The organism is Roseibaca sp. Y0-43 (assembly GCF_020667835.1).
GTDB lineage: Bacteria > Pseudomonadota > Alphaproteobacteria > Rhodobacterales > Rhodobacteraceae > Roseinatronobacter.
This window is the reverse complement of record NZ_JAFMPR010000005.1, coordinates 1-55,881: the sequence shown is the minus strand read 5'-3', so window position 1 is coordinate 55,881 and position 55,881 is coordinate 1. Positions and strand designations below refer to the sequence as shown.

Below are 55,881 nucleotides of genomic sequence, written 5' to 3'. Positions count from 1 at the left end.
CCCAGACTTTCTCGCCAAAGATGGGGTAGAAGATCGAGCGCACGGTCAGCGGCAGACCCTTGTTATAGGCGAAGAGCGCCAGCGACAGGGCCACGACCGCGTAGATCGCCCAAGGGTGCAGACCCCAGTGGTAGATGGTCGATGCCATCGCCAAACGCCGCGCGGATTCGACCGTTTCCGGGTCTGCCAGCGCACCTTCGACAATGCCCAGATCGCCGCCGAGCGGGTTATCGCCCCAGGGCGTGCCGAAATAATAGACCGGCTCCAGCACGCCGAAGAACATCAGGCCAATGCCCATGCCTGCGGCAAACAGCATCGCGAACCAGCCCAGATAGCCATAATCGGGTGTCGCGTCTTGCCCGCCGATCCGGACCTTGCCCAAGGGCGAGATCAGGATACCAAGGCAGACGATGACGAAGATATTCGCCGCCGACAGGAAGAACCAGTCGAAGCTGGAAGTCAGGAAACCGCGGAGCGCCGTGAAGGCAGGGCCGACCGCGTCCTGAAACATCAGGGTCAGGATCACGAAGGCCACGACCACAAGGCCCGACACGACGAAAACGGGGTTATGAATGTCCAGCCCGAACGGGCCGATTTGCGGGGTTATGTTGTCTTGTCCGATCTCGTAATCGGTGTCGATCACCTCGGACGCCCCTTCGGGTTCCGGGATCGCTTCAATGTCGGTATCTTCTTGTGACATGCAATGTCTCCTTCTTGGCCACGATGGGTGGCTTGGGTGCGGCGACGGCTGTCAGCGCACCAGAAATACGGAAATATCGGCGCGCGCGGCAATCGTGTCGCCATGCCCGGCCCAGATGTAGTCTAGCGCGTTGGGCGCATGGGTCTGCATGACGACAAGATCGCCGCCCAGCTCGTCGATGGCGCTCAGAAGCGTCTTGTCCGTGTCGATGCTGGGGTCATGGCTGACACAGGTTTTCGACGTGGCACTCAGCCCATGGGCAGCGCCTTGGTCAGCTGCGAACTTGGCCAGTTTCTCTGCATATTCGGTCGGGCTATGCGCGCCCGGTCCGGGGGCCGTGCCGGTCACGCCGACATAGCAAATTTCGGCTTTGTAGTGCTTGGCAAGGTCTGCGGCTGTCGCAAGCGCCTTGGTCAAGTGGTCGATATGTGACAGATCGACCGGAAAGATGACTTTCCGATACATGGTCCCTCCATGCGGTTATTTTTATGATCGCTGATGGCTAACGCTAACACGGGGTTGGGGGGTGCATGCAACCCCAGCGACACGAAATTGTCTGCCAGCGACATTCCTTTGGTGCCCTCTCGTCTTTCCCATCGCGCGCGCTAATGCTACTGCTGCACAGGTGAACAAACGGGAGGATCGAGATGGATCTGGGTATCGCAGGCAAACGCGCGCTGGTTTGCGCAAGCTCCAAAGGGTTAGGGCGCGGCTGTGCCGAAGCACTGGCAGCGGAAGGTGTGCATCTGGTGCTGAATGCGCGCGGGGCAGAGGCGCTAGAGGCCACCGCCGCCCATATCCGCGCCGCATATGGGGTAGAGGTCGTGGCAGTTGCCGCCGACATCACCACCGAAGATGGGCGCGCCAAGGTGCTGAAAGCCGCTGGCGAGGTGGATATTCTGGTTAATAACGCGGGCGGCCCGCCACCGGGAATGTGGTCCGACTGGGAGCGCGACGACTTCATCAAGGCGCTCGACGCCAACATGCTGACGCCCATCGCGCTGATCAAGGCACTGGTGCCGGGGATGATCGATCGGGGCTGGGGCCGGGTTGTGAACATCACCTCTGGGTCCGTTAAGTCGCCCATCCCGGTTCTGGGCCTGTCGAATTCGGCGCGCGCTGGGCTGACGGGCTATGTGGCCGGCACCTCGCGGCAGGTGGCGGGCAAGGGCGTGATCATGAACAATCTTTTGCCGGGTATTCACGACACCGACCGCGCGACCTCGCTCGATCAGGGCGTGGCCAAGGCCGATGGCAGCACGATTGCCGAAGCCCGCAAGAAGCGCGAAGCCACCATCCCCGCAGGCCGCTACGGCACAGCGCAGGAATTCGGTGCGACTTGTGCGTTCCTGTGTTCGCAATATGCGGGCTTCATCGTGGGGCAGAACCTGCTCTTGGATGGCGGGGCGGTGAATGCCACGCTCTGACTGGCGCGACACGGGCCTCTTGGTGCTGACGGCGGCGGCCTTTGGGGCCGCACCCCTTCTGATTGCTCTGGCGGTGCAATACTTCCCGCCGCTGACCTTGGGCGCGTTGCGGGCAGCCCTTGGCCTGCCGCTGCTGCTGATCGTGGCGGGGTTGATCGGCAAACCCGGCTGGAACGGCATGGAAGCGGTCGTCACGGCCCTTGTGGGCGGCTTGCTGGTTATCGCCGTGCCCTTCGTCACTTTGGCAGTGGGGCTGCAATACATCCCGTCGGGCATGGGCGGGTTGCTTTACGCCACCATGCCCATTTTCACGCTGGCACTGGCCGCGTTGTTCCTGCGGGACGAGCCTGTCACGCTCGAGCAATCCTTGCGCATCGCGCTGGGCTTGGGGGGCGTCGCGCTTATCGCGGGGCCGTCCTTCGTGGGCAATTCGCTGGGGCAGGCGGGGGTCGGCACGCTGTTCACTCTGCTTGCGCCGCTCAGCTATGCCGCGGGCAATGTGTGGTTCCGCCGCCGCAAGCCGGTGTCGCCCTTGTTGCTGAACGCCGCGATGTTCGGGGTCGGCGCAGTTGCAACATGGCCGGTGGCGCTGCTGGTGGATGGGCGCGTCACGGTCGAACCATCGGGCACCGTGATCGGCATATTGATCGCCCTGATCGTGCTGGCCACCGTCGCGCCCGCGATCCTGAACTACATGCTGGTGCGACAAGTGGGGGCGAACCGCGCCTCGCTCGTGATGTTCGTGATGCCGGGGTTTTCGGTGCTGTTGGGCATGGTGTTCTTGAACGAACGCCTGCCGTTTCTGGCCTTCGCGGGTCTGGCTTTGGTCATCCTTGCCGCGCGCGGGCCGATGCCGCGTGTTGCGCGGCGGCGAGTGGTTGCGTCGTAGGGCGCGCGGTTTCCGCGCGCCCCCGTTCCAAGATCAGGCTTTGCCCTTGTAGATATCGACAAGCTTGCCCAGCATCTCCAGCGCGTCCTCGCGCGAACGCTGGAAGCTGTTGCGCCCGATGATCGACCCGTTGCCGCCACCGTCGCGGATGGCGCGGGCATCGTCGAACACCGCGTCTGCCCCCTTGGCGGCCCCGCCCGAGAACACGATCAACCGACGCCCGTTCAGCGACGATTGCACGCAATGCTTGACGCGCGCCGCTTGGGTCGAGATGTCGATCTGCTGCTCTTCATAAACCTTCTTGGCCTCTGGCAGCATCAAATGGTCGGTGCCCAGCTTGATCTTGATGATATGCGCGCCCAGAAGCGCCGCGATATGGGCAGCATAGGCGGCCACGTCGATCGCGGTCTCGCCATCCTTGGTCACGGCCTCACCGCGCGGATAGGACCAGATCACGGTCGCCACACCCTTGGCGGCGGCTTCGCGGCGCATCTCGACGATCTCTTCGAACATGTCGAGTGCGCAATCACTGCCGGGGTAGATGGTAAAGCCGATGGCCGAACAACCCAGACGCAGTGCGTCATCCACGGATGCTGTGATCGCCTGGTTCTTGCCCGCCGTGCCCGACATGAGCGAATTGGCGCTGTTGACCTTCAGGATAGTCGGGATCTGGCCCGCGAATGTGTCGGCACCGGCCTCTAGCGGGCCGAGGGGCGCGGCATAGGCGTTCAGGCCTGCGTCAATTGCCAGTTGGTAATGGTAATGCGGGTCATAGCCCGCCGGGTTCGGGGCAAAGCTGCGCGCCGGGCCGTGCTCGAACCCTTGGTCCACCGGAAGGATAATCATCTTGCCGGTGCCGCCCAGCTTGCCCTGCATCAGCATCCGGCACAGATTGGCCTTCACGCCGGGCGTTTCGCCTTCGTAATTGGCAAGAATCTTCTGAACGATGCGGGTTGCGCGCATGGGGCTTCTCCTCTGCGGATTTGGGTCTGGAACGGGGTTAAGGGGCGCAATGTGGCAAAACAATGAAGTTAGCGCGTGACACCACGAAGTTAGCGCAACCAACGGGGTTTGAGGCGCGCCGCGCCGCCAATCCAGCCGGCCAGACATGAAAAAAGCCCGCGCAAGGGGCGGGCTTTTGTGGTCAGCTTTGACCTGTCAGAACGGAATTTCGTCATCCATGTCGGACGGGCCGGACGGGCCGCCATAGCTTGACCCGCCGCCGCGGCTGTCGCCGTAATCGGGGCCGCCACGATCATAGCCGCCACCGCCCATGCTGCCGCCACCCGCGCCGCCGCCATCGCGCCCGCCCAGAAGCGTCAGCTCGCCCTTGTAGGGGCGCAGCACCACTTCAGTCGAATAGCGGTCGGCACCGGACTGGTCCTGCCATTTGCGGGTTTCCAGCTGGCCTTCGATATACACGCTCGACCCTTTGCGCAGGTATTGCTCGGCAATCCGCACCAGCGGTTCCGAGAAGATCGCGACCGTGTGCCATTCGGTGCGCTCCTTGCGCTCGCCCGTGGCCTTGTCGCGCCATTGCTCCGACGTGGCAATACGCAGGTTGCACACCTTGCCGCCGTTCTGGAAGCTGCGCACTTCCGGGTCGCGCCCCAGATTGCCGACCAGAATGACCTTGTTGACCGAGCCTGCCATGTGAATTCGTCCTTTGTTCGCATCCGTGACGCCATGCGCCATATTCCCCGCGCATGGTAAAGACCGGGTAAACGGGTGCAAGCGGTTTTCTTGGCCGCGCTTTCGATCTATATTGCCGCCAAACCTTGGGGATGGGTGATGCGGAATCTTGTTCTTGTCAGTGTCATGGTCTGTTTGGGCGCGCTGGGCGCGCAGGCGCAGGGGTTGAACCTGTCGTCCAGCGGGTCGGTGTCGAGCGATCCGCTCGACCGCATCAAACGCGCCAGCCGCGTGATCGACGGGCGCATGTCAGAGCAATACTCGGCCTCTGTCCGGCTGCTGCCGAACCATGAAGAGGACGAGGAGGACACCAACACCCTGATCCCGCGCTATAGCGGGCCGCAATCGGGCGAATATGTGCAACTGGCCCGCGTGGCCGCGCGCAACAACAACGTGCCCGAAGACCTGTTCCTGCGCCTTGTGCATCAGGAAAGCCGGTGGAATTCGGGCGCGGTGTCGCACAAGGGCGCGATCGGTCTGGCGCAGCTCATGCCCGGCACCGCCGAATTGCTGCGCGTGGACCCGAACGACCCCGCGCAGAACCTGGAGGGCGGCGCGCGCTACCTGCGCATGATGTATGAACGCTTCGGCAATTGGCGGTTGGCGCTGGCGGCCTATAACGCCGGTCCCGGCGCGGTCGAACAGCATGGCGGTGTTCCGCCGTTTGACGAAACGCGCAACTATGTGGCGATCATTCTGGGCGCGGGCTAAGCCGGGTCACTGACGTTGCGGAAGGTTCTGTCGCTAATCGCAATCCTTGCCGCGTAATCCTGACGTGACGGCTTGTCTTTTCGCGCCCGCGCGGTGCACTCTCTGCCAAAAACGGAGAGGACATGCCCCAACTCGACACCGATTTCGTGCGCGCGCATTTCCCGGCCTTTGCCGAGGCCGACTTGCAAGGCCAGTATTTCTTTGAAAACGCGGGCGGGTCTTATACCTGCCAGCCCGTGATCGACCGGCTGACACGGTTCTACCACAGCCGCAAGGTGCAGCCCTATGGGGCCTATCGCGCGTCCGAACTGGCGGGGGCAGAGATGGACGAGGCGCGCACGCGTCTGGCGGCATTGATGGGCGTGCAGACCGAACAGCTCAGCTTCGGCCCGTCCACCACCGCGAATACCTATGTTCTGGCACAGGCCTTTGCCGAAAAGCTGGGGCCGGGTGATGCGATCATCGTGACCAATCAGGACCATGAAGCGAATTCCGGCCCGTGGCGGCGCTTGGCCGCGCGCGGGGTCGAGCTGCGCGAATGGCAGATCGACCGCGACTCTGGGCATCTGGACGTGGATGCGCTTTGGGCGCTGGTGGATGAGCGCGTGAAGCTCGTGGCCTTCCCCCATTGCTCGAACGTCGTGGGAGAGGTGAACCCGGTGGCCGAGATCTGCGCCGAGTTGCGCAAGGCTGGTATCTGGTCGGCGGTCGATGGCGTGTCCTATGCGCCCCATGGCTTTCCCGATCTGGGCGCGCTTGGGGCCGATATCTATTTGTTTTCAGCCTATAAAACCTACGGGCCGCATCAGGGGATCATGGTGCTTTCGCCCCAGATTTGCGACTGGTTGCCCAATCAGGCGCATTATTTCAACGCCGATGTGCCCTATAAGCGTTTCACGCCCGCTGGCCCCGATCATGCGCAGGTCGCGGCCTGTGCGGGCATGGCGGACTATATCGACGCGCTTTTCGCGCATCATTTCCCCGGCACCGATGCCGCGCCCGCCGCGCGTATGGCTGCCGTGCATGACCTGATGCGCGCGCATGAAACGGCGCTGTTGCAGCCGCTTCTGGACTATCTGCGCGCGCGTAATGATGTGCGGTTGCTTGGCCCGACCGTGGCCGCTGACCGCGCGCCCACTGTCGCCATAACCCATGAACGCCCCGGCCCAGAGCTTGCGAAAACGCTGGCGCGCGCGGGGATCATGGCGGGCGGCGGCAGCTTTTACGCCAACCGCGCGCTGCAAGGGCAGGGGATAGACCCAAATCATGGGGTGTTGCGACTGTCATTCGTGCATTACACTTCGCAAGCAGACCTTGACCGGCTGCTCTCGGCCCTAGATGGGCATTTGTGAAACTGCGAAGAGCGGAAACGTGACCGACACGCCCCCGATTATCCTGTGGCTGCGCCGCGATCTGCGGCTCAGCGACCACCCGGCCTTGCATGATGCGGCCCGCTCCGGCCAGCCGGTCATTCCGGTGTTCATCCATGATGACGAGGTGGCAGGCCTTGGGGCAGCGCCGAAATGGCGGCTGGGGCTGGCGGTTGCCCATATGGGCCGCGCGCTGGCCGAGAAGGGGTCGAAGCTGATCTTGCGGCGCGGCGCGGCCTTGGACGTGTTGCGCGATTTGGTGGCCGAAACGGGGGCCAAGCGCGTGGCCTGGACGCGCGGCTATGCCCCCGACCAGATTGCGCGTGACACCAAGGTGAAATCGGCGCTCAAAGACGATGGGCTGGAGGTGCAAAGCTACTCCGGCCATGTGTTGTTCGAGCCTTGGGATGTCGCCACCAAGGATGGCGGGTTCTACAAGGTGTACACGCCCATGTGGCGCGCGGTGCGGGACCGCGAGGTGCCAGAGCCGTTGCCAGCGCCCTCGCAGATCGCTGCGCCCGCTAAATGGCCCGATAGCGACCGGCTGGACGACTGGCAGATGGGCCGCGCCATGAACCGGGGTGCCGAGGTTGTGGCGCAGCATATCCATGTGGGCGAAGACGCCGCGCGCGGGCGTCTGGGCGCGTTTCTGGCGCACCGGGTCGCGCGCTACAAATCCGAGCGTGACCGGCTGGACATGGATGCCTGTTCCGGCCTGTCCGAAAACCTGACCTATGGCGAAATCAGCCCCCGCACCATCTGGCACGCGGGATGGCGCGCCTTGCACGAGGGTCATGCGCAGGCCGAGGATTTCCTGAAAGAACTCGTCTGGCGCGAATTCGCCTATCACCTGATCTACCACACCCCGCGCTTGGCGACGGAAAACTGGCGCCCGGAATGGGACGGGTTCCCGTGGCGGGGCGAGGGGGACGCGGTGCAAGCCTGGCGGCAGGGGCGCACGGGTATCGAAGTGGTCGATGCCGCGATGCGCGAGTTGTATGTCACGGGCCGGATGCATAATCGCGCGCGGATGCTGGTCGCCAGTTTCCTGACCAAGCATCTGCTGGTCGATTGGCGGCTGGGCCGCGACTGGTTCGCCGAGTGCCTGGTCGATTGGGATCCGGCGGCGAATGCCATGGGCTGGCAATGGGTGGCAGGCTCCGGCCCCGATGCCGCCCCCTATTTCCGCATCTTCAACCCAGACACGCAGGCCGAGAAATTCGACCCCAAAGCGGCCTATCGCAAGATGTGGCTGGCCGAATCCAGCCGCACGCCGCCCGCGACCGCGCTCGATTTTTACAAGGCCTGCCCCCGGTCTTGGAAACTTTCGCCGGACGACACTCGTCCCATGCCTGTGATAGACCTGAAAGACGGGCGCGAACGGGCGCTTGCGGCCTATCACGACCACAGAGAAAAACAAAAACAGGAAGACATGGCGCATGAATGACCTCGCGTTTGCGAACGGCCCGAAAGGCGAGATCCTGACATCGCTGGAGGGGCTGACCGACCTGCCACGCTATTTCGCCGCCGCCTTCGCCATTGGCCAGAAGCTGAACAAGGGGCGGCTGGATGTACGCTTGCCCGATGGGCGGGTGTTCCGGTTGCAAGGCAAGCATCCGGGCTATGTGGCCGAGTTGGACGTGCACGACCCGGACCTGTTCGCGCGGCTGATCCGCGAGGGGGATCTGGGCTTTTCCGACGCCTATCTGGAAGGCGGGTGGAGCACCCCGGACCTGCAAGCGCTGATGGACCTTCTGGCCGATGACAACCCCGCGCTCTATGACGAAGTGCTGCCGATGAAGGCCGTGCGCCTGGTGGAAAAGTTCCGCCACTGGCTGCGCCGCAACCACAAGACGCAGGCGCGCAAGAACATCTCGTATCATTACGATCTGGGGAATGATTTCTACAGCCTTTGGCTGGATGACAGCATGACCTATTCCTCGGGCATCTTCACCACCGGGCAGGAAAGCCTGGAGGCTGCGCAGGAAGCGAAATATGCCGCCATGGTGGACCGCATGGGCGTGAAGCCGGGCGATCATGTGCTGGAAATCGGCTGCGGTTGGGGCGGTTTTGCCGAATATGCCGCCGCCAAGCGCGGGCTGAAGGTGACGGGTCTGACGATCTCTCAGGCGCAGCACGATTACGCGGTCGCCCGGATGGAACGGCTGGGCCTGTCCGACAAGGTGGACATCCGGATGCAGGATTACCGCGACACGCGCGGGGAATTCGACGGCATCGCCTCTATCGAGATGTTCGAGGCCGTCGGCCAACGCTACTGGCCGACCTATTTCAGCGCCGTGCGCGACCGCCTGCGCCCCGGTGCGCAAGCGGTCATCCAGATCATCATGGTGCCCGATGCGCGGTTCAAGCACTACAGCAGCAACGTCGATTTCATCCAGAAGCACATCTTCCCCGGCGGGATGCTGGGCGCGCCCGGCCCGGTGCGCAAGGTCGCCGAAGAGGCGGGGCTGAGCTATGTGGACACGCATGATTTCGGGCAAAGCTATTCCGAAACGCTGCGCCGCTGGCATGACAGCTTCACCGCGCGCTGGGACGAAATCTCGGCCATGGGCTATGACGAACGCTTCAAACGCATGTGGGATTTCTACCTGACCTCTTGCGCGGCGGCGTTCCGCGGGGGCGCGTGCGATGTCACGCAACTGGTGTTGCAACGCCCCTAAGCTCGGTTAGACTGGGCGCATCTGCAAAAAGGGTGCGCCCATGCAAGACATCGACGACGACCGCGACACCGCGCCTTTGGACAAGCTGACAGAGCCTTTGGGTCTGCGGCTGGTCTATATGCTGATCATCGGTGTCATGCTCAGCTTCGCGCAATCGGTGCTGGTGTTGCTGGCGGTGATCCAGTTCGTCATCATCCTGATCGACAACCGCCAGCCCAATGCAAGGCTGGCCGATCTGGGCTGCATGGTGGGCGCGTGGGTCGCCAAGGCCGCGCGCTACATGGTGGGCGCGACCGATGCGAAACCCTGGCCGTTCCGCGAGATGGACTGACGCCTACAGCAGCAACATCGTCGCCAGACCCAAGAAGGCGAAAAAGCCCACGACATCGGTCACGGTGGTCACAAATGTGCCAGAGGCCAGCGCCGGGTCCACGCCCAGCCGGTCCAGAAGGGCAGGCAGGCCAATGCCCGACAGGCCCGCCACAACAAGGTTGATGACCATGGCCGCCGCGATCACGCCTGCGAGCATCATGGACCCGAACCAGACATAGCCCACCACGCCCATGACCACGGCGAAGATCACGCCGTTCAAAAGGCCCACGAAGGTTTCGCGCCGGATCACCCGCCACACATTGGCGCCCGTCAGGTCGCGCGTGGCCAGACCGCGCACTGCCACCGCCATGGATTGCGTGCCCGCGTTGCCGCCCATGGACGCGATGATCGGCATCAACACCGCAAGCGCCACAAGGGTTTCGATGGTGGCTTCGAAAATGGCGATGACCAGCGACGCGATGATCGCGGTGCCAAGGTTCACCCCCAGCCATGGCAGGCGCTGCCACGTGGTTTCCAGCACCCCGTCCGACAGGCTGCCTTCGCCCGCGCCGGCCATGCGCAGCAGGTCTTCTTCGTGTTCTTCGTCCAGCACCGCCATGGCGTCGTCAATGGTGATGACACCGACCAGCCGGTCATCGGCATCGACCACGGGGGCCGAGATCAGGTGATACTGGTTGAACGCATAGGCGACATCGCCTTCTTCCTCGTCAAGCTCGAAGGTGCGGAAGCTGTCTTCCAGAATGTCTGCCAGCGCCGTGTCGCGCTTCGAGGACAGAAGCCGCCCCAAGGTCACATAGCCCGTGGGCACATGCTCTGGCGTGACCAGAAACACGTGGTAGAACTGGTCCGGCAGGTCGTCCGCCGTGCGCATCAGGTCGATCGTCTGGCCCACCGTCCAATCTTCGGGCACGGCCACGAATTCGCGCTGCATCAAGCGCCCGGCGGAATATTCCGGGTAGCTGAGCGCTTGGCGCGCGGCGTCGCGCTCGTCTTCTTCCAGCGCCTCGAGGATGACGTCGTGCTGGGATTCGTCGAGGTCTTCCAGCAGGTCGACCACATCGTCCGAATCCATGTCGCGCACGGCTTCGGCCAGAACCTCTGGGCGCAGGTAGCCCACGACCTCGTCGCGGATATTCTCGTCCAGTTCCGACAGGATGTCGCCGTCAAATTCGGTGCCATAGAGATGCACCAGCGCGCGGCGCTGCTCTGCCCCGATTTGTTCCAGAATATCGGCAATATCGGCCGGGTGCAGCGGGTCGAACAGCTCGAACACGCGTTGGGCGTCCTGATCCTCGACCGCCTTGCGCAACTGCGGCAGATCGAAGGATTCCAGATCGAAATGATCGTCTTCGGTCGAGACGTCTTTGGGATCGTCGCTCATCCGGCCCTCCTGTCGCGCGCGTCGCTTCGGCGGGTATCTACAGCCTTTGCCGCAAAAGTCGACCGCTCTCGGGCTGGATTGGCGCGCATGTGGCAGATGTTGCCGAAAAACCAAGGCGGGCGCTCCCTTCATGCCCGATGAATGCGCGCGCCATGCCTTGCAGGGGGGTGGGGCAGCGCCTAAGTCTTTGTCAAACCAATCGGAGTAGCCCATGTCCCCTTTCTCGCACCCGCCCATCGCCCGCCCCCTATTCGACCTGGACCGCCCCAAGGGCGGCAAGGATCTGGGCGATTTGCCGGTCTGGGATTTCTCCAGCCTGTATCCGTCCGAAGAAGCCCCCGAGATCGCACGCGATTTCGACTGGCTGGACCGCGAATGCGCAGCCTTCGCCGCCGATTACGAGGGCAAGCTGTCGGGGCTGGATGCGGGCGCGCTGCTGGACTGCGTGACCCGTTACGAGAAGATCGAGCAGGTCGCCGGGCGGCTGATGTCTTTCTTCGGCCTGCGCTACTACCAGAACACGGTCGATCCTGCCCGCGCCAAGGCGATGTCCGACGCGCAAGACCGCGTGACCACCGCAACCACGCCCTTGGTCTTTTTCTCGCTAGAGCTGAACCGCATCCCCGATGCCGAGTTCGACGCGAAGCTGGACGCGAATGCAGCGCTTGCTCGCTACCGCCCGGTGTTCGAGCGGATGCGCGCCATGCGCCCGCACCAGTTGTCGGACGAGTTGGAGAAATTCTTGCATGACCAATCCACCGTCGGCTCTGCCGCGTGGAACCGGCTGTTCGATGAAACCATGGCGGGCCTCGAATTCCCGGTCGACGGCGAAGAGGAGCCGCTTGGCCTTGAATCCACCCTGAACCTCTTGACCGACCGCGACCGCGCGCGGCGCGAAGCGGGCGCGCGCGCTTTGGCAGAGGTGTTTGGCAGGAATGTCCGCCTGTTCGCGCGGGTGCACAACACGCTCGCCAAGGAAAAGGAAATCGAGGATCGCTGGCGCAAGATGCCGTCGCCCCAGCACGCGCGCCACCTGTCAAACCATGTCGAACCCGAGGTCGTTCAGGCGCTGCGCGATGCGGTCGTTGCGGCCTATCCGAAGCTGTCGCACCGCTATTACGCGCTGAAAGCCAAGTGGCTTGGGTTGGAAACGCTCGAGGTCTGGGACCGCAACGCGCCGCTGCCGACCGCCGCAGAGCGCACCATTGCATGGCCCGAAGCGCAGGATATGGTGCTGGACGCCTATGCGGGCTTTTCGCCGAAACTGGCCGATCTGGCGCAGCCCTTCTTTGAGCGCGGCTGGATTGACGCCGCCGTCACGCCCGGCAAGGCACCCGGTGCCTTCGCGCATCCGACCGTGACCGACGCGCATCCGTTCGTGATGCTGAACTATCTGGGCAAGCCGCGTGATGTGATGACGCTGGCGCATGAACTGGGCCACGGGGTGCATCAGCGGCTGGCGGCCGGGCAGGGGGAACTCTTGTCCTCCACGCCGCTGACGCTGGCCGAAACCGCCAGCGTGTTCGGCGAGATGCTGACATTCCGCCGGATGCTGGCTAAGGCCGCGACCCCCGAGGAGCGCAAGACCCTGCTGGCGGGCAAGGTCGAGGACATGATCAACACCGTCGTGCGCCAGATCGCGTTCTACGATTTCGAATGCAAGCTGCATGACGCGCGGCGCGGGGGCGAACTGACGCCCGATGACATCAACGCGCTGTGGATGAGCGTGCAGGCCGAAAGCCTTGGGCCGGTGTTCAACTTCATGGACGGGTATGAAACCTTCTGGTCCTACATCCCGCATTTCGTGCATTCGCCCTTCTACGTCTATGCCTATGCCTTTGGCGACGGGTTGGTGAACGCGCTTTACGCGGTCTATGAAGAACAGCCCGAGGGCTTTCAGGACAAGTATTTCGAGATGCTGGCGGCTGGCGGGTCGAAGCACCACAAGGAACTGCTGGCACCTTTCGGGCTGGACGCGTCCGACCCTGCCTTCTGGGACAAGGGTCTGAGCATGATCGCGGGCTTCATCGACGAGCTAGAGGCGATGGAGTAACAGGTCGGCCCTTGGCCTGTTTATCTCACACAGCGCAGGCGGGCAGCGGCGGGCCGCGGCCTGCCGCCTAGACCAGTGGATATGGGCGCATTATGGTAGCCATATCCGTATGATCTGCAAGCCGCGCACCTGCGGCTACCAAAGCGGCAGGCCTCTGGGGCGGCCCGCCGCTGCCCGTGGGGCGCGTCCCGCGCCTGTTAACCACGGGCTTTGTGCGCGCTACTCAATTCCAGCAGGACACCATCACCGTCAGATCGCCCGCCACGCGGGTCAGATGCTCCGGCGTGACCGTCACGCCCTCGCGCAAGGTGCCGCTGGACACACCGTTCTCGCCCAAAAACGCGCGGATGGCGGGGGCAGACACGGCGTAGTTCACCTCTGGCGGTAGCTGGCGGTTTTCCAAGCTGGGCTGGCCCGACAACAGGCCCAGAACCGCGCCCGTTGGCCCGAAAACCGGCCCGCCCAGATCGCCCTGCGCGACCGTGGCGTTCAGGCGCAACACGCCCTCTTCACCGTTCAGACCACCCATCGCATCCAGCCGCCCGAAGGTCAGGACGGGGCGCGTCAGCATATCCTCGAAGGAAAAGCCCGAGATGGTCACTTCCTGCCCCATCGGCATCTCGCCTTCGGCGAATTGCGCGAAGGCCAGCGGCACCAGCGGGGTTTCGGGTTCCAGAACGGCGATGTTCAGCGCCTCATCGACGGCGCGGATGCGGGCGGTATAGGCCTCGTCTATGGTGACACGCTCGCATTGCGCGACGGCGGCAGCGGTCGTGACCGTGGTGCCGGTCGCGTCGATGTAGAAACCCGAGCGCGAGTAATCAGGGCGCCGCACGCTCAGCCCGGCCAGAAGCGCCGAGCGCGCGACTTGACTGGCTTGGCCCGTGCTTTCGGGCAGGGTGCCGCCGAAGGTCGAAAAGCTTTCCTGCATCATCGGCAGCACGCGAGCCATTTGTTCGTCACGATCGGGCGTCCAGACCAGCGTATAGCCCTTGATCTGCCCGTTGCGGAATTGCGCGAAAGTGTGCGAGCGCAGCTCGTCATTCTGGCCGGTCAGGGTAAAGCTGTTCGACCCGCGCTCGCGCTCTCCTTCCAGCGGCACGATTTCAAGGGTTTGCATGATCTCATACAGGCCAAAGAGCGTGGCCTGATTGCCCGGCTGCGACAGCAAAAGCACCTGCACGCCACTGTCATCTTTGGACGGGAAATGCGAGAACGGCGCTTCGTGGCGGTCGAATTCAACCATCGCCAAGGGCAGGGCAATCTCTATGCCCGCATCCTCGTCGCGGATGGTCTGCATCCCCAAAGCGGCCAACTCGCCTTGGTAGGCGTCCAGCAATTCGGCGCGCTGGCGGGTGGTCAGAACGCCCGTATCGTCATAGCCTTGGGCGGCTTGCCAATCGGCCATGGACCGGCGCGTGCCAGGGCCGAAAGCCGCGTCGATGCGCTGGGTGTAGAAGCCGAACCATTGCAGCGCGGTCTGCAATTCGGCGCGCTGGTCTCGGTCAAGCGCGCGCTCGGAGGCCTGCGCCTCGCGCAGCGTTTCCTCGGGTTCGGGTTCAGGTTCCGGCTCTGGGATCGGGTCGGCGGCGGCCAGAGGCTCCGGCTCTGCGGCCGGAGCGGGTGTCGCCACTGGGGCAGGGGCCGCGCCATCGGTCGGGAAGAACCGCGCGCCGTAATTCTCGCCATTCGACACGAAGGCATCCGCCGGGATCGCGCGCTCTGCGCGCAGCTGGCGGCGCACTTCGAACGCGTCGGTATCGGTCTCGAACGGGCCAAGGCTGAGCGCATACCAGTCCGACGGCAATTGGAACCCGCTGACATTGCCGATGCTTTGCTGGTAATCCTGCGCGCGTTGCAAGGCCACGTCCAGCTCGCGATGCGCTTCCAGTTGCACCCAACGGCTGTCTTGTGCCAGCGCCGGCCCCATGGCCAGCCCGGAAACGCTGGCCACCAGAAAGGCCGCCGTGCTGAAATACCGTGTCATAAGGTCCAATCCCTTCCCATATTCATTTGTCCGGGGCGTTGGCCCCCGGTTTCGGCGTTGACCCTTGACGGATGCTTGCCTATGCAGACGCAGCTTTACGAGATTGCTCTGACATGGCAAGGGGCCGACATGGCGGAAGCCGCTGAAAACCGTTCACAAAAGCCACAATGCTTTCAGGAAATCATCCTGAGGTTGCAGAATTACTGGGCGTCGAAAGGCTGCGCGGTGCTGCAACCCTATGACATGGAAGTGGGCGCGGGCACCTTTCACCCGGCGACCACGCTGCGCGCGCTGGGCTCCAAGGCATGGGCTGCGGCCTATGTTCAGCCCTCGCGCCGCCCGACCGATGGCCGCTATGGCGAGAACCCGAACCGGCTTCAGCATTACTACCAATACCAGGTCATTATCAAACCCTCGCCGCCCGACCTGCAAGAGCTGTATCTTGGCAGCCTGCGCGCGATCGGGATCGACGACGCGCTGCATGACATCCGCTTTGTGGAAGATGACTGGGAATCCCCGACCCTTGGCGCTTGGGGTTTGGGTTGGGAAGTGTGGTGCGACGGGATGGAAGTGTCGCAATTCACCTATTTCCAGCAGGTTGGCGGGCATGATTGCAAGCCCGTCTCGGGCGAGTTGACCTATGGGCTGGAGCGCTTGGCCATGTATGTGCTGGGCGTGGATCATGTCATGGACATGCCCTTCAACGCGCCCGATGCCCCGATCCCGCTAAAATACGGCGATGTCTTTCGCCAGACAGAACAGGAATATTCCCGCTGGAATTTCGATCAGGCCGACACCGACACGCTGTTACAGCACTTCAAGGATGCCGAGGCCGAATGCCAGCGCATCCTGTCCGCCCCGGCCACCGACAGCGCGGGGCGCAGCATCATCATGGCGCACCCGGCCTATGACCAGTGCATCAAGGCCAGCCACCTGTTCAACCTGCTGGACGCGCGCGGCGTCATTTCCGTGACCGAACGCCAAGCCTATATTGGCCGCGTGCGGGCGCTCGCGAAAATGTGCGCCGATGCTTTCGTGCAGACCGAAGCGGGGGGCGCGTGATGGGCCGAATTCTGGTTGTCCTGCTTCTGGCCAGCGCCGTGCTGGGCGGTGCGGGCATGTGGTATTTGCAGGTATACGGCTACTACGATGTGCTGCCGGATCAAGACAGCATTGGTCTGACCTATGCGGGCGAAGACGCGGCAAGCGAGGTGGCCGTGACCGGGTTCGAAGGGATCGACGCGAACAGCTCTCCCATCCGGTTCCGGGCGTGCTTTACCGTGGCGGAACCCGCCTCGGCCTTCGCACCTTATGACGGTGCCACGCCGCTCAACGCGCCCGGCTGGTTCGACTGTTTCGACGCGGGCGCCATCGGCGCGGCGCTAGAAGCGGGCGAGGCGCAGGCCGTCACAGCACAGGCGAACCTTGTCTATGGCATTGACCGCGTGGCCGCGATCTTCCCCGACGGGCGCGCCTATGCGTGGCACCAGATCAACCCCTGCGGCACCGCGTTTTTCGATGGCGACCCGGTCCCGCCCGGCTGCCCGCCCCCGCCCGCAGAGGTGACACCGTGATGGACAGTTTCGATCTGCGCCTGCGCGACCGCGTGCATCTGGCGCTGCATAACGTGGTGTCGCAAACGGGGCTTGGCGGGCTGAGGCCGGTCCGTGTCTCTCGCAACGGGCCGCAATTCGACCTTGATATTCAAGGCCATCGGCTGCGCGTGCCCTCGGCGCTGCTGTGGCGGTCCTATCGGCGGGGCTGGGCGGCGCGGATGCAGCGTCTGGCCGCCGAATTCGGGCTGGACGGCACCTTTATGCTGACCCCCGGCGACACGGTCATCGACATCGGCGCGAATGTGGGCGATTTCGCACTGCTGGCGGCGGGTCAGGGCGCGCAGGTCTTGTGTCTGGACGGCGACCCGGTCGTGGTCGAGTGTCTGAACGCCAACACCGCCAAGCTGCCCCAGATCACCACCGATTGTGTGATCCTGTGGAAAGAGGCGTGCGAGTTGACCTTCTACAGCGCGCCCGGCAAGGCCGACAGTTCCATCTTCCTGCCGCCGGGCGAAGGGGTGGCCGCGTTCACGGCGCAGGCCCAAACGCTCGATGAGGTCGTCGCCCGCCACGGTCTGGGCGAGATCGCGCTTCTGAAAATGGATGCCGAAGGGGCGGAACCCGAAGTGCTGCAAGGCGCGGCAGAGGTGCTGAAGCGTACCCGTCATGTCGCCATCGACACGGGGCCGGAACGCAACGGGGCAGAGACCGGCGCGGAATGTGCCGAAATCCTGCGTGCGGCGGGCTTCACCTTGCTGCCAGCCCCCGCCACGAAACGCCGCATGACCTTCGCATCGCGGATTGCCTGAGGTTTTGACATGGCTGATCTTCTGATCGAACTCTTTTCCGAGGAAATCCCGGCGCGGATGCAGGCCGGGGCCAGCGACGCGCTGAAGAAACTTGTGACCGACGGTCTGGTCGAGGCCGGGCTGACCTATGCCCATGCGGCGGCCTTCGCCACGCCGCGCCGCCTGGTGCTCGCGGTGCAAGGCCTGTCCGACCACAGCCCGACCCTGCGCGAGGAACGGCGCGGGCCGAAGGTCGGCGCGCCGGAAAAGGCGATCGAGGGCTTTCTGCGCTCGACCGGCCTGAGCATGGACGACCTGAGCATTCAGGACGACAAGAAAGGGCAGGTCTATATCGCCACCGTCACGACCGAGGGGCGCGCAGCCCCCGTGATCGTGGCCGAGGTGCTGGAGCGCACGATCCGCAACTTCCCTTGGCCCAAATCCATGCGCTGGGGCGCGGGGTCTTTGCGCTGGGTGCGTCCGCTTCATTCCATCCTGTGCATCCTGTCGCGCGAGGATGGCGCGCAAATGGTGCCGCTGGACGTGGACGGCATTGTGTCGGGCGACACGACGCGCGGGCATCGCTTCATGGCGCCAGATGCGTTTTCTGTCACAAATTTCGAGGATTACGCGGCAAAGCTAAAGCGCGCCAAGGTCATTCTGGACCCGGCAGAGCGCGCAGACCACATTTGGAACGAAGCCAGCCAGATGGCCTTTGCCCAAGGGTTGGATCTGGTCGAGGACAAGGGCTTGCTGGCAGAGGTCGCGGGACTGGTGGAATGGCCCGTGGTGCTGATGGGGCGGATCGAGGAACAGTTTCTGGACCTGCCGCCCGAGGTGCTGCAAACCTCGATGAAGGAACACCAGAAGTTCTTTTCCGTCCGCGACCCGAAATCGGGGCAGATCGTGGGCTTTGTCACGGTCGCCAACCGCGAAACGGCGGATCAGGGCGCGACCATTCTGGCGGGTAACCAGAAGGTTTTGGCGGCACGGCTGTCGGATGCGAAATTCTTCTGGGACAATGACTTGCGGCTTGTTTCTGATGTTGGTCTGGAAGGCATGGGGGCAGGGCTGTCCGATGTGACCTTCCATAACAAGCTGGGGTCGCAAGCCGACCGGATCGAGCGTATCGCAGCGCTGGCGAAAGAGATTGCGCCGCTGGTGGGTGCAGATGCCGATATGGCAGAGCAAGCCGCGCGGGTGGCGAAGGCCGATCTGCGGTCAGGGATGGTAGGGGAATTCCCGGAACTTCAAGGGGTTATGGGGCGATATTATGCCTTGCGCGGCGGCTATGCGCCCGAGGTTGCCGATGCCTGCCGCGACCATTACTCGCCCCTCGGCCCGTCCGACGATGTGCCCACCGCGCCCGTGACGGTTGCCGTGGCACTGGCCGACAAGCTGGACACGCTGACCGGCTTTTGGGCGATTGACGAGAAGCCGACCGGTTCGAAAGACCCCTTCGCACTGCGCCGCGCGGCTTTAGGGGTAATTCGGTTGGTGTTGGGTAGCCAATCAACAGCGCGTTTCAGTTTTGTCTATGCAGCTTCTGTCAAGGGTTTTGAGACTCAATATCGTTCGCAGTATGGTGAGCGATTGCGAGACTACGCCTACGACGCGTTCCAGTCCTTTAGAAATTTGGAGGATACCCTCAATCATCTTTCTGCAGCTGGAAACGAATTTTCGATTGTAGCTAAAATGCTTCGTGATGGTGATCTAAAAGAGGTAAAGTCAGACGAACGACTCTTTCAGACACTGGTCGAAAGAGCGATTGATTTATCTGCCGGGCGATACGCCGATTCCTTGCTTTCATTGTCGTCCGACCTCCTCGCCTTCTTCCACGACCGCCTCAAGGTCTACCTGCGCGATCAGGGCATTCGGCATGACGTGATCGACGCCTGCCTTGCCATGCCGGGAAACGACGACCTGACCCTTCTGGTCAAACGTGCAGAGGCGCTGTCGGACCTGCTGAAAACCGACGATGGCGAGAACCTGTTGCAGGGGTTCAAGCGGGCGAACAACATCCTCAGCCAAGCCGAGGAAAAGGACGGGGTGGAATACAGCTTCGGCCCCGACCCGAAACTGGCGGACACGGGCGAAGAACGCGCATTGTTCGCCGCGCTCGACACCGCTGAAGCGGCGATCACCCCCGCTATGCAGGCCGAGGATTTCGCGCGCGCCATGCAGGCCATGGCGGGCCTGCGCGCGCCGATTGATGCGTTTTTCGAGGCCGTGCAGATCAACACCGACAACCAGATCGTGCGGCGCAACCGCCTGAACCTGCTGCACCGCATCCGCGCGACCTGTTTGCAGGTGGCGGATCTGACGAAGGTGAGCGGCTGACCTATGCCCGTGGTTAACAGGCGCGTAGCGCCCCACGGGCCGCGGATGGCCGGCCCGGCGGCCAGCCGCTTCGGCTGATGCAAGTGCGCCGTTCGCAGGCCCGACGGATTTGGCAGCCATAAAGTGCCTATATCCACGGACGGCAGCGGCAGGCCCCGGCCATCCGCTGCCCGTTAACCCGCTGTATCCGTTAACCCGTCGCATCTTCGAACCGCCAGCCCGCGCGGCGGGGCACGCGGACGGCGAGCATGGGCTTGAGTAGCGGTTGCGCGAAGCGGCGCAGGTCGAGCGCCTCGTGCACACCGATGGATGCCTCTCCATCAATGACCGTTTCGACCGCAGCACGCGTATAAAACGGCGCGTCCAGCATGGGCAGCACCTGACGGGGCACAACGCCCGCATCCGCCCGCGTCTCGCGTCGCACGGCCCACAGGCTGCGCTTGAAGCGCGCGCGGGGGGGCGGCGCGATATGCTCCATCCGCCCATCGGGGTGGAAATGCAGCGCGGTCGATTGTTCGGACCCGTCGCGCAGCACGGCATCGTAAAAACAGGTGGCCCCATGGGCGCGCGGGAAGCGGCCCCATGTCCAGTAGTTGAAATCATCCTCCAGCGCGGCGGTGCCAAAATTCGCATCGAAATAGCCGTGGCCTTGCCAGCGGTGGCCGGGGGACAGGTCCACCTCTATCCGGGCAATCGGGGCGAAGGGCTGCCATGCGTGGCTGCCGTCTGGCGTCAGGTCGTGGACCTGTCCGAACAGTACTTCGGGGTGCAGCGTGATCGTGCCGCGGACCCGGCTGATGAGCGGGGGAGAGGAGATCTCATTGACCTCGATCACCAGCTTGTCGGCGTCCCAGCGCATCGACGATGGCCCGACCTCGAACACGTCTTCGGACTGGCGCAGCGCGCTGCGGCCCCGGTCGGTCATGGTGAACCGCCCCTTTGGCCCATAGGTCGCCACGTTGATGCAGCAGTGATTGGCCGGGTCGCGCCGCCCCGACCACCGATACCACGGCGAGAAAACCGACCCTATGAACCCGATGACCGAGACGGCGCGGCTGCCGCAATCGCTGATGCCGTCGACATACCACCAGGCGTAGCCATTGGGGCCGACCTTGCGCGTGAAATCCGGTCGCTGAGCACTGCTGCCGCCGCGTGCCCGCCCGAGATCAGCGCCATCGGCACACCCGCCCCCGGATGCACGCCCCCCCCGGCCAGATAGAGGCCCGCGACCTTCGTGCGTGCCGTCGGCCGCTGGAAGGTCGCCATCGCCCCGTTCGGGGACAGGCCGTAGAGCGCCCCCTGGCTGTGCGGGAAGAGCATCGCGAAGCGCGCGGGTGTGGTCAGGCTGTCCGCCGTGGGGCGCGGGGTCAGATGCAGGCCGAAGCGCGCCAGCCGCTCGAAAGGATGAGTGTTGCATGATGGCTCCGACTTGAGGGCGCCGGGCCGCGTGGCGGGCGCGTTGAGGATGAACTGGAACCGCTCTGGCCCGACCGGGGCGCGGCCCGTGGCACGGTCCTGGGCGCAGACATAGATCGTGGGGTCGGGCGGCGTGCGGCCGTGGGCGAGGGGGGTGAATTCCTGCGCCGGGTCATCCGCGAAAAAGAGCGTGTGATAGGCCAGCGCGTCGCGCCCGATGCCGTCATCCGATACCTCTGCGGCAAAGGTCCAGACCCGCGCCGACAGGCTGCGCGGCTGGGTTTGGCGGGCTTTGGGCGCGCGCTGCGGCACGTCCAGCAGGTAGGGCAATGCCGCCGGGTCGCCGTTGAAAATGACCTGCGTGCAGGATGCGCGGTCGCCATTGGCCAGATGCAGCCCGGTGACGCGGCCCTTGTGGGTCAGGATGCGCGCGACCGGCGTGTTCAGCCGCAAGCTGCCGCCCAAACGTTCGAACAGGGCCGCGAGGCAATGCGCCAGCCGCGCCATGCCGCCTTGCACCGCCCAGACGCCCGCGGCCTCTGCCTGCCAGACAAGGCCAAGCACGGCGGGGGCCAGAAGCGGGTTGCCGCCCACATAGGTGGCATAGCGCCCGAATAACTGGCGCAGGCGCGGGTCGGACAGGCGCTTGCGCAGCATCGCATCCAGCGACCGGCCCGGCACCAGCCATGGCAGGATCTGGGGCTGCGCCAGCGCCGCGCGGGCAGAGGCCAGCACGCTTGGGCGCGGCGCGCGCATGATCGGGGCGTCGAAGGCTTGGTAAAGCGCGCGGGTCTCGGCGCTGAAACGCTCGAAGTCGCGCGCGGCGCGCGGGCCGAATGCGGTAGCGATGGCCGCGCTGTTCTGGCCTGCGTCATGGGTCAGGTCCAGCTTGGTGCCGTCGGACCAGTAATGCCGCGCAAGCGTGTTCAGGGGTTTGAGCGTGATCTGGTCGCTGGTCGTGGTTCCGGCGGTGGCGAACAGATCGTCCAGCACGTCGCGCAGGGTCAGAACGGTCGGGCCGGCATCGACCGGGCCAGCCTGTGACGCGACCGTGCGCATCTTGCCGCCGGGCCAGCCATGCGCCTCGTAGATCGTGACGTCACGGCCCGCGGCGGCCAGCCGGATGCCTGCAGCCAAGCCGCCCATTCCCGCGCCGATAATGGCGATGCTGTCCTTGCAATGGCCCATGTCAGGAATTGTTGACTCTTTGCGCAAAACTGTCCAGTGTAATTTACACATACATGTCCATTTGTTCTGACATATGCCAGCAAAGGGGGTCGCCATGGACCTGAGCCACCGAATCGACCGTGCGATGACTGCCGCGATTTCCCGCGCGCAAGGGGCCAGCCAGCCAGAGGGGGCGGTGCCCGCGCGCCTGGCGGCGGCGCTGAATTATGCCGTCACGCCCGGTGGGGCGCGCATTCGGCCCACGATTTGCCTGTCGGTGGCCAAAGCCTGCGGTGATGACCGCCCGGCGCTGGCCGATTCGGCGGCCATCGCGCTAGAGCTGATCCACTGCGCAAGCCTTGTGCATGACGACCTGCCTGCCTTCGACAATGCCGATTTCCGGCGCGGCAAGCCGACCATCCATCTGGCCTTTTCCGAACCGCTGGCGGTGCTGTCGGGCGATAGCCTGATTATCGCGGCCTTTGACGAACTGGGCCGCGCCGCCGAGGCCGATGCCTTGCGCGCGCTGAAGCTGGTGCGCCTGCTCGCGCGGCACACCGGTATGCCGCATGGTATCTGCGCGGGGCAGGGATGGGAGAGCGAGGCGAAGGTCGATCTGCGCGCCTATCACCGCTCGAAAACCGCCGCGTTGTTTGTCGCCGCCACGCAGATGGGGGCGCTGGCTGCGGGCCAAGACCCCGACGCTTGGGAAGAGCTGGGCGCGCGCATTGGCGAGGCGTTCCAGGTGGCTGACGATCTGCGCGATGCGCTTTATGACGAAGCGGCGCTTGGCAAGCCCGCAGGGCAGGACGCCGCCAATGCCCGCCCCTCTGCCGTCGAGGCGATGGGCGTGCAAGGCGCGATCAAGCATTTGCAGGACATCCTGTCGGGCGCGATCGCGTCCATCCCCTCTTGCCCCGGCGAAGGGCAGTTGGCGCAGCTTGTGCGGCTATACGCCGAACGCATGACCCCTGTCGCGCCCGTGCGGGTGTAACCCATGACCGACATGACCGCCCCTGAACAGCCCTTCCGCCCGGTGGGGCTGGTCAACCGGCTGGCGGCCTCGACCCGGTTTCAGGCGTTTTGTGCGCGGGTGCCGGGGCTGCGGGGCATTGCGCGGCGCGAGGGTGCGGCGCTGTTCGACCTGATGCAGGGCTTCGTCCAAAGCCAGATGTTGACCGCGCTGGTGGAACTGCGGGTTCTGCACCTGCTGGCCGATGGGCCCGCGACAGTGGACGCACTGGCGCAGCGCGCGGGTGTTCCCGCCGATCGGATGGGCATTCTGGCCCAAGCGGGCGCGGGCATGGGGCTGATGCTGCGGCGCGGGACGCGTTACAGGCTGTCACGCCGGGGCGCTGCGTTTCTGGGCGTGCCGGGGCTGGCCGACATGGTGCGGCACCATTCGGTTCTGTATCGGGACTTGGCCGACCCGGCAGCCTTTATCCGCGGCGAAACCGACCCCGATCTGGCCCGGTTCTGGCCCTATGTGTTCGGCGCGACCGGCCCGATGGACCCGGAGGTTACGGCGCGCTATTCGCGGCTGATGGCCGACAGCCAAGGCATTGTCGCGCAAGATGCGCTGCGCATGGTGGACCTGAAAGGCGTGGGTCAGCTTCTGGATATTGGCGGCGGCACGGGCGCGTTCCTGCGCGCGGTGCGGGCGCGCTACCCGGACCTGTCGCTTGCGTTGTTCGATCTGCCCGACGTGGTGGCCGGGGCCGCGCTGCCCGCCGATGTGGCGCGGCATGGCGGATCGTTCCGCACCGACCCGCTGCCGCAAGGGGCCGATGCGATCAGCCTTGTGCGGGTGCTTTATGACCATGCGGACGCGACCGTCGCGGCGCTTCTTGCAAAGGTTTATGCCGCACTTCCGCCCGGTGGCCGGGTGCTGGTGATCGAGCCGATGTCGGGCGGGGCAAAGCCCGATCCGCAGACGGATGTGTATTTCGCGGTTTACACGCTGGCCATGCAAACCGGGCGCACACGCTCTGCCGCAGAGATCGGCGCGGCGCTGGCGAAAGCCGGATTCACCCAGATTTCAACGCCCAAAGCCGCGCGCCCCTATGTGACCGGCGTGGTCGAGGCGCGCAAACCGGCACTGCCTAAAGATCGGGCAAAATAACTGTCAATAAAGATTGACAGTAAGTGTTGTATCAATAAGATTACACATAGGGCCGAGTCACTTCCCCGTGACGCTTCCCGCCAGACAAGAGAGGACCAGACGTGCAGACCGAGGCCATCATCCTTTCCGCTCCGCGCCAGATCCAGTTGGGATCGGTTGGTTTGCGGGATGCGGGGCCGCAGGATCTGCTTGTCCGGGTCGATCATTCGGGCGTGTCGACCGGCACCGAAAAGCTGTTCTGGACCGGCGACATGCCGCCCTTTCCGGGCATGGGCTACCCGCTTGTCCCCGGATACGAGGCCTGTGGCGAGATCGTCGAAGCAGGGGCGGAAAGTGGCTACCGCGTGGGCGAGCGTGTGTTCGTCCCCGGTGCGAATTGCTTCGCCCCCAGTGAAACCGGCCCGATCTACGGGCTGTTCGGCGCGGCCTCGCGCCATTTGGTCAGCAATGCCGCGCGCGTCACCCGTGTGGATGGCGCGATGGGGCCCGAAGGCGCGTTGCTTGCGCTGGCCGCGACCGCGCGTCATGCCATTGCGGCCCCCGCCGCCACCATGCCCGACCTGATTATCGGCCATGGCGTGCTGGGCCGCCTGATGGCGCGCATCGCCATCGCCATGGGCGCGCCCGCACCGACCGTGTGGGAGATCAACCCGAAACGCGCCGCCGGGGCCGAGGGCTACGAGGTGCTGCACCCCGATACCGACCCGCGCCGCGATTACAACGTCATCATGGATGCCTCTGGCGCGGAGGGGCTTTTGGACAGCCTGATCGGGCGCATCGCCAAGGGCGGAGAGGTCGTGCTGGCCGGGTTCTACACCAAGCCCATCCAGTTCAATTTCGTTCCCGCCTTCATGCGCGAGATGCGCCTGCGCATCGCCGCCGAATGGCAGACGGAAGACCTGATCGCCACGCGCGAGCTGATCGACACGGGCCGCCTGTCGTTGGCCGGTCTGATTACCCACCATGCCCGCCCCGACGCGGCCGGCCCCGCCTACGAGACGGCATTCAGCGATCCTGATTGCCTGAAGATGATTATCGACTGGGAGGCAAGCGCATGACGCTCGACATTCCGAACCTCAAAGATTTTGACCAGCGTTTGCGCGACGAGGCCTCTGCCGAACCGACGCTGGAGGTGCCGCAGGCGGAACCGACCAAGCACACCCAGATCATCGCGATCTATGGCAAGGGGGGGATCGGCAAATCCTTCACGCTGGCGAACCTGTCTTGCATGATGGCCGAAATGGGCAAGCGTGTGCTGCTCATTGGCTGCGATCCGAAATCCGACACGACCAGCCTTCTGTTCGGCGGCAAGGCGTGCCCCACGATCATCGAGACATCCTCGGCCAAGAAACTGGCGGGCGAGGAAGTGGCGATTGGCGACGTCTGCTTCAAGCGCAACGGCGTCTACGCGATGGAACTGGGCGGCCCGGAAGTGGGCCGTGGCTGCGGCGGTCGCGGCATTATCCACGGGTTCGAGCTGCTGGAAAAGCTGGGCTTTCACGACTGGGATTTCGACTATGTCCTGCTCGATTTCCTGGGCGACGTGGTCTGTGGCGGCTTTGGCCTGCCGATTGCCCGCGACATGGCGCAGAAAGTGATCCTGGTCGCCTCGAACGATCTGCAATCGCTTTATGTGGCGAACAATGTCTGCTCGGCGGTTGAATATTTCCGCAAGATGGGCGGCAATGTGGGCGTGGCTGGCCTTGTCATCAACAAGGATGACGGCACGGGCGAGGCGCAGGCTTTCGCGCAGGCCGTGGATATTCCCGTGCTGGCCGCCATCCCCGCCGATGACGATCTGCGCAAGAAATCGGCCAATTACCAGATTGTCGGCACCGCCGCAGGCCCGTGGGGCGCGATGTTCCAGGGCTTGGCCGAAGCGGTCGCTTTCGCCCCGCCCGTGCGCCCCGCGCCGCTGAACCAGGACGGGCTTCTGGCGCTGTTCGACAGCAAGGATACAGGCGGCGACGTGGTTCTGGTGCCCGCGACCGATGCCGATATGCGCGGCAAGAACGCGGTGGAAAAAGTCAGCCTTGAAGTGGTCTATGACGATGCCTGAGGATTTCGGAGCCCCCAAGCGGACCAGCCCGCACACCGCTGCATCGGGCGAGGTCAGCTATGACACCGCCGCCGATGCCCCGGTCGAGGTGCTGGACAGCGATTTGCCCGCCGAGGGGGCCGTCTCGCCTGACGGCATGGGCTGCCACGCTCCCGCCGAACAGATGGCGGCGCAGGCGCGGGCCTCGGGCAATGGTGCGGTGCTGGACCAATTCGCCAAGGACTATCCCCAAGGCCCGCATGACCGTCCCGAATCCATGTGCCCCGCGTTTGGCAGCCTGCGCGTGGGCCTGCGGATGCGCCGGGTGGCGACGGTTCTCAGCGGGTCGGCCTGTTGCGTCTATGGCCTGACCTTTGTCAGCCATTTCTACGGCGCGCGCCGGTCCGTGGGCTATGTGCCCTTCAACTCGGAAACGCTGGTTACGGGCAAGCTGTTCGAGGATATCCGCGATTCTGTGCACGAAATGGCCGATCCCGACCGCTACGACGCGATCGTGGTGACGAACCTCTGCGTGCCTACCGCCAGCGGCGTGCCGCTGCGGCTGTTGCCCAAGGAAATCAACGGCGTGCGGATCATCGGCATCGACGTGCCGGGCTTTGGCATTCCAACCCATGCCGAAGCGAAAGACGTGCTGGCCGGGGCCATGCTGAACTATGCGCGCCAGGAAGTGGCGGCGGGCCCGGTGCCCGCGCCCAAGGCGGGCCGCTCGGACCGCCCGACCGTGACGCTGTTGGGCGAAATGTTCCCGGCTGATCCCATGATGATCGGCGCGATGCTGGCGCCCATGGGTTTGGCCGCTGGCCCGGTCGTGCCCACGCGCGAATGGCGCGAGCTTTATGCCGCGCTCGATTGCGGGGCGGTGGCGGCGATCCACCCGTTCTATTCGGCGGCGGTGCGCGAGTTTGAAGCGGCGGGCCGTCCCGTTGTCGGCTCTGCCCCCGTGGGCGTGGACGGCACGCATAACTGGCTGGCCGCGATTGGCGATGCGATGGGGGTGAACCCCGCGCAGGTGGCTGCGGCGCAAAACGCCTTCATCCCCGCGATCAAGGGTGCGCTGGCGGCGAACCCGATCAAGGGGCGGATCACTTTGTCGGGCTATGAAGGCTCTGAATTGATCGTTGCGCGCCTGCTGATCGAGAGCGGTGCGGATGTGGCCTATGTGGGCACGGCTTGCGCGGCCTCGCGCTGGTCCGCGCATGACCGCGAATGGCTGGAAGCGCGCGGCGTGGCGGTGAAGTTCCGCGCATCCTTGGCCGATGATCTGGCAGCTGCCGACGGGCTGGACCCCGATCTGGTCATCGGCACCACGCCCGTGGTGCAGCATGCCAAGCAAAAGGGCGTGCCGGCCCTGTATTTCACCAACCTCATTTCCGCACGCCCCCTGATGGGGCCAGCCGGGGCCGGGTCTTTGGGCGAGGTCGTCAACGCCGCCATCGCGGGCAAGGCGCGCATGGACAAGATGCGCGACTTCTTCGAGGGCGTGGGCGAGGGCGACACCGCCGGTATCTGGGAAGGCAGCCCCAATCTGCGCCCTGATTTCCGCGCCCAGCACCAGAAGAAACTCGACAAGGCCGCCCGCGCCGCCAAAGCGCAGGAGATGATCTGATGCTGATACAAGATCACGACCGGGCAGGGGGCTATTGGGGCGCGGTCTACGCGTTTTGCGCGGTCAAGGGCTTGCAGGTGGTCATCGACGGCCCGGTGGGCTGCGAGAACCTGCCGGTGACATCGGTGCTGCATTACACCGATGCGCTGCCGCCCCATGAATTGCCCATCGTGGTCACAGGCCTCGGCGAGGAGGAGTTGGGTCGAGATGGAACCGAGGGCGCCATGAAACGCGCCTGGAAAACGCTCGACCCCGCTTTGCCCGCCGTGGTGGTCACGGGCTCTATCGCCGAGATGATCGGCGGCGGCGTGACCCCGCAAGGCACGAATATCCAGCGCTTCCTGCCGCGCACCATCGACGAGGACCAGTGGGAAGCCGCTGATCGCGCGATGACGTGGATCTTTACCGAATTTGGGATGACCAAGGGCCGGATGCCGCCTGAGAAGACCCGTGAAGAGGGCGCACGCCCGCGCGTGAACATCCTTGGGCCGATGTATGGCACGTTCAACATGCCGTCGGACCTGGCCGAGATCCGCCGCTTGGTGGAAGGGATCGGGGCAGAGGTGAACATGGTCATGCCGCTGGGTGCCCATCTGGCCGAGATGCGCAACCTTGTGAACGCCGATGTGAACATCTGCATGTATCGCGAATTCGGGCGTGGATTGGCCGAAGTGCTGGGTAAGCCCTATCTGCAAGCGCCCATCGGCATGGACAGCACGACCAAGTTCCTGCGCCGTCTGGGTGAATTGCTGGGGCTGGACCCGGAGCCGTTCATCACCCGCGAGAAGCATTCGACGCTGAAGCCCATGTGGGATTTGTGGCGCTCGGTCACGCAGGATTTCTACGCGACCGCCAGTTTCGCCGTGGTCGCGAATGAGACCTATGCACGGGGTCTGCGGAACTACCTGGAGGGCGATCTGGGAATGCCTTGCGCCTTTGCGGTCGCCCGCACGCGCGGCAAGAAGACCGACAATGACCGCGTCCGCGCCATGATGGGCGAAAAGCGCCCGCTGATCGTGTTCGGGTCCATTAACGAGAAGATGTATCTGGCCGAGTTGAAGGCCGGGCATGGGCCTGCGCCTGCGTTCATTCCGGCCAGTTTTCCGGGAGCTGCGATCCGCCGCCACACCGGAACGCCGATGATGGGCTATGCGGGCGCGACCTATGTGCTGCAAGAGGTCTGCAACGGCCTGTTCGATGCGCTTTTCCACATCCTGCCGCTGGGCAGCCAGATGGACGCGCATGAAGCCACGCCCGCAGAGCTGAAACGCGACCTGCCATGGTCCGCCGCCGCCAAGGCAGAGCTGGACCGCATCGTGGCCCAACACCCCATTCTGACCCGTATCTCGGCCGCGCGCACCATGCGCGACGCGATCGAGAAAGCCGCGCTGGAGCAAGGCGCGGACGAGGTCGACACCGCATTGGTGCAGGGTATTGCCCCCGCACCGGCCAGAGCCTGATCGCAGGAGGAGAATGACCATGGCTGACTACACCGTGAATACCCCCAAGGCGCATCATCAACCTCGAAACGGGGGCTGGGAATACAGCTTCTATTTCACCGTCGTCTTCGCGCTCGCGTTGGTCGTCGGCCTGCTGACATGGTCGTGGCGCATCGTCACCACGGGCCGCCTGCCGCGTCTTGGCCCCTTGGGCCGCGCGCTGGCCGATGCCCGCGCGATCGCGCCGATCATCTACCGCAGCTAAGGCGCTGCGACACAAGAATTCCTGCGGGTTTCGGCCCGTGGGTAGGGTGGGGGGCGACCCCTGCCGACCCGGCCGCAGGGTGTGCGGAGCCAGTCTTATGATCCGGAGGATACTATGGCTGAAAATTCTGATCTGTCGTTTACAGGTCTCACCGACGAGCAGGCCCAGGAACTGCACTCGGTCTATATGAGCGGGCTTTGGCTGTTTTCGGCCGTCGCCATCGTGGCTCATTTGGCCGTGTTCATCTGGCGCCCGTGGTTCTGAGGAGGATTGAGAAATGAGCAAGTTTTACAAAATCTGGCTGATCTTCGATCCGCGCCGCGTTTTCGTGGCACAGGGCGTGTTCCTGTTCCTCTTGGCTGCGATGATCCATCTCGTGCTGCTGTCGAACCCGTCCTACAACTGGTTCACCATCGCAGCCGACAAATACGAGCGCGTCGCGCCCGAATAAGCCTAGCGCCGCGGGCATCGGCGCCAGCGCCTTTGCCCGTGGCCAACTTCACCATTCATTGACGGCCTTGACGGCCGCCGCACCTTAGCGGAGGGAAGCATGGCGCTGCTGAGCTTCGAGCGCAAATACCGCGTGCCCGGTGGCACGTTGGTCGGCGGAAACCTGTTCGACTTTTGGGTCGGGCCGTTTTACGTCGGTTTTTTCGGGGTCACGACCGTGTTCTTCGCGGTCCTCGGAACGCTCTTGATCTTTTGGGGGGCCGTGCTGCAAGGCACCTGGAACCCCTGGCTTATTTCAATCAATCCCCCACCCCTGTCCTATGGGTTGGGTCCGGCACCGCTTCTGGAAGGCGGGCTATGGCAGGTGGTGACCATCTGCGCAATCGGGGCCTTCGTGTCCTGGGCGCTGCGTGAGGTCGAAATCTGTCGCAAACTGGGGATGGGCTATCATGTGCCCTTCGCCTTCGGCGTGGCGATCTTTGCCTATGTCACGCTGGTTGTCATTCGTCCCGTTCTGATGGGTGCCTGGGGATATGCGTTCCCCTATGGCATCTGGACCCACCTCGATTGGGTGTCGAACGTGGGCTATACTTACGGCAACTTCCACTACAACCCGGCGCATATGATCGCGGTGACCTTCTTCTTCACCACAACGCTGGCGCTGGCGCTGCACGGCGCGCTGGTTCTGTCGGCGGCCAACCCGCCCAAGGGCCAGATCATGAAAACCCCCGACCACGAAGACACGTTCTTCCGTGACCTGATCGGGTATTCGGTCGGCACGCTGGGTATTCACCGCCTGGGTCTGCTTCTGGCGCTGAATGCCGGGTTCTGGTCGGCGGTCTGCATCGTGATCTCTGGCACCATCTGGTTCGACCAGTGGGTTGTCTGGTGGGATTGGTGGCTGAACCTGCCGTGGTGGAGCGATATCGCAGGAGGCGTCAATGGCTGAGTATCAGAACATCTTCACCCAGGTGCAGGTGCGCGCGGCCCCGGAAATGGGCATGATTGAAGGCGTAGAGCTGGAAAACCGCACCAAGGGCGCCGGCTTCTCGACCCTGATGGGCTGGTTCGGCAATGCGCAGCTTGGTCCTGTCTACCTGGGCACGCTGGGCGTGATCTCTCTGGCCACCGGCATCACATGGTTCGTCATGGTGGGCCTGTGGTTCTGGGATCAGGCGGGCTATAACCCGGCCGTGTTCATGCGCGATCTGTTCTGGCTGTCGCTGGATCCGCCCGCGCCGGAATATGGCCTGAGCATTCCGCCCATGCGGGAGGGGGGCTATTTCCTGATCGCGTCCTTCTTCCTGCTGATCTCTGTCATGACATGGTGGGCGCGGACCTATCTGCGCGCCGAAGCCCTGGGCATGGGCAAACATGTGGCCTGGGCATTTGCCTCTGCCATCTGGCTGTTCCTTGTGCTGGGCCTGATCCGTCCGATCCTGCTGGGGTCGTGGTCGGAAGCCGTGCCTTATGGCATCTTCACCCATCTGGACTGGACCAACCTGTTCAGCCTGCGCTACGGCAACCTGTTCTACAACCCGTTCCACGCGCTTTCGATCGCGTTCCTCTATGGCTCGGCGCTGCTGTTTGCCATGCATGGGGCGACCATCCTTGCTGTCTCTCGCTTCGGCGGCGACCGTGAGCTGGAGCAGATCGTGGACCGTGGCACGGCATCCGAGCGGGCGGCCTTGTTCTGGCGCTGGACCATGGGCTTCAACGCCACGATGGAAGGTATCCATCGCTGGGCGTGGTGGTTCGCGGTTCTGTGCACGCTGACCGGCGGCATCGGTATCTTGCTGACGGGCACCGTGGTGGACAACTGGGCCATCTGGGCTGAACAGCGCGGCTATCGTCCCATCTACTGATCGAGGAGGTCACAATGGCACAGCATGACTACATCAATGAAACGCCCGGCCAACGGCTTCGCAACTGGATCATGTCCGAAATGCTGCGAGGGGCCGGTTATGCCGCCGCGGTTCTGGTCGGGATCGGTGCGATCATCGGGCTGATCTGGGTGGTCGGGCAATTCCTGCCCGATGACAGCAAGACCGCGCCGCCGCCAATGCCCTACAGCGCATTGGAAGCGCCGGTTCTGACCGCACAGGTCTGACGCAAGGCCTAAGCGAATTGGGGCAGGGCGGCAACGCCCGGCCTGCCCCTCGAAGGGTTCGGGCCATTAGCCGGTCCGGACACGGGCCGTGACGCCCGGTTCCCTTTCCTGTTGGCGACAGGAAACTGGTGCCGTGCGGGCCTTGCCCCACGGCATCCTTTTTCATTTCCACGATCGCCGCTTCGGGAGGAACCGACATGACCGACACCACCAAGACCCCGCATCTGGACCGTGTCGCTGGCCCTGCCGATATGCGCGATTTCGACCTGTCCGAGCTGACCGCATTGGCTGATGAGCTGCGGCAGGAAACCATCGAGACCGTCAGCCGCACCGGCGGGCACCTGGGGTCATCGCTTGGCGTGGTGGAGCTGACGGTCGCCCTGCACGCGGTGTTCCGCGCGCCCTTCGACAAGCTGATCTGGGACGTGGCGCATCAATGCTACCCGCACAAGATCCTGACGGGCCGCCGCCACCTGATGCACACGCTGCGCCAAGAAGGGGGGCTGTCGGGCTTCACCAAGCGCACGGAATCGGTCTTTGACCCGTTCGGCGCGGCGCATAGCTCGACCAGTATTTCCGCAGCCTTGGGCTTCACTATTGGCCGCGACATGGGCCAGCCCACGGGTGACGCGATTGCCGTCATCGGCGACGGGTCCATCACCGCCGGCATGGCTTATGAAGCGCTGAACAACGCAGGCGCCGAAGGGCGGCGGCTATTCGTGATCCTCAACGACAACGACATGTCCATCGCGCCCCCGGTGGGCGCAATGAACAGCTATCTGAACCGCCTGAACGCGCCCCATGCGTCACTGTCAGAAGTCGCCCAAGGCTTTATGTCGGCCCTACCGCAGAGCTTGCGCGAGCAGGCGTTGGCCGCGCGCGCCCGTGCCTGTGGTGGCCCGCCCGATGCGACCATGTTCGAGCATCTGGGTTTTACCTATATCGGCCCCATCGACGGCCATTCCATGACCGACCTGATGGCCACCTTGCGCATGGCGCGCGACCGGGCCGAAGGGCCGGTGCTGATCCATGTGCGGACCGTCAAGGGCAAGGGCTATGCCCCCGCCGAGGCGTCGGGCTGCTGCTATCACGGCGTGTCGAAATTCGACGTGGCGACGGGCGCACAAGCGCAATCGAAGCCCAACGCGCCCAGCTATACCGGCGTCTTTGGCCGCGCCCTGACCGATGCCGCCGCGCGTGACCCGAATATCGTGGCGGTTACGGCGGCCATGCCGGGGGGCACGGGGCTGGACATCATGCAAAAGCGCTTCCCGCGCCGGGTGTTCGATGTGGGCATTGCAGAACAGCACGCCGTCACCTTCGCGGCTGGCATGGCGGCGAGCGGCCTCAAACCCTTCTGCGCGATCTATTCGACCTTTCTGCAACGCGGCTACGACCAGGTGGTGCATGACGTGGCGCTGCAAGGGCTGCCTGTGCGCTTCGCCATCGACCGCGCGGGGCTGGTGGGCGCGGATGGCGCGACCCATGCGGGCGCGTTCGACGTGGGCTTCATGGCGAACCTGCCGGGAATGGTCGTGATGGCCGCGGGGGACGAGGCCGAACTGGTCCACATGACCGAAACCTGCGCCGCCTATGACGACGGCCCCATCGCGCTGCGCTACCCGCGCGGCAATGGCGTGGGCGTGACAATGCCCGAGCGGCCAGAGGTTCTGGAAATCGGCAAAGGCCGCATCGTGGCCGAGGGCGAGCATGTGGCCTTCCTGTCCTTCGGCGCGCATCTGGCCGAAGTGCGGCTGGCCGCAGAGGCCTTGGCCGCGCGTGGCATCACCTGCACCATCGCGGATGCCCGTTTCGCCAAGCCGCTTGACCACGCGCTGATCGACCAGCTTATGCGCCATCATCAGGCGGTCATCACCGTGGAACAGGGCGCACAGGGCGGCTTTGGCGCCCATGTTCTACACTATCTGGCCAATTCCGGGCAGTTGCAAACCGGTGCCGCCTTGCGCACGATGACCTTGGCCGACAGATTTATTGAACAGGCCAGCCCCGAAGTGATGTATGCTCAGGCGGGGCTAAGCGCGCGCGACATTGCCGCCACGGCCTTGCAGGCGCTGGGGCTAGAGGCGTTTCCCGCCCAATCGCTCAGCGGCCTGCGTGCCTGAGTGTGAACGGATAAACAGGGAAGGAACGGTTTCAGATGGCGAATTCGGAATTCAAGAACGCTCCGCCGGTCTATGGTTGGGCCATAGCGGTTGCAGCTGGCGCGCTGATGTTCGGCGTTTCGCTTGTGATGCTGGATATTGGCGGAATCGCCGCAGTTGCGGTCGGGGCTGTTGTGGCGCTGATCGTGGGCGTGATCTTTACGCTGGCGGAAAGCAAACCTGCTGCCGCCCCGGCTGCGAAAACCGCACCTGCCTCGCCCGCGCCCGCAACGGTTGCGGCCAGCGCGCCCGCATCCGCCCCGGTTGCCGCAGTGGCCCCCGAAGCAAAAGCCGAACCCGCGCCAGAACCCGAACCCGCGCCTGCCGCAGCGGCCCCAGCCGCCGCGGATGTAGAACCCGAAAAGCCCAAGGGTCTGGACGCCCCCATCGGCACGGCGGATGACCTGAAGCGCATCAGCGGCGTTGGCCCCGTGCTGGAAGGCAAGCTGAACGCGCTTGGCTTCTACCATTTCTGGCAGATCGCCAAATGGACGCGGGCAGAGGTCGAGTGGGTCGATGGCTATCTCAGCTTCAAGGGCCGGATCGACCGCGACAACTGGATTGCGCAGGCCGCGAAACTGGCCGAGGAGTCGCCCTCGAAACCGCCCGCCTAAGCCTTGTTGCGCCATGGTTGCGGGCCATATTCAGGCCCGTGACGGTTTGGCGAAAGGCACATCATGGTCAACGCACCCCCCATCAGCACCGGCCGCGCGCTGGAGATGCTGCTTGCCGGCTGGCAGGCGCAAAGCGCGGACCAGTTGACCGCAAGCTGGATGCTGCATGGCCGCCCCGGCATTGGCAAAACCGAAGTTGTGCAAACGTTGGCGGCCCGCATCGGCGCGCGGCTGTTCGACCTGCGCCTGACCACGATCGAACCGCAAGACCTGCGCGGCTTGCCGTTTTTCGACATGGAGCGCCAGCGCACCGTCTGGTTTCGGCCAGAGGATTTGCCGGATGACCCGGCCACCCCCTCTGTGCTGTTTCTGGACGAATTGACTGCCGCCGCGCCACAATTGCAGCCCACGGTCTACGGGTTGTTGCAAGAGCGCCGCGTCGGCCCGCACCGCTTGCCCGACAGTTGCATGGTCGTGGCGGCGGGCAACACGGTCGAGGATGGCGCGATTGCCTATGAGATGGGCAGCGCTCTGTCGGACCGTCTGGTGCATCTGAACCTTGTGGCCGAAGCGGGCGACTGGGTTCAAGGCTATGCGGTGCCGCAGGGGTTGGACCCCGCCGTCATCGCCTTCATCCGCACCCGGCCCGACCTTTTGGATACCGGCGAGGCCGCGTTGCGTCGCGGCGACATGATCGCCTGCTCGCCCCGCTCTTGGGCGCGGGTCTCGGCGCTCATGAGGGCGCTGTCTGACCGGACATTGCGCAACACCGCCATTGGCGGCGTGCTGGGCGAAGCGGTGGCGGCGGAATTCCTGCTGATCGCGGATGAGATCGCGGCGACCGTGCAGATTGACGATATGCTAGATGCCAAGCCCAAGGACCGCTTGGCGCTTTACCCGCCATCCATGCATGGCATGACCGCGCTGATCTATGCGCTGGTGGCGCGGGCCGATGCGGGCAATATGGGCCAGTGCATAGAGATCATGGCAGAAGCGCGCCGCTTGCGCGATGCGCCTTTCAACGCCATGCCCTTGGCAGAGCTGGGCGCGCATGGGTTCGAGATGTTGATCCGCAAGGCGCTGGACAATGACATGGCTGAGGCGTTCCTCGACTCGCCCGCCTATGCCGCCTATGCCGAGGAACGGCGCGCGGCGGGGCTGGAATGACGCATTCCGCACGCGCCACCCGCGCATTGCAGGCGCTGACCGAACGCGACCCGGCGCTGGCGGCGCTGGCGCTGTGGTGCCAGCACCGCGATACTGAGGGGTTGGCGGTGCCCGCCGAAACCACCGGCACGGTCATCCGCTATGGCCCCGGTTTCACGGCGCTGCCTGCGCATGAACAGATGGGGCTGGCAGGCCATCACATTTTGCATGTGGCGCTTCAGCATTCCGACCGTATGGCGGGCATGGCCGCGCGTATGGGGGATGGCTTTGCGCCCGATCTATGGCAGATCGCGTCCGACTCCATCGTGAATGAGGCGATCCTGCAATCCGGCCATGCGCTGCCGCGTCCAGCGTTGACGTTGTCGAGGTTGCTGGCCGCGCTGAACGAACAAGGGGGCTTGGCCGATTGGGATTGCGAGCGACTCTATCGGCGCATGGCAGATACGCCAGAGGGCGCGGGCCGGGCGCGACGTCAGGCGCAGGAAGACGGGCAGAAGCCCGACTTGCGGCCCGGTGGCGGCGATAGCGGCGGGCAGGGCGCGGACAAGGGCGGCCAAGGTCAGGCCGAATGGCGCGCGCATCTGGCTCGCGCGATGGCGGCGGGGGCCGCGGCGGGCTTTGGTTTGGGCACTCTGGGGCGGCGCATGGCCGATCTGCCCGCGCCCCGCATCCCGTGGGAGGTGATCTTGCGCCGATTGCTTGCCCGCGCAACACTGCACCGACCGGAACCCGCGCCTTTGCGCCCATCCCGCGCATGGTTGGCGGGGGCCGGGCGCGCGTTGCAAACCAGCGCCCCTTTGCCACCTTTTCAGCCGCGCACGCGCTGGCAGGGCGCGGTCCCGCGCATCGTTTTGGGGTTGGATTGCTCGGCCTCTGTGAGTGATGACGGCCTGCGCCTCCTTCTGGCAGAGGTGCAGGCGATTGCGCTGCGGGCGCAGGCGTCTTTGCACCTGCTGACTTTCGACGAGGGGCTGCACCATGACATGGCCCTCGACCCCGCTACAGCGCGTGCAACCCTGCGCGGCTTGGACTTGCCGCAAGGCGGCGGAACCGATTTTCGGCCCGTGATCGCGCGTGCGACGGAACTTGCGCCCTCGGCGCTTGTTATCTTGTCGGATATGGATGGCCCGATGGGACCGCGCCCGCGTTTTCCGGTCATCTGGGCCGCGCCGCAACCCGACCCAAAGCCCGCGCCATTCGGGCATGTGCTGTCGCTAGCCGCCTGAGCGCGCGGCAATTATTGCGGCCAGCCGCGCATGGGCCGACACTTCGCGCGCATCCAGCCCGATGTCATGCAGCGCGATCTTGCGGGCGAGGCCTATCTTTTGCAGATCGCGCTCGGTCAGGGGCGGCTGGAAAAGCGTGTCCTCAATCAGCGCACGCTCGTCGCGGCTCAGGTCCAGAATGGCAGGTCCGTCCTCTGACTGCACCGACACCAGCGACAAGGGCGCGATGCGCAGCATCTCGGATTGTTCGATCACCAGATGCAGGCGTCCCGCGTCAATCCCGCGCCCGGCGGCGAGTTTGGTCAGGATGCGGCGCGCGCGCTCGCGCAGCAGGTCAAGGCCGCGTTCGGCCTCTGCCTCTGACACCAGCCCGGCGCGTTTTCCGGGCGGGACGCGCAGCAGCCGCGCCTCGACAAGGTAGATCAGGATCAACATGGGGATGGGCGCTTGCGCGATGGCGAGGGCGTACTCGCGCCAGATCAGCGTCGCCACCACGAAGGGCATGAGGGCGGCCATGTAGCGCAGGAATTCGACCTCGAACACCAGCCGTGCCCATAGCCCAAGGCTGCCGCCACGCGGCCAAAGCGCCGTGCGCCCCATGAACTTGCGCGGCACCTGCCGCATATGCAGCGCGCCCCGGTTGGCCACGGTGGATTTGGTGACAAGGAACATGCGTCATAGGTGCGGCGCGGGCCTTGCGTGTCAAGCGTTTGACAGATGCGCCACAAGCTCTGCCCCATGCCCAAGGCCGAAGATCCAGCCTTCCTCTGGCGGGGCATTGGCAGGTGGAGGCGCGAAAAGCCGGGGCAGGGTGCCTGCGTGGGTCATGGCCATGAAGGCCCGCGCCAGAAGCGACACCTGCGCCGCATCGCGCACCAGTGCCGGGTCAGCCGCGCGCACGGGACCATCGACCAGCGCGGTATAGGTTTCAACGAGCACGATGGGAGTGTCGGGGTCTTCGAACGGCCAGACCGCCACCGCGCCGGGGGCGGATTGGCGCAGGCGCGCCAGAACCGGCAGGCCGACCAGGTTTTGCGCGCCCACCGCGCCCGCGCCCGAAAGCTGCCAGCAGGATTTGGGGTAAAGTCCTTGGGCGCGGGCATGGTGTTCGGTCGCGCGGAATTCGGCCAGATTGTCGGGCAAGGCGGGTTTGCGGCGGGGCAGTCCCGGCACATCTAGCTTTGCGCCATTGCCCCAGAACGGGCCACCGCCGGGGAAGTGGGCATTTGCGCGCGCCGCGACCTCGCGCAGGTTATGGCTATTGCCGGGGGTGTCTTGGATATGCGTGCCCAACCAGTCCCAGACTGCTAAGGCCTGCGCACGCCCGGTCACGGTTTCGGCAAAGCCCGTGGGAAAGCCGAAGGACAAATCGCAGGCCAGAAGCAGCCGTTGCCCCTGTGCCAGCGTATCCCGCACCAAGGCGTGCAGCGCGGCCTCTGCCACTGTGCGGGTCGGGTGGTTTTCTGCCCGCGTGCCATCCGGTCCGCTCACGCCCAGCCAAATGGAATCGCGCCCCGTCTTGGGTTTGCTTGCCGCCGACCAGTCCAGAACGGCGATCCGGTCGAACGGCATCGCGTCGCTCAAGCCTGCGCCTTGGCCTGTTGCAGCCAGCCCCAGATGCGCTGGGGTGTCAGCGGCATATCGACATGGCGCACGCCCTGATCCCAAAGCGCATCGAGCGCGGCGTTCGACAGCGCGGCCAGCGCGCCGACGGTCCCGGCCTCGCCGCAGCCCTTCATGCCCAAGGGGTTGTTCTTGGACGGCACCGGCACGCTTTCGAAGCCGATCATCGGCAGGTCGCTGGCGCGCGGCATGGCGTAATCCATGAAGCTGCCCGACAGGATTTGCCCGTCTTCGTCCAGCGCCAGATCTTCCAGCACCGCTTGCCCAAAGCCTTGGGCAATGCCGCCATGCACTTGCCCCTCGGCCAGCATGGGGTGCATGAGGTTGCCGAAATCATCCACCGCCAGATAGCGGTCCAGCCGCAGCGCGCCGGTTTCTGGGTCGATCTCGACCTCGCACAGATGCGCGCCATTTGGGTAGCAACGGTCATCGAGCGTGATGCGCGCGTCATGGCGCAACAGGTCCGGCGAACCCTCGCGGCGGGCGATTTCGGCGGCTTCCAGCAAGGTGAAACGCTGGTTGGTGCCGGGAGCGGCGAAAATGCCGCTTTCAAATTCGAACGGTCCCGCGCCGGTGTGGCGGGCCAGAAAATCGGCAAAGGCCGCGACCATGGTTTTCGTCATCTGGAAGGTGGCGGTCGATTGCACGGTTACAGAACGCGAGCCACCGGTGCCACCGCCACGCGCGATCAGGTCGCTGTCGCCTTGGACGATCTCTATCAGCTCTTCTTCGATGCCGGTCAGATCGGCGAGGTAGCGGGCGAATACGGTCTCATGCCCTTGCCCGTTCGATTGGGTGCCCACGAACAGCCGCACGCGCCCATCCTCTGTAAATTCCAGCGCCGCGTTTTCCGAGGTGTCGCCCAAGATCGCCTCGACATAATAGGCCAGCCCCATGCCGCGCAGCAGCCCCTTTTCGGCGCTGGCGGCACGGCGCGCGGGAAAGCCCGCTGCATCGCCCAAGTCGCGTGCGCGGTGCAGAAGGCGGGCGAACTCGCCCACGTCGATCGTTTCGCCCATGGGCGTTTTATAGGGCAGCTTGTCGGGCGCGATGACATTGCGCGCGCGCAATTCGAAGGGCGACACGCCAAGCTCGCGTGCGGCCATGTCGAGCGTGCGCTCCAGAAGCGTGACCGCCTCGGGCCGGCCGGCGCCGCGATAGGCATCGACCGGGGTGGTGTTGGTGTAGACCGCCTGCACATGCATCTCTGCCGCCGGGATGTCATAGACCCCGGTCAGCACCTTGGAAAACAGCACCGTCTGGATGTTCTGGCCGAATTGCGAGTTATACGCGCCAAGATTCACGCGCGAACGGACGCGGTAGCCGATGATCTTGTGATCCGCGTCAAACGCCAGTTCTGCCGTGCTGCTCAGGTCGCGCGCGCCATTGTCGGATGCGATGGATTCCCCGCGCTCTGCCACCCACAAGATGGGCTGGCCGATCTGCCGTGCCGCCGCCGCGAGCGCGTAATGTTCGGGATAGACCATGACCTTCATGCCAAAGCCCCCGCCCACATCGGGTGTGGTGACATGCACGTTCTCAGGGTCGAGCGCCAGCGCCGCCGCCAGTTCCGATTTCAGCCGCCAAACGCCTTGGCCGTTGAACGCCATGTGCAGACGGGTGCCGTCCCACTCGGCCATTGCCGCGCGCGGCTCTATCGGGGCGGCGGTCACGCGGTTTTGGCGCACGTCCAGCTTGGTGATATGGGCCGCTTTTGCAAAGGCCGCGTCCACCGCATCGGCCGCGCCCAAGCGCCAGTCGAGGGCAAGGTTGCCGGGCGCCTCGGGGTGGATTTCCGGCCCGCCGGGGGTGAGCGACAGCGACACGGGCAGGTCGTCATAGTCGAGCGTGATGGCATCCAGCGCGTCCATCGCCGCCTCGCGCGTGTCGGCTACAACCAGCGCCACCGGCTCGCCCACATGGCGCAGGGTGTCATGGGCCAGAATGGGGCGGTGCGGGGCTGCGCCCTTGCCTCCGCGCGTGTCTGGCAGGGTTATGGCATAGACCGACGCGGTAATCCCCATGGCGATCAGGTCCGCGCCGGTGATGATGGCGCGAATGCCGGGCAGGGCGCGGGCGTCGTCGACATCGAGCGTGGTGATCCGGGCATGGGCCACGGGCGCGCGCAGGAAGACGGCGTGCAGGGCGTTCGCTGGGGCAATGTCGGCAAGGTAACGGCCTTGCCCGGTCAGAAACCGAATATCCTCGCGCCGTGTGCCGCCCTGAGATTTTCCGAATGCCTGCATGGTGATGCTCCCCTCGTTGGGGCAAAGGATAGGCGATGCGGGCAGGGGTGCAAGGGGGGCTTTGTTACGTCACCCGGTTGCGTGAGGCGCAGACAATCCGCGACCGCCCGAGCTGGGTGCTGGAAACCCGCGCCCGCCTGGGAGGCGGGCGGTCGCGGGTTGTCGCGCTGGGGCTCGACATCTTCAGCACTTTGGGGCCACGCCGCTCTTTCACAACGCACGGAGTCGGGCCAGCGCACGGGCGCGCAACGGGGTGTTCATGGCCGCTCGCTACTCTGCCCGCTGCGCCCTAGCGCAAGGGGGACCATCAGCACAGGCAGACCGAATGAGCACAAGCCACAGGCCCCCGGAAGGGCCGACGCCGGAAAACATGGTGTCCTATTCCGAGCAGTTGCTGGCCCTCAGCATCGCGCGGCTGACGCGGTTGCTGGAGGGTTATGACGAGATCACGCCGCAGACCGGGAAGGAGCTTGCCGAAGAGTTCCGCAGCCTGCGCAAAGCCCTGGAGATTGCTTACCATGAACGTGCCAATATTCAAAAGCTCAAGGGTCTCGGCCCGGTCGGAGGGGGCGCCGCCCTCGACCTTGATGCCGCCCGAGACGAGATCGCCCGCCGACTGGATCGCCTGCGCACTGCCGGCGGTGCAGCAGAGCTTTCTTGAGGGGTTGAGCGACAACGCCTTGGCCAGCCTGCCGTGGCTGTTTTCCTTCTGGGCCGCCCCGCACCAATTGCCCCCCGAGGGCGACTGGCGCACATGGGTCTGCCTTGGCGGGCGCGGTGCGGGCAAGACGCGGGCGGGTGCCGAATGGGTGCGCGCGCAGGTCGAAGGGGCGGGGCCGATGGATGCGGGGGCCGCGCGGCGTGTGGCGCTCTTGGCCGAAACCTATGACCAGGCGCGCGAGGTGATGGTGTTCGGCGACAGTGGCATCCTTGCCTGCTCGCCGCCCGACCGCCTGCCGCAATGGGAGGCCACGCGCCGCCGCCTGGTCTGGCCCAATGGCGCGATTGCGCAGGTGTTCAGCGCGTCCGACCCCGAGGCGCTGCGCGGGCCGCAATTCGACGCGGCATGGTGCGACGAGCTGGCGAAATGGCCGCGCGCCGAGGACACATGGGACATGCTGCAATTCGCGTTGCGGCTGGGCACGCATCCGCGCCAGTTGGTCACGACGACGCCGCGCAATCAGCCGACGCTGAAGGCGATCCTCGCCGCGCCCTCGACCGTGATGACCCATGCCGCCACCGAGGCCAACCGGGCGTGGCTGGCGGCGTCCTTCCTTGAAGAAATCCGCGCGCGCTACAAGGGCACGCATCTGGAGCGGCAGGAATTGGACGGCGCGCTTCTGGCCGATGCCGAGGGCACGCTCTGGCCCTTGGAGCTGTTGGCCCGCGCCCGCGTGCGCGAGGTGCCGGGGCTGACCCGCGTGGTGGTCGCGGTGGACCCGGCGGTGTCGTCGGGCGCGGGGTCTGACCTGTGCGGGATCGTCGTCGCGGGCGTGTTGGCCGAGGGGCCGCCCGCCGAATGGCGCGCCTATGTGTTGGAGGATGCGTCCTTGCGCGCGACGTCGCCCACCGCATGGGCGCAGGCAGCCATTGACGCCGCGCGCCGCCACGGGGCCGACCGCATCGTGGCCGAGGTGAACCAGGGCGGGAACCTTGTGGGTGAAGTGCTACGGCAAGTGGACCCGCTGGTGCCTTACCGCGCCGTTCATGCCGCACGCGGCAAGGCGGTGCGGGCGGAACCCGTGGCCGCCTTGTATGAGCAGGGCCGCGTGTTCCACGCCGGGGATCTGCGCGCGCTCGAGGACCAGATGGGGCTGATGACCGCGCAAGGCTTTACCGGCCAAGGCAGCCCCGACCGGGTGGATGCGCTGGTCTGGGCCTTGCATGAACTGATGCTCGCGCCTGCCGCGCGCTGGTCGCAGCCGAAGCTGCGTACGCTGGGCTAGGGGGATCTTCACATCCCGCCGTTAGGGTTTGATCCATGCAGGCGGGGGGCTGTCTGCCCCCCGCGCCCCCCGAGGATATTTGTCCAAGGATGAAGGGGGCAGGTTTTGGAGAAGCGGATATGTTCGATTTCCTGCGCAAGGGGCGTGCGCCCGAAAATGCCGGCGATGCGGTGGTCGAGGCCAAGGCGAGTGCCGTCGGCCCGCTGATGGCCGGACGGCTGGGCGCACGGTTGCCCGAAGGGGTGGGGGCCGTCGGCCAGATGCGCGACGGGGTGTCGCTGGCGCGTGCGGGCTTTATCGGCAACCCCGTGGGCTTTCGCGCGGTGCGGCTGATTGCCGAGGCCGCTGCCGCGCTTCCCCTTGTGCTGCAAGATGCAGAGGCGCGATACGAGCGCCATCTGCTTCTGGACCTGCTGGCGCGGCCCAATCCGGGGCAGGGACGGGCAGAGCTGCTGGAGGCGCTTTATGGCCAGCTTTTGCTGTCGGGGAATGCCTATGTCGAAGCGGTGCCGGACGCGGCGGGGGGCGTGCAGGAATTGCACATCCTGCGCGCCGACCGGATGCGGGTTATTCCCGGCCCCGATGGCTGGCCGGTAGGGTATGAATACCGCGTCGGCGGGCGGTCGCACCGCTTTGCCATGCAAGATGGCGTGGGGCCGATCTGTCATATCCGCTCGTTTCATCCGCAAGATGACCATTACGGCTTGTCGCCACTGGAAGCGGCGGCCCGCGCGGTCGATGTGCACAACGCGGCCTCGGTATGGTCCAAGGGGCTTTTGGACAATGCCGCGCGGCCGACGGGTGCGATTGTCTATCGCGGTGTGGATGGTCATGGCAGCCTTACGCAAGACCAGTATGACCGCTTGTAAGCCGAGATGGAGGCGCATCATCAGGGCGCGCGCAATGCGGGCCGCCCGATGCTGCTGGATGGGGGCCTAGATTGGAAGCCGATGGGCTTTTCGCCTTCGGACATGGAATTTCAGAAAACCAAGGAAGCGGCGGCGCGCGAGATCGCGATCGCCTTCGGGGTGCCGCCCATGTTGCTGGGGATTCCGGGGGACGCGACCTATGCCAATTACCAGGAAGCGAACCGTGCTTTCTACCGCCTGACCGTGCTGCCAATGGCCACGCAGGTGGCCGCGTCGCTGTCGCATTGGCTGTCGCATTTCGTGCCGGGCGATGTGACGCTGCGCCCCGATCTGGATCAGGTGCCGGCGCTCGCGGTCGAGCGTGACCAGCAGTGGCGGCGCGTGGGCGAGGCGTCTTTCCTGACCGATGCCGAGAAGCGCGCCCTCTTGGGCCTGCCGCCGCGACTGGAGGAGCAATGAGCGCGCGCCGTCAGGTCGGCGGCTCGCGGTTTCTGTATGACAGTTTCGAGGCCGCGCAGGCCCGCATCGACGCGCAGGAACGCGTGTTCGAGGCGCGCAAGGAGGCGCTGGAATTCCGCATGGTGCGGCTGGAAGCGGCTGTCGAGCGGCTGGAGCGGCGCTTGTGGCTGGCCGTCTATGGCGTGGCCGCCGGGGTTTTGATGCACGGCGCTTTGGCGCTGGTGCAGATGACGACATGAGAAAGGGTTAGCCCATGTTGGAATATAAATTCATCCGCCCCGAGCCGGGTTTGCGTGTCGTCGAAGGCCACGAGATTGCAGGCTATGCCAGCGTCTTCGGTCAGCGCGACCGGGGCGGCGATACGGTGGTGGCGGGCGCTTATGCCGGGTCGCTCGCGCGGTTGGCGGCAGCGGGCGAGAAGGTGCGGATGCTGTGGCAGCACGACCCCGCCCAGCCCATCGGGATCTGGGACGAGGTGCGCGAGGATGCGGTGGGCCTGTATGTGAAGGGCCGCCTCTTGCCCGATGTGGCCCGCGCGCGCGAAGCGCAGGCGCTTTTGGCGGCGGGGGCGGTGGATGGCTTGTCTATCGGCTACCGCACGCTTCGTGCCGAAAAGCTGCCCGGCGGCGGGCGCCGCTTGATCGAGTTGGACCTGTGGGAAGTCAGCCTTGTGACATTCCCCATGCAGAGCACCGCGCGGATTGATCGCAAGTCCGACGATCTGGACGATCTGTCGCTTCTGACCGCAAAACTGCGGGCCGCGCGGGCGGCGCTGGCCGCACTTTAGGCCCGTTGCGCGGCCAGCGCACGCTGCCTTCACCCGATCTTGGGCCGCCCGCGATAGGGTCATCCCAGATCATAGATCACCGTTTGTCATAGGAGAGACGACCCATGACCCACCCCGCGCCACAGGCCGCGGGCCAGCTTGCTGCGCCCGAACCGACTGACGCCCCAGAGACGACGCTGGAACTGAAAACCGCATGGAACGGCTTTGCCGCCGAGTTCGATGCGTTTCAGGCCGAGATCACACGCAAACTTTCCCAAACCGAAGAGCGACTGACCATGCTGGACCGCAAAACAGCCCTTTCCCCCGCCCGCCCCGTTCTGGACCGCTCTGACGCGGCCGATACCCTGCATCACAAGGCGTTTGACGCCTATCTGCGTTCCGGCAACGAGGCCGATCTGCGCGGGCTGCAACTGGAAGCGAAGGGGCTGAACACCTCTGTCGCGGCAGAAGGCGGCTATCTGGTCGATCCGGCCACGGCGGCGACCATTCGCGGCGTGCTGCACAACGCGGCGTCCATCCGCGCGATTGCGTCGGTCGTGATGGTCGAAAGCACGTCGTTCGACGTGTTGGTCGATCACACCGACATCTCTTCGGGTTGGGCGACGGAATCGGGCAGCGTGGCGGAATCCGACACGCCGACGATTGACCGCATCTCGATCCGGCTGCACGAATTGTCGGCCATGCCCAAGGCCAGCCAGCGCCTGCTGGATGACAGCGCTTTCGACATCGAAGGTTGGCTGGCAGACCGCATCGCGGGCAAATTCGCCCGTGCGGAAGCCGCCGCCTTCATCAATGGCGATGGCGTGGACAAGCCGCGCGGCTTCCTGAACCACACGGCGGTGGATGATGCGCTGTGGGATTGGGGCAATCTTGGCTATATCGCCACCGGTGCCGATGGCGATTTCGCCGCCACCAATGCCGCCGATTCCATCGTGGACCTGGTCTATGCGCTGGGCGCAAGCTACCGCGCGAACGCGGTTTTCGTGATGAATTCGAAAACCGCCGGCGCCGTGCGCAAGATGAAGGACGCCGATGGCCGCTTCCTGTGGTCGGACGGTCTGGCCTCTGGCGAGCCCGCGCGCCTGATGGGCTACCCCGTGCTGGTGGCCGAGGACATGCCCGACATCGCGTCCGACAGCTACGCCATTGCCTTTGGTGATTTCAACGCGGGCTACACCATTGCCGAACGTCCCGACATGCGCGTGCTGCGTGACCCGTTCAGCGCCAAGCCGCATGTGCTGTTCTATGCCACCAAGCGCGTGGGCGGCGATGTGTCGGATTTCAAGGCAATCAAGCTTTTGAAATTCGGCCTGAGCTAAGGCGCAAGTTCCCCGTCGCGTTCGCGCGCGGCGGGGTCGGGCGCGCGCCCTTGTGGCAGCCCTGTCCCCCGGTCACGGGGCCGCGCCCATCTGTTCTGTTTTTCACGCAAAGAGGCTTTCATGGACCTGACCCAGATCAGCCCGGTTCCGCTATCCGCCCTGCCGATTGCCGCCTTTCGCGAGCATCTGCGCCTGTCGAGCGGGTTTGCCGATGACACCACGCAGGACACGCTGCTGGAGCAATACCTGCGCGCGGCGATGGCCACGGTCGAGGCGCGCACGGGCCGCGCATTGCTGGCGCGCGATTTCACGTTGCGGCTGGTGCGCTGGCGGTCCGATTGCGGGCAGGTTCTGCCGATTGCGCCGGTCACTGCGGTGGCCGCTGTGGCGCTGGTCAACCGCGAGGGCGCAAGCACTCCGGTGGACCCGGCGCGCTACGCCTTGCAGGCCGATGGCCCGCGCCCGCGCCTTGTGCCCACGGGCAGCATCTTGCCGCCCATCCCCACGGGCGGGCAGGCGGTTGTCACCCTGACTGCGGGGTTCGGCATCTGGGAGGACGTTCCCGCCGATCTGCGCCAAGCCGTGTTGTTGCTGGCCGCGCAAAGCTACGAATCCCGCGATGGTGGCGCGTCCGAAGACCTTGATTTCGGCGTGCGCACGCTTCTGGAACGCTGGCGCGACCTGCGCCTTGGGGGGCGGGTATGAGCGCCCCGAACCTCGGCCGCGCGCTGGTGCTGGAAAGCCCGGTCGCCACCCCCGATGGCGCGGGCGGCTTTTCGACCACATGGACCGCGCTGGGCACGCATTGGGCCGCGATCGACGCGCGCAGCGGGCAGGAACGGCTGGGCGCGCTCGGCCCCTCGGGCGAGGTACGGCTGCGCATCACGCTGCGGGCCGCGCCTTTTGGCACCGATCGCCGCCCGCGCCCCGGACAGCGCTTTGTGGAAGGCCTGCGCATCTACCGCATCCTGTCGGTGGCAGAAGCCGATGCGCAGGGTCGCTATTTGGACTGCACCGCTGAAGAGGAGTTGCCGGCATGAGCTATCACCTTGCCCCCGCGCTGCAAGCGGCGATCTTTCAGCACCTGTCGGCGGATGCCGAGCTGGGCACGGCTCTCGGCGGCGCGATCTATGACGCGATCCCGCCCGCCACGCCGCCCGCAACCTATGCGCTGATCGGCCCCGAAGAGGTGACGGACCAATCCGACAAAACCGGCCACGGCGCAGAGCACCGGCTGACCATCAGCGTGCTGACCAATGCCACGGGCTTTCTGCCCGCCAAGCAGATCGCCGCCCGCATTGCCGAGGTGCTGGATGCGCCTGGGCTCACGCTCTCGCGCGGGCGGCTGGTGGCGCTGTGGTTCGACCGGGCTGAAGCCCGCAAGATCGAAGGCGACCAGACCCGCCGCATCGACCTGCGCTTTCGCGCGCGGGTCGAGGACTGATTTCAACATACGGAGGGCACCCAGATGGGCGCACAAAACGGAAAAGACCTGCTGGTGAAGGTGGATATGACCGGCGACGGCCAGTTCGAAACCGTCGCGGGCCTGCGCGCCACGCGCATCAGCTTCAACGCGGAAACCGTTGATGTCACGTCACTTTCCAGCCAAGGGGGCTGGCGCGAATTGCTGGGGGGCGCGGGTGTGAAATCTGCCTCGATCTCTGGCGCGGGGGTGTTTCGCGATGCGGGCACCGACGAGCGCGCGCGCGCCATCTTCTTCAATGGCGAGACGCCAGATTTCCAGGTCATCATCCCCGATTTCGGCATCATCGAAGGGGCGTTCCAGATTACCGGCCTTGATTACGCGGGTAGCTATAATGGCGAGGCCACGTTCGAGCTGTCGCTGGCCAGCGCCGGACAGTTGGACTTCATCATCGACGGGGGTGCCTGATGGCAAACCCCTATGCGGGAGAGGTCGAGCTGGTTCTGAACGGCCAGCCGCACACCCTGCGCCTGACCCTTGGCGCGCTGGCAGAGCTGGCAGCGGGCTTGCAGGGCGAAACCGTGCTGGATCTGGTCACGCGGCTGGAAAGCGGCCAGATCGCCAGCCGTGACGTGCTGGCGATCATCGTGGCGGGCTTGCGCGGGGGCGGCTGGCAGGGGCAGGCGGCGGACCTGATGACGGTCGAGATCGCGGGCGGTATGCCCGCCTGCGCCCGCGCCGCGGCCTTGGCCCTTGCCCGCGCCTTTGCAGCGCCATGACCCACAACACGACCGCGCTCGACTGGCCTGCGCTGATGCGGCTGGGTTTGCGCCAGTTGCGCCTGCATCCGCGTGATTTCTGGGCGCTGACGCCTGCGGAACTGCTTTTGATGGCGGGGCTCGATGCCAGTGCCGGGCCGCTGACCCGTGCGCGGCTGGACGATCTGGCCGCGCGCTACCCCGACACCGTGAAAGGACAGAGCGATGGCAACCCCCTCTGAGTTCGAGCAACAGATCGCGGCGCTTGAATTGCGCTTGGGCCAGGCCAACAGCTTGGTCGCGGAATTCGACAGCGAATTGGCCAATCTGGGCCGGTCGATGACCTTCACCTCGCGCGAGGTGGACGGGTTGTCGCGCAATTTCGCGGGCGGTTTGCGGCGCGCGTTCGACGGCGTGATCTTCGACGGGATGCGCCTGCAAGACGCGCTGCGCGGCATTGCCCAGACCATGATCGACAGCGTCTATAACGCCGCGATGAAGCCGGTGCAGACCGCGCTTGGCGGCTTTCTGGCGCAAGGCGTAAGCGGTGCGATGTCGTCCATTCTGCCCTTCGCGCAGGGTGGCGTCATCAGCCAGGCGACCGCGTTTCCCATGCGCGGCGGCACCACAGGCCTGATGGGCGAGGCGGGGCCGGAAGCGATCCTGCCGCTGCAACGCGGCGCGGACGGGCGGCTTGGCGTGCGCGCGGGCGGCGGCGGGCAGCCGGTGAATGTGACCTTCAACATCTCGACCCCCGATGTGGCGGGGTTCGAACGCTCGCAAACGCAGATCGCGGCGCAGATGGCGCGGCTGTTGTCGCGCGGCCAACGCAACGCTTGAAGATAGGGGAACAAGCCCATGGCTTTCCACGAAATTCGCTTTCCAGCCAATCTGAGTTTCGGCGCGCTTGGCGGGCCCGAGCGGCGCACGGAGATTGTCGAACTGGCCAATGGATTCGAGGAGCGCAACACGCCGTGGTCGGCCTCGCGCCGCCGTTATGACGCGGGCGCGGGCCTGCGCGCGCTGGACGATCTGGAAGCCATGATCGCCTTTTTCGAGGCCCGCCAAGGCCGCCTGCACGGGTTTCGCTGGAAGGATTGGTCGGATTATCGCTCTGCCATGGCATCCAGCCCCATCACCGCCTTTGACCAGTTGATCGGCACGGGCGACGGCGTGACGCGCGCGTTCCAGTTGCGCAAGGCCTATGCGTCGGGCGCGCAGACCGTCTACCGCACCATCACCAAGCCCGTCGCGGGCAGCGTGTTGGCGGGCGTGGGCCAGACCGCGCTGACCTTGGGCGATGACTACACGGTCGACACAGCCACCGGGCGCGTGACCTTCACCCGCCCGCCGGATGTGGGCGCAGAGGTGCGCGCGGGTTTCGAGTTCGACGTGCCGGTGCGGTTTGACACCGACCTTGTGCAGGTCTCTGTCGCTAGCTTCAAGGCGGGCAGCCTGCCTTCGGTTCCGGTGCTGGAGGTGCGGCAATGACCCTTGCAGAGCATCTGGCAACGGGCACGACCACGGTCGCGCGCGCCTGGGCGCTGGTCCGCGCCGATGGGCAGACCCTTGGCTTTACCGACCATGACCGCGACATGCGGTTTCAGGGCATCACCTTTCGCGCCGAAGCGGGGTTGACCGCGCGCGCGCTGGAACAGGTGACAGGGCTGGCGGTGGACAATTCCGAAGCCGTGGGCGCGCTGCGCGATGCGGGCCTGACAGAGGCCGACATTCTGGCGGGCCGCTATGACGGTGCCGAGCTGACGATATGGGAAGTGAACTGGCAGGACGTGGCCGAGCGCCGCGTGCTGTTTCGCGGCTCGCTTGGCGAGATCACGCGCAGCGGCGCGGCGTTCCGGGCCGAGCTGCGCGGCCTGTCCGAGGCCTTGGGCCAACAGGGCGGGCGGGTCTATCACGCGTCCTGCTCTGCCGTGCTGGGTGACGGCGCGTGCCGGTTCGACACGGGCCAGACCGGGTTCTCGGCAGAGGTTGCACTCGCCGGGATGGCCGAAGATGTGCTGCTGTTCGACGGTTTGGACAGTTTCACCCCCGGCTGGTTCACGCATGGCCGCATCACGGCGCTGTCGGGCGCGGCCGAAGGGCTAGTCGCGCTGATCCGGCTCGACCGCGCCCAAGGCGCGCGCCGCCAGATCACGCTGTGGGACAGTTTGCGCGCGCCGGTGGCGACGGGCGATCTGTTCCGGCTGGAAGCGGGCTGCGACAAGCAAGCCGCCACTTGCCGCAACAAGTTCGCCAATTTCCTGAATTTCCGCGGCTTCCCGCATATCCCCGGCGAGGACTGGCTGACCGCCTATCCCAAGGCGGGCGCGGCCAATACCGGTGGCCCATGGCGGCGCTGACGCGCGATCCGGTGGCGCTGGCCATGGACTGGCTTGGCACGCCCTATTGCCATAGGGCTAGCCGCCTTGGCGTGGGCGCGGATTGCCTTGGGCTGATCCGGGGCATCTGGCGCGCGCGCTACGGGGCAGAGGCCGAACTGCCGCCCCCCTATAGCCCGACATGGGCCGAAGCCGGCGCGGGAGAGCCGCTTCTGGACGCGCTTCGCCGCCATATGTGGCCCGCAGATGCGCCCGCCGATGGGCAGGTGCTGCTGTTTCGACTGGCCCCCAATGCGCGGGCCAAGCATCTGGGTGTGCAATGCGATGGCGGGCAGGGCTTTATCCATGCCTGCCCGCGCGCGGGCGTTGTGCGTGCCCCCCTCAGCCGCCCTTGGGCGCGGCGCATCATCGCGCGGTTCGAATTTCCGCCCGTGCCAGACAATGAATAGGTGATCCATGGCAACTCTTGTCCTTTCCGCCGTCGGTGCGGCTGTCGGCTCCAGCTTTGGCGGGGCCGTGCTTGGCCTGTCGGGCATGGTCATCGGGCGCGCGGTGGGGGCCACGCTGGGCCGCGTGATCGACCAGCGCCTGATGGGCGGCGGCAGTCAGGTCATCGAGCAGGGCCGTATCGAGCGGCTGCGCGTGACCGGCGCGCTCGATGGCGCGCCCGTGCCCTTGGTCTGGGGTCGCGTGCGGCTGGGCGGGCAGGTCATCTGGTCGACCCAGTTCGCCGAGAGCGTGACCGAATCCGGCGGGGGCGGCAAATTCGTGCGCAGGCCCACGGTGCGCGAGTTCAGCTATTCCATCTCTGTCGCGGTGGCGCTGTGCGAAGGGCCGATCCTTGGCATCGGCCGTATCTGGGCCGATGGGCAGGAAATCGCGCCGTCGGATTTGAACATCCGCCTCTATGACGGGTCAGAGGACCAGTTGCCCGACCCGCTGATCGACGCGGTGGAAGGCGCGGGCAACGCGCCGGCCTATCGCGGTATTGCCTATGTCGTGATCGAGGATCTGGAGCTGGGCGCTTTCGGCAACCGGGTGCCGCAATTCTCGTTCGAGGTGATGCGCGCGGTCGCCGCCCCGGACGGGATGACGGGCCAGGTGCAGGGCGTGGCGCTTATGCCCGGCACGGGCGATTTCACCTATGCGACCACGCCGGTTTTCACGCAAGAGCGGCAGCCCGGCTTTCAATGGCCGCCCCTTGTCGCCGGGCTGTTGGAGCAAGCCGACACGCCCATGAACCTGAACACACCCACCGGCCAGCCAGATATTCTGGCCGGGCTGGACGCGTTGGCGCGCGAATTGCCCAACTGCCAATCGACCGTGATGGTGGTGTCGTGGTTCGGCTCTGACCTGCGCGCGGGCGAGTGCCAGATCGAACCCAAGGTCGAATTCCCCGATCGCGACGCCCCGGATTACCCGTGGTCTGTCGCGGGCCGTGTCGCGGCGGAAACACCGCAGGTGCCCTTGCTGAACGATGCGCCCGTCTATGGCGGCACCCCCTCTGACCGCGCGGTGATAGAGGCCATCGCGGCCTTGCAGGCGCGTGGCCAGAAGGTCGTCTATTACCCGTTCATCCTGATGGAACAGCTTGCGGGCAACGGCCTGCCCGACCCCTATTCCGACGCCACCGACCAGCCGGTTCTGCCATGGCGCGGGCGGATCACCACGTCCAAGGCACCGGGTCAGGATGGCAGCCCCGACGGCACCCCCGCCGCACAGGGCGAAGTCGCGGCCTTCTTCGGCACCGCAACCGCCGCCGATTTCACCATCTCGCCCGGCGCGGTCAGCTATAGCGGCCCGCAAGCCTGGCGCTACCGCCGTTTCATCCTGCACCAAGCGGCCCTTTGTGCCGCCGCGGGCGGGGTCGACGCGTTTTGCATCGGGTCGGAAATGCGCGGGCTGACGCAGATCCGGGGCGCGAATAACAGCTTCCCGGCAGTCGCCGCCCTGCGCGCGCTGGCCGCCGAGGTGCGCGCGCTTCTGGGGCCAGAGACCAAGATCACCTATGCCGCCGACTGGTCGGAATATTTCGGCTATATCACGCCCGAGGGCGACCGCTTCTTCCATCTGGACCCGCTTTGGGCCGACCCCAATATCGACGTGATCGGCATTGACAATTACATGCCGCTGTCGGATTGGCGCGATGGCACCGACCATGCCGATGCCGATTGGGGTAGCATCTACAACCTTGACTACCTGACCGCCAATGTCGCGGGCGGCGAGGGGTATGACTGGTTCTATGCCAGCCAGCTTGACCGTGAACAGCAGCGCCGCACCCCCATCCGCGACGACAGCGAATGGGGCGAGGACTGGATCTGGCGCTACAAGGATATTCGCGGCTGGTGGGAAAACGACCATCACGACCGGGTGGGCGGTGTGCGCGCGGCCCAGAAAACCGCGTGGGAGCCGCGCTCGAAGCCCATCTGGTTCACCGAGTACGGCTGTGCGGCCATCGACCGGGGCACCAACCAGCCCAACGTCTTTCTGGACCCGAAATCGTCGGAAAGCTTCGCGCCCTATTTCTCGCGCGGCTGGCGAGATGACACGATCCAGATGCAATATGTGCGCGCCACCCATCGCTACTGGTCACGCCCCGCCAATAACCCGACCTCGGAATTCTACGGCGGGCGCATGGTGGACATGTCGCGCGCCCATCTTTGGGCATGGGACGCGCGGCCCTATCCGTGGTTTCCCGCCAACACGGCGCTGTGGGCCGATGGCGCGAACTGGCTGCGCGGGCATTGGGTGACGGGGCGCGCGACGGCGCAACCGCTCGATGCGGTGATTGCCGAGATTTGCGCGCGCGCCGGGCTGGGGCCGGTCGATGTGACCCGCGTGCATGGCGTGGTGCGCGGCATGGCCGTGGCCTCTACCGATGCGCCGCGCGCGATGTTGCAATCGCTCATGCTGGCTTACGGTATTGATGCCGTGGAACGCGACGGGCAGTTGCGCTTCATCTCTCGTGACGGGCGCGCGGTGGCGCAGATCGGGATGGATGCCCTTGTGCGCGCCGATGGCGGCGAGTTGACCCGCATTCGCGCGCCGCAAGCCGAAGATGCGGGCCGGGTGCGGCTGGGCTATGTCACCGAAGGGGGCGATTTCGACCTGCGCACCGCCGAAGCCGTCTTTCCCGATGCCAGCGCCGCGCGCGCGTCCGGCTCTGACCTGCCTCTGGTGCTGCCCGATGGCGAGGCGCGGCTGATCGCGGAACGCTGGCTGACAGAGGCGCGCGTCGCCCGCGACACGGCACGCTTCGCGCTGCCGCCGTCCTCTGGCTTGGGCGCGGGCGACGTGGTCGAGATCGTGACGGATACGGGCCAATCGCTTTGGCGCATCGACCGTACCACCCTGTCCGGCCCGCGCGAGATGGAAGCCACGCGGGTGGAACCGGGCGTCTATGGCTTTGGCGACACGGGCGGCGGCATGGGCGTGGCCAGCTACACCGCACCCGGTCCCGTGCAACCCGTGGTGCTGGACCTGCCGCTGCTGCCGGGGGCCGAGCAGGACCACGCGCCATGGCTGGGCGTCGCGGCCCGCGCCTGGCCCGGTGCCGTGGCCCTGCATCATGCGACGGGCGAGGATACGTTCGAGCTGTCGGCCCTCATCGCGGCCCCCGTGCGCCTTGGTGTGACGCAAAGCGCCTTGCCCGCCGCCGCGAGCGGGCGCTGGGACGAAGGTCCGGCGCTGATCGTACGGATGCTGCGCGGAAGCTTGGCGTCTGCCAGCCCGCTGGATGTGTTGGGTGGTGCGAACCGGCTGGCAATCGGGCAGGGCGAAGAGTGGGAGATCTTCCAATTCGCCGAGGCCGAGCTGGTCGCGCCCGATACCTACGCCCTGCGCAGCCGGCTGCGGGGCCAACAGGGCACGGACGCGGTCATGCCGCTGGACTGGCCCGAGGGGTCGCTTGTGGTCGTGCTGGATGATCGCCTTGGCCAGATTACGCTGCCGCGCGATGCGCTGGGGGTGGAGCGCAGCTACCGCATCGGCCCGGCGGCCCGACCGCTTGACGATGCAAGCCAGCGCGATTTCACCCTGACCGCGCGCGGCGTGGGCCTGCGCCCGTACCGCCCGGCGCATCTGCGCGCGCGCCCCGATGGGGCGGGCGGGCTGGATGTGACATGGATCCGGCGCACCCGTGAAGGGGGCGATCCGTGGGGCACGAGCGAGGTGCCGCTTGCGGAAGCCTATGAGCGCTATGCCCTGCGGGTGCGGCTGGGCACCCAAGTGCTGCGCGAGGAAATGCTGGATCGCCCGGAATACGCCTATACAGCGGCGATGCTGTCCGCCGATGGGGCCGGGGTGGCCTTTGCCATCGAGGTGGCGCAAGTGTCGGACATTTTCGGCCCCGGACCTTTCGCGCGGGTCGAGGTGGTTCTGTGAGCGCGCGCGCCGGGGCGC

General features: G+C 65.5%; 55 protein-coding genes and 1 pseudogene (1 of these 56 only partly in view). 45 read left to right on the top strand and 11 right to left on the bottom strand.

Going from position 1 to position 55,881, the window contains the following annotated elements:
* On the bottom strand, positions 1-700 hold the start of the coding sequence (locus J1C52_RS07550) for a BCCT family transporter (RefSeq protein WP_227427329.1). 962 nt of this gene lie to the left of the window's left edge; only the first 700 of its 1,662 coding nucleotides appear in the window; its start codon is at positions 698-700; its stop codon lies off the left edge, out of view.
* Between the two features lie 51 nt (positions 701-751).
* A complete protein-coding gene (locus tag J1C52_RS07545) occupies positions 752-1,165 on the bottom strand; it encodes a universal stress protein (RefSeq protein ID WP_227427328.1) in 414 nt (137 codons plus the stop codon).
* 182 nt (positions 1,166-1,347) lie between these two features.
* On the opposite strand from J1C52_RS07545, the gene J1C52_RS07540 reads away from it, so the two are divergent.
* Positions 1,348-2,127, top strand: coding sequence for an SDR family oxidoreductase (locus J1C52_RS07540; protein WP_227427327.1), 780 nt, complete (start codon positions 1,348-1,350; stop codon positions 2,125-2,127).
* Positions 2,114-3,016 (top strand): DMT family transporter, encoded by a 903-nt coding sequence (locus J1C52_RS07535; RefSeq protein ID WP_227427326.1) that lies wholly within the window; start codon positions 2,114-2,116, stop codon positions 3,014-3,016. Before J1C52_RS07540 ends, J1C52_RS07535 begins: the two co-directional genes overlap by 14 nt.
* 33 nt (positions 3,017-3,049) lie before the next feature.
* Here the strand turns inward: J1C52_RS07535 and J1C52_RS07530 are convergent, their stop codons facing one another.
* Positions 3,050-3,979: a class I fructose-bisphosphate aldolase gene (locus tag J1C52_RS07530; RefSeq protein ID WP_227427325.1), complete on the bottom strand. Its 930-nt coding sequence runs from the start codon at positions 3,977-3,979 to the stop codon at positions 3,050-3,052.
* Positions 3,980-4,174: 195 nt separating this feature from the next.
* Positions 4,175-4,669, bottom strand: coding sequence for a single-stranded DNA-binding protein (ssb, locus tag J1C52_RS07525; RefSeq protein WP_227427324.1), 495 nt, complete (start codon positions 4,667-4,669; stop codon positions 4,175-4,177).
* Positions 4,670-4,807: 138 nt separating this feature from the next.
* Between ssb and J1C52_RS07520 the strand changes: the two genes are divergently transcribed.
* From J1C52_RS07520 to J1C52_RS07500, 5 genes are all read left to right on the top strand, one after another.
* Positions 4,808-5,419, top strand: a complete 612-nt coding sequence (locus tag J1C52_RS07520; protein WP_227427323.1) for a lytic transglycosylase domain-containing protein — start codon at positions 4,808-4,810, stop codon at positions 5,417-5,419.
* Positions 5,420-5,541: 122 nt separating this feature from the next.
* The gene (locus tag J1C52_RS07515; protein ID WP_227427322.1) at positions 5,542-6,771 is read left to right on the top strand and encodes an aminotransferase class V-fold PLP-dependent enzyme; all 1,230 of its coding nucleotides are present in this window, start codon (positions 5,542-5,544) and stop codon (positions 6,769-6,771) included.
* A gap of 19 nt (positions 6,772-6,790) precedes the next feature.
* Positions 6,791-8,236, top strand: a complete 1,446-nt coding sequence (locus J1C52_RS07510; protein ID WP_370633241.1) for a cryptochrome/photolyase family protein — start codon at positions 6,791-6,793, stop codon at positions 8,234-8,236.
* Positions 8,229-9,470 carry an SAM-dependent methyltransferase gene (locus J1C52_RS07505; RefSeq protein ID WP_227427320.1) on the top strand — a complete coding sequence of 414 codons (1,242 nt, stop codon included), beginning with the start codon at positions 8,229-8,231 and terminating at the stop codon, positions 9,468-9,470. Before J1C52_RS07510 ends, J1C52_RS07505 begins: the two co-directional genes overlap by 8 nt.
* 40 nt (positions 9,471-9,510) lie before the next feature.
* Complete coding sequence (locus J1C52_RS07500; RefSeq protein WP_227427319.1) at positions 9,511-9,801, top strand: DUF4389 domain-containing protein; 291 nt, start codon at positions 9,511-9,513, stop codon at positions 9,799-9,801.
* A 3-nt stretch (positions 9,802-9,804) separates the two neighbouring features.
* Here J1C52_RS07500 and mgtE read toward each other — a convergent pair whose 3' ends face one another.
* Entirely contained in the window at positions 9,805-11,184 is a 1,380-nt protein-coding gene (gene mgtE, locus J1C52_RS07495; protein WP_227427318.1) for a magnesium transporter, read from the bottom strand.
* Positions 11,185-11,395: 211 nt separating this feature from the next.
* Between mgtE and J1C52_RS07490 the strand changes: the two genes are divergently transcribed.
* Positions 11,396-13,237 carry a M3 family oligoendopeptidase gene (locus tag J1C52_RS07490; protein ID WP_227427317.1) on the top strand — a complete coding sequence of 614 codons (1,842 nt, stop codon included), beginning with the start codon at positions 11,396-11,398 and terminating at the stop codon, positions 13,235-13,237.
* A 223-nt stretch (positions 13,238-13,460) separates the two neighbouring features.
* On the opposite strand, the gene J1C52_RS07485 is transcribed toward J1C52_RS07490, so the two are convergent.
* Positions 13,461-15,224 carry a serine protease gene (locus J1C52_RS07485; protein ID WP_227427316.1) on the bottom strand — a complete coding sequence of 588 codons (1,764 nt, stop codon included), beginning with the start codon at positions 15,222-15,224 and terminating at the stop codon, positions 13,461-13,463.
* 129 nt (positions 15,225-15,353) lie between these two features.
* Here J1C52_RS07485 and J1C52_RS07480 point away from each other — a divergent pair, with 129 nt between their 5' ends.
* Genes J1C52_RS07480 through glyS form a run of 4 tightly spaced genes read left to right on the top strand, consistent with a single transcriptional unit; the run spans position 15,354 to position 19,908 of the window.
* A complete protein-coding gene (locus J1C52_RS07480) occupies positions 15,354-16,286 on the top strand; it encodes a glycine--tRNA ligase subunit alpha (RefSeq protein ID WP_227427569.1) in 933 nt (310 codons plus the stop codon).
* Entirely contained in the window at positions 16,286-16,798 is a 513-nt protein-coding gene (locus J1C52_RS07475; RefSeq protein ID WP_227427315.1) for a DUF6446 family protein, read from the top strand. Before J1C52_RS07480 ends, J1C52_RS07475 begins: the two co-directional genes overlap by 1 nt.
* Positions 16,798-17,589, top strand: a complete 792-nt coding sequence (locus tag J1C52_RS07470) for an FkbM family methyltransferase (protein ID WP_227427314.1) — start codon at positions 16,798-16,800, stop codon at positions 17,587-17,589. Before J1C52_RS07475 ends, J1C52_RS07470 begins: the two co-directional genes overlap by 1 nt.
* A gap of 9 nt (positions 17,590-17,598) precedes the next feature.
* Positions 17,599-19,908, top strand: a complete 2,310-nt coding sequence (gene glyS / locus J1C52_RS07465) for a glycine--tRNA ligase subunit beta (protein ID WP_227427313.1) — start codon at positions 17,599-17,601, stop codon at positions 19,906-19,908.
* 190 nt (positions 19,909-20,098) lie between these two features.
* On the opposite strand, the gene crtC is transcribed toward glyS, so the two are convergent.
* Together crtC and crtD are read right to left on the bottom strand one after the other, a co-directional pair.
* Positions 20,099-20,980, bottom strand: coding sequence for a carotenoid 1,2-hydratase (gene crtC / locus J1C52_RS07460; protein WP_227427568.1), 882 nt, complete (start codon positions 20,978-20,980; stop codon positions 20,099-20,101).
* Positions 20,935-22,512, bottom strand: coding sequence for a 1-hydroxycarotenoid 3,4-desaturase CrtD (gene crtD / locus J1C52_RS07455; protein WP_227427312.1), 1,578 nt, complete (start codon positions 22,510-22,512; stop codon positions 20,935-20,937). Before crtD ends, crtC begins: the two co-directional genes overlap by 46 nt.
* A gap of 94 nt (positions 22,513-22,606) precedes the next feature.
* Between crtD and J1C52_RS07450 the strand changes: the two genes are divergently transcribed.
* The 16 genes from J1C52_RS07450 (at position 22,607) to J1C52_RS07375 (ending at position 37,711) form a co-directional block, all read left to right on the top strand.
* Positions 22,607-23,485, top strand: a complete 879-nt coding sequence (locus J1C52_RS07450; protein ID WP_227427311.1) for a polyprenyl synthetase family protein — start codon at positions 22,607-22,609, stop codon at positions 23,483-23,485.
* A 3-nt stretch (positions 23,486-23,488) separates the two neighbouring features.
* Positions 23,489-24,613 (top strand): methyltransferase, encoded by a 1,125-nt coding sequence (locus J1C52_RS07445; protein WP_370633240.1) that lies wholly within the window; start codon positions 23,489-23,491, stop codon positions 24,611-24,613.
* A 101-nt stretch (positions 24,614-24,714) separates the two neighbouring features.
* Positions 24,715-25,671 carry a chlorophyll synthesis pathway protein BchC gene (gene bchC, locus J1C52_RS07440; RefSeq protein WP_227427310.1) on the top strand — a complete coding sequence of 319 codons (957 nt, stop codon included), beginning with the start codon at positions 24,715-24,717 and terminating at the stop codon, positions 25,669-25,671.
* On the top strand, positions 25,668-26,672 hold the full coding sequence (locus J1C52_RS07435) for a chlorophyllide a reductase iron protein subunit X (RefSeq protein WP_227427309.1): 1,005 nt from the start codon (positions 25,668-25,670) through the stop codon (positions 26,670-26,672). Before bchC ends, J1C52_RS07435 begins: the two co-directional genes overlap by 4 nt.
* Before the next feature lie 136 nt (positions 26,673-26,808).
* Positions 26,809-28,278, top strand: coding sequence for a chlorophyllide a reductase subunit Y (bchY, locus tag J1C52_RS07430; protein ID WP_227427566.1), 1,470 nt, complete (start codon positions 26,809-26,811; stop codon positions 28,276-28,278).
* Complete coding sequence (gene bchZ / locus J1C52_RS07425) at positions 28,278-29,738, top strand: chlorophyllide a reductase subunit Z (RefSeq protein ID WP_227427308.1); 1,461 nt, start codon at positions 28,278-28,280, stop codon at positions 29,736-29,738. Before bchY ends, bchZ begins: the two co-directional genes overlap by 1 nt.
* A 19-nt stretch (positions 29,739-29,757) precedes the next feature.
* On the top strand, positions 29,758-29,982 hold the full coding sequence (gene pufQ, locus J1C52_RS07420) for a cytochrome PufQ (RefSeq protein ID WP_227427307.1): 225 nt from the start codon (positions 29,758-29,760) through the stop codon (positions 29,980-29,982).
* Between the two features lie 114 nt (positions 29,983-30,096).
* On the top strand, positions 30,097-30,246 hold the full coding sequence (gene pufB / locus J1C52_RS07415; RefSeq protein ID WP_121093707.1) for a light-harvesting antenna LH1, beta subunit: 150 nt from the start codon (positions 30,097-30,099) through the stop codon (positions 30,244-30,246).
* A gap of 13 nt (positions 30,247-30,259) precedes the next feature.
* On the top strand, positions 30,260-30,433 hold the full coding sequence (gene pufA / locus J1C52_RS07410) for a light-harvesting antenna LH1, alpha subunit (protein ID WP_227427306.1): 174 nt from the start codon (positions 30,260-30,262) through the stop codon (positions 30,431-30,433).
* Positions 30,434-30,532: 99 nt separating this feature from the next.
* Positions 30,533-31,381, top strand: coding sequence for a photosynthetic reaction center subunit L (gene pufL / locus J1C52_RS07405; protein WP_227427305.1), 849 nt, complete (start codon positions 30,533-30,535; stop codon positions 31,379-31,381).
* Complete coding sequence (gene pufM / locus J1C52_RS07400) at positions 31,374-32,297, top strand: photosynthetic reaction center subunit M (protein WP_227427304.1); 924 nt, start codon at positions 31,374-31,376, stop codon at positions 32,295-32,297. The genes pufL and pufM overlap by 8 nt, the downstream gene beginning before the upstream one ends.
* A 14-nt stretch (positions 32,298-32,311) precedes the next feature.
* Entirely contained in the window at positions 32,312-32,542 is a 231-nt protein-coding gene (gene pufX / locus J1C52_RS07395; RefSeq protein ID WP_227427303.1) for an RC-LH1 core complex protein PufX, read from the top strand.
* A gap of 197 nt (positions 32,543-32,739) precedes the next feature.
* Positions 32,740-34,665, top strand: coding sequence for a 1-deoxy-D-xylulose-5-phosphate synthase (gene dxs, locus J1C52_RS07390; RefSeq protein ID WP_227427302.1), 1,926 nt, complete (start codon positions 32,740-32,742; stop codon positions 34,663-34,665).
* Positions 34,666-34,700: 35 nt separating this feature from the next.
* Positions 34,701-35,318, top strand: coding sequence for an NADH:ubiquinone oxidoreductase (locus J1C52_RS07385; protein WP_227427301.1), 618 nt, complete (start codon positions 34,701-34,703; stop codon positions 35,316-35,318).
* Positions 35,319-35,378: 60 nt separating this feature from the next.
* Positions 35,379-36,485, top strand: a complete 1,107-nt coding sequence (locus J1C52_RS07380; RefSeq protein WP_370633248.1) for an AAA family ATPase — start codon at positions 35,379-35,381, stop codon at positions 36,483-36,485.
* Positions 36,482-37,711, top strand: a complete 1,230-nt coding sequence (locus J1C52_RS07375) for a DUF2201 family putative metallopeptidase (protein ID WP_227427299.1) — start codon at positions 36,482-36,484, stop codon at positions 37,709-37,711. Before J1C52_RS07380 ends, J1C52_RS07375 begins: the two co-directional genes overlap by 4 nt.
* On the opposite strand, the gene J1C52_RS07370 is transcribed toward J1C52_RS07375, so the two are convergent.
* Genes J1C52_RS07370 through J1C52_RS07360 form a run of 3 tightly spaced genes read right to left on the bottom strand, consistent with a single transcriptional unit; the run spans position 37,700 to position 41,580 of the window.
* A complete protein-coding gene (locus J1C52_RS07370) occupies positions 37,700-38,383 on the bottom strand; it encodes a hypothetical protein (protein ID WP_227427298.1) in 684 nt (227 codons plus the stop codon). The two genes, J1C52_RS07375 and J1C52_RS07370, sit on opposite strands and share 12 nt — an antisense overlap.
* A gap of 30 nt (positions 38,384-38,413) precedes the next feature.
* A complete protein-coding gene (locus J1C52_RS07365) occupies positions 38,414-39,295 on the bottom strand; it encodes a molybdopterin guanine dinucleotide synthesis (RefSeq protein WP_227427297.1) in 882 nt (293 codons plus the stop codon).
* Complete coding sequence (locus J1C52_RS07360; RefSeq protein ID WP_227427296.1) at positions 39,292-41,580, bottom strand: xanthine dehydrogenase family protein molybdopterin-binding subunit; 2,289 nt, start codon at positions 41,578-41,580, stop codon at positions 39,292-39,294. Before J1C52_RS07360 ends, J1C52_RS07365 begins: the two co-directional genes overlap by 4 nt.
* Positions 41,581-41,905: 325 nt before the next feature.
* Between J1C52_RS07360 and J1C52_RS07355 the strand changes: the two genes are divergently transcribed.
* From J1C52_RS07355 to J1C52_RS07275, 17 genes and pseudogenes are all read left to right on the top strand, one after another.
* The gene (locus J1C52_RS07355) at positions 41,906-42,241 is read left to right on the top strand and encodes a hypothetical protein (RefSeq protein WP_227427295.1); all 336 of its coding nucleotides are present in this window, start codon (positions 41,906-41,908) and stop codon (positions 42,239-42,241) included.
* On the top strand, positions 42,168-43,526 hold the full coding sequence (locus tag J1C52_RS07350; protein WP_227427294.1) for a DNA-packaging protein: 1,359 nt from the start codon (positions 42,168-42,170) through the stop codon (positions 43,524-43,526). The genes J1C52_RS07355 and J1C52_RS07350 overlap by 74 nt, the downstream gene beginning before the upstream one ends.
* Before the next feature lie 119 nt (positions 43,527-43,645).
* Positions 43,646-44,854, top strand: a pseudogene (locus J1C52_RS07345) (phage portal protein).
* Positions 44,851-45,093, top strand: coding sequence for a GTA head formation protein, RCAP_rcc01685 family (locus J1C52_RS07340; RefSeq protein ID WP_227427293.1), 243 nt, complete (start codon positions 44,851-44,853; stop codon positions 45,091-45,093). Before J1C52_RS07345 ends, J1C52_RS07340 begins: the two are co-directional and overlap by 4 nt.
* Positions 45,094-45,107: 14 nt before the next feature.
* Positions 45,108-45,641: an HK97 family phage prohead protease gene (locus tag J1C52_RS07335; RefSeq protein WP_227427292.1), complete on the top strand. Its 534-nt coding sequence runs from the start codon at positions 45,108-45,110 to the stop codon at positions 45,639-45,641.
* A gap of 104 nt (positions 45,642-45,745) precedes the next feature.
* Complete coding sequence (locus J1C52_RS07330; protein ID WP_227427291.1) at positions 45,746-46,960, top strand: phage major capsid protein; 1,215 nt, start codon at positions 45,746-45,748, stop codon at positions 46,958-46,960.
* Positions 46,961-47,080: 120 nt separating this feature from the next.
* Positions 47,081-47,665 carry a head-tail connector protein gene (locus J1C52_RS07325; protein WP_227427290.1) on the top strand — a complete coding sequence of 195 codons (585 nt, stop codon included), beginning with the start codon at positions 47,081-47,083 and terminating at the stop codon, positions 47,663-47,665.
* Positions 47,662-48,000, top strand: a complete 339-nt coding sequence (locus J1C52_RS07320) for a head-tail adaptor protein (RefSeq protein WP_227427289.1) — start codon at positions 47,662-47,664, stop codon at positions 47,998-48,000. The genes J1C52_RS07325 and J1C52_RS07320 overlap by 4 nt, the downstream gene beginning before the upstream one ends.
* The gene (locus tag J1C52_RS07315; protein WP_227427288.1) at positions 47,997-48,404 is read left to right on the top strand and encodes a DUF3168 domain-containing protein; all 408 of its coding nucleotides are present in this window, start codon (positions 47,997-47,999) and stop codon (positions 48,402-48,404) included. Before J1C52_RS07320 ends, J1C52_RS07315 begins: the two co-directional genes overlap by 4 nt.
* A gap of 24 nt (positions 48,405-48,428) precedes the next feature.
* On the top strand, positions 48,429-48,851 hold the full coding sequence (locus tag J1C52_RS07310; RefSeq protein WP_227427287.1) for a phage major tail protein, TP901-1 family: 423 nt from the start codon (positions 48,429-48,431) through the stop codon (positions 48,849-48,851).
* On the top strand, positions 48,851-49,162 hold the full coding sequence (locus J1C52_RS07305) for a gene transfer agent family protein (RefSeq protein ID WP_227427286.1): 312 nt from the start codon (positions 48,851-48,853) through the stop codon (positions 49,160-49,162). The genes J1C52_RS07310 and J1C52_RS07305 overlap by 1 nt, the downstream gene beginning before the upstream one ends.
* A complete protein-coding gene (locus tag J1C52_RS07300) occupies positions 49,159-49,383 on the top strand; it encodes a rcc01693 family protein (RefSeq protein WP_227427285.1) in 225 nt (74 codons plus the stop codon). Before J1C52_RS07305 ends, J1C52_RS07300 begins: the two co-directional genes overlap by 4 nt.
* Positions 49,367-49,981 (top strand): phage tail tape measure protein, encoded by a 615-nt coding sequence (locus J1C52_RS07295; protein WP_227427284.1) that lies wholly within the window; start codon positions 49,367-49,369, stop codon positions 49,979-49,981. Before J1C52_RS07300 ends, J1C52_RS07295 begins: the two co-directional genes overlap by 17 nt.
* Before the next feature lie 18 nt (positions 49,982-49,999).
* The gene (locus J1C52_RS07290; RefSeq protein WP_227427283.1) at positions 50,000-50,632 is read left to right on the top strand and encodes a DUF2460 domain-containing protein; all 633 of its coding nucleotides are present in this window, start codon (positions 50,000-50,002) and stop codon (positions 50,630-50,632) included.
* Positions 50,629-51,501 (top strand): DUF2163 domain-containing protein, encoded by an 873-nt coding sequence (locus tag J1C52_RS07285; protein ID WP_227427282.1) that lies wholly within the window; start codon positions 50,629-50,631, stop codon positions 51,499-51,501. The genes J1C52_RS07290 and J1C52_RS07285 overlap by 4 nt, the downstream gene beginning before the upstream one ends.
* Positions 51,489-51,929 carry a peptidase gene (locus J1C52_RS07280; protein WP_227427281.1) on the top strand — a complete coding sequence of 147 codons (441 nt, stop codon included), beginning with the start codon at positions 51,489-51,491 and terminating at the stop codon, positions 51,927-51,929. The genes J1C52_RS07285 and J1C52_RS07280 overlap by 13 nt, the downstream gene beginning before the upstream one ends.
* 7 nt (positions 51,930-51,936) lie before the next feature.
* Positions 51,937-55,863, top strand: a complete 3,927-nt coding sequence (locus J1C52_RS07275; RefSeq protein WP_227427280.1) for a baseplate multidomain protein megatron — start codon at positions 51,937-51,939, stop codon at positions 55,861-55,863.
* The last annotated feature ends 18 nt before the right edge of the window (positions 55,864-55,881 follow it).

Coding starts and splice junctions, on each gene's coding strand:
- J1C52_RS07545 (WP_227427328.1), bottom strand. CDS start 1,165: ATGTATCGGAAAGTCATCTTTCCGGTCGATCTGTCACATATCGACCAC.
- J1C52_RS07540 (WP_227427327.1), top strand. CDS start 1,348: ATGGATCTGGGTATCGCAGGCAAACGCGCGCTGGTTTGCGCAAGCTCC.
- J1C52_RS07535 (WP_227427326.1), top strand. CDS start 2,114: ATGCCACGCTCTGACTGGCGCGACACGGGCCTCTTGGTGCTGACGGCG.
- J1C52_RS07530 (WP_227427325.1), bottom strand. CDS start 3,979: ATGCGCGCAACCCGCATCGTTCAGAAGATTCTTGCCAATTACGAAGGC.
- ssb (WP_227427324.1), bottom strand. CDS start 4,669: ATGGCAGGCTCGGTCAACAAGGTCATTCTGGTCGGCAATCTGGGGCGC.
- J1C52_RS07520 (WP_227427323.1), top strand. CDS start 4,808: ATGCGGAATCTTGTTCTTGTCAGTGTCATGGTCTGTTTGGGCGCGCTG.
- J1C52_RS07515 (WP_227427322.1), top strand. CDS start 5,542: ATGCCCCAACTCGACACCGATTTCGTGCGCGCGCATTTCCCGGCCTTT.
- J1C52_RS07505 (WP_227427320.1), top strand. CDS start 8,229: ATGAATGACCTCGCGTTTGCGAACGGCCCGAAAGGCGAGATCCTGACA.
- J1C52_RS07500 (WP_227427319.1), top strand. CDS start 9,511: ATGCAAGACATCGACGACGACCGCGACACCGCGCCTTTGGACAAGCTG.
- mgtE (WP_227427318.1), bottom strand. CDS start 11,184: ATGAGCGACGATCCCAAAGACGTCTCGACCGAAGACGATCATTTCGAT.
- J1C52_RS07490 (WP_227427317.1), top strand. CDS start 11,396: ATGTCCCCTTTCTCGCACCCGCCCATCGCCCGCCCCCTATTCGACCTG.
- J1C52_RS07485 (WP_227427316.1), bottom strand. CDS start 15,224: ATGACACGGTATTTCAGCACGGCGGCCTTTCTGGTGGCCAGCGTTTCC.
- J1C52_RS07480 (WP_227427569.1), top strand. CDS start 15,354: ATGGCGGAAGCCGCTGAAAACCGTTCACAAAAGCCACAATGCTTTCAG.
- J1C52_RS07475 (WP_227427315.1), top strand. CDS start 16,286: ATGGGCCGAATTCTGGTTGTCCTGCTTCTGGCCAGCGCCGTGCTGGGC.
- J1C52_RS07470 (WP_227427314.1), top strand. CDS start 16,798: ATGGACAGTTTCGATCTGCGCCTGCGCGACCGCGTGCATCTGGCGCTG.
- glyS (WP_227427313.1), top strand. CDS start 17,599: ATGGCTGATCTTCTGATCGAACTCTTTTCCGAGGAAATCCCGGCGCGG.
- crtD (WP_227427312.1), bottom strand. CDS start 22,512: ATGGGCCATTGCAAGGACAGCATCGCCATTATCGGCGCGGGAATGGGC.
- J1C52_RS07450 (WP_227427311.1), top strand. CDS start 22,607: ATGGACCTGAGCCACCGAATCGACCGTGCGATGACTGCCGCGATTTCC.
- J1C52_RS07445 (WP_370633240.1), top strand. CDS start 23,489: ATGACCGACATGACCGCCCCTGAACAGCCCTTCCGCCCGGTGGGGCTG.
- J1C52_RS07435 (WP_227427309.1), top strand. CDS start 25,668: ATGACGCTCGACATTCCGAACCTCAAAGATTTTGACCAGCGTTTGCGC.
- bchY (WP_227427566.1), top strand. CDS start 26,809: ATGGGCTGCCACGCTCCCGCCGAACAGATGGCGGCGCAGGCGCGGGCC.
- bchZ (WP_227427308.1), top strand. CDS start 28,278: ATGCTGATACAAGATCACGACCGGGCAGGGGGCTATTGGGGCGCGGTC.
- pufQ (WP_227427307.1), top strand. CDS start 29,758: ATGGCTGACTACACCGTGAATACCCCCAAGGCGCATCATCAACCTCGA.
- pufB (WP_121093707.1), top strand. CDS start 30,097: ATGGCTGAAAATTCTGATCTGTCGTTTACAGGTCTCACCGACGAGCAG.
- pufA (WP_227427306.1), top strand. CDS start 30,260: ATGAGCAAGTTTTACAAAATCTGGCTGATCTTCGATCCGCGCCGCGTT.
- pufL (WP_227427305.1), top strand. CDS start 30,533: ATGGCGCTGCTGAGCTTCGAGCGCAAATACCGCGTGCCCGGTGGCACG.
- pufM (WP_227427304.1), top strand. CDS start 31,374: ATGGCTGAGTATCAGAACATCTTCACCCAGGTGCAGGTGCGCGCGGCC.
- pufX (WP_227427303.1), top strand. CDS start 32,312: ATGGCACAGCATGACTACATCAATGAAACGCCCGGCCAACGGCTTCGC.
- dxs (WP_227427302.1), top strand. CDS start 32,740: ATGACCGACACCACCAAGACCCCGCATCTGGACCGTGTCGCTGGCCCT.
- J1C52_RS07385 (WP_227427301.1), top strand. CDS start 34,701: ATGGCGAATTCGGAATTCAAGAACGCTCCGCCGGTCTATGGTTGGGCC.
- J1C52_RS07375 (WP_227427299.1), top strand. CDS start 36,482: ATGACGCATTCCGCACGCGCCACCCGCGCATTGCAGGCGCTGACCGAA.
- J1C52_RS07370 (WP_227427298.1), bottom strand. CDS start 38,383: ATGTTCCTTGTCACCAAATCCACCGTGGCCAACCGGGGCGCGCTGCAT.
- J1C52_RS07360 (WP_227427296.1), bottom strand. CDS start 41,580: ATGCAGGCATTCGGAAAATCTCAGGGCGGCACACGGCGCGAGGATATT.
- J1C52_RS07355 (WP_227427295.1), top strand. CDS start 41,906: ATGAGCACAAGCCACAGGCCCCCGGAAGGGCCGACGCCGGAAAACATG.
- J1C52_RS07350 (WP_227427294.1), top strand. CDS start 42,168: ATGCCGCCCGAGACGAGATCGCCCGCCGACTGGATCGCCTGCGCACTG.
- J1C52_RS07340 (WP_227427293.1), top strand. CDS start 44,851: ATGAGCGCGCGCCGTCAGGTCGGCGGCTCGCGGTTTCTGTATGACAGT.
- J1C52_RS07335 (WP_227427292.1), top strand. CDS start 45,108: ATGTTGGAATATAAATTCATCCGCCCCGAGCCGGGTTTGCGTGTCGTC.
- J1C52_RS07330 (WP_227427291.1), top strand. CDS start 45,746: ATGACCCACCCCGCGCCACAGGCCGCGGGCCAGCTTGCTGCGCCCGAA.
- J1C52_RS07325 (WP_227427290.1), top strand. CDS start 47,081: ATGGACCTGACCCAGATCAGCCCGGTTCCGCTATCCGCCCTGCCGATT.
- J1C52_RS07320 (WP_227427289.1), top strand. CDS start 47,662: ATGAGCGCCCCGAACCTCGGCCGCGCGCTGGTGCTGGAAAGCCCGGTC.
- J1C52_RS07315 (WP_227427288.1), top strand. CDS start 47,997: ATGAGCTATCACCTTGCCCCCGCGCTGCAAGCGGCGATCTTTCAGCAC.
- J1C52_RS07310 (WP_227427287.1), top strand. CDS start 48,429: ATGGGCGCACAAAACGGAAAAGACCTGCTGGTGAAGGTGGATATGACC.
- J1C52_RS07305 (WP_227427286.1), top strand. CDS start 48,851: ATGGCAAACCCCTATGCGGGAGAGGTCGAGCTGGTTCTGAACGGCCAG.
- J1C52_RS07300 (WP_227427285.1), top strand. CDS start 49,159: ATGACCCACAACACGACCGCGCTCGACTGGCCTGCGCTGATGCGGCTG.
- J1C52_RS07295 (WP_227427284.1), top strand. CDS start 49,367: ATGGCAACCCCCTCTGAGTTCGAGCAACAGATCGCGGCGCTTGAATTG.
- J1C52_RS07290 (WP_227427283.1), top strand. CDS start 50,000: ATGGCTTTCCACGAAATTCGCTTTCCAGCCAATCTGAGTTTCGGCGCG.
- J1C52_RS07285 (WP_227427282.1), top strand. CDS start 50,629: ATGACCCTTGCAGAGCATCTGGCAACGGGCACGACCACGGTCGCGCGC.
- J1C52_RS07280 (WP_227427281.1), top strand. CDS start 51,489: ATGGCGGCGCTGACGCGCGATCCGGTGGCGCTGGCCATGGACTGGCTT.
- J1C52_RS07275 (WP_227427280.1), top strand. CDS start 51,937: ATGGCAACTCTTGTCCTTTCCGCCGTCGGTGCGGCTGTCGGCTCCAGC.